Raw genomic sequence first — 46167 nt, 5'->3', positions numbered from 1 at the left:
GCATTTTCCTTAAATTCCTTATCATACTGTTTACTCATTTCAATTCCTCCAATTCATCATATTTTTATTATAACTCTTTTTGAGAAATATCCACTTTTAACTTGTACTATTTATATTCTAGCTCCATATTTTGTTGTGCTTAATTCAAACTTTCATAATTAAAATATTTGGCTATGTTTTAAAACAGTGTTGAAATGTCATGCAAATTTAAATGGTGAATGAAAATTCACCATTTAAGTCGCTTTTTAAGAAAGTTGTGAATTAATTCTTGTTTATTATGTGAATGTATTAATTATACATATATCGGTTGTCTTTCTTTGAAGTCAATTACCTTTGTATAAAAATACCTCTTTTCTTAACCTGTTTCCCTCTCTTATGCGTTTTCCTTGGCATTTTAGAAGGCTTTGTCCCTTTAAAACTCTCAGCAAAGAATACTTCATCTGCTTCGATAACCCCATCAACTGAGCCTACACCCAAGAAGGTACTTATACAGTTAAGAATTTTATGTCTCCAATAGAAACTTGTCGCTATATTTATATCAACTACTTTTGCACTTTTTCTAATGGAATACCCATTTAGCATACACTTCGCATATTTGAGCCATTTATCCAGTGATTTTCTGCTCTTATACGTTGCAGAGTTGGTGAAGTCAGTGAGAGTCTTTTTACAAGATTTACAGATATATCGTTGTTTATTGTTATACTTACCATTTCTTGATACAGTTTCAGAATTGCAAAATTGGAAGAATTCCCCCTTAGAAAACCTGAACTCTTTAACTTCCTTATACAGTTAACTATAAAATCTTCAAAGATTTCGTCAAAATCATCGTCATTGCTGCAACACTCCTTGTTGATGTACATAGTCTTTGCTATCAGGAACAGTGATACTAGTTTGTCCTTATCCATAGACATGATTATCTTGTTCTTAATCCAGTAATCGTTCATCTTTTCGATGACACTTTTAAACTTTGCTCTTTCGCTGTTAACCTGTTCTGACTTCCTGCGGTTTAAGATTTCCATAATGTCAGGTTCATCAAGCCACATAGCCCTGTTTTCCTGCATGTGCATACAGTTATGCTTTATTGCTTTATATAATGTATCTTCTGGTTTATCGTCACCATTTTCAAGATAATAAAGAAATATAAAGCTTATAAACTGGCTTAATGATGTAGAAAGACCTGCTCCCATGACTCCAAGATTAAAGACAAAAATGAATACAGGATCAAGAATGATATTTAAAACTCCACCTAAAACTATACCCATCATGCCATAAAGAGCATTCCCCTGGAAACGGAACTGATTGTTAATTGTAAGACCAGCCATAATAAATGGAATACCAAGAGCTATCATTCTCAGATATGATACGATGTCATTTTTTATAATATCATTACCACCTAAAAGCACAGCAGCCTGATCTGCAAAACAAAAGTAAGCACAGCAATTATAAATCCAGTACATAATGAGAAAACCAATCCCAGACTCGCCATGTTCTCTGCTTCATTTCTCTTTTTCTCTCCAAGCACCTTAGACATATAATTGCCAGAACCATGTCCATATAAAAATCAAAAAGCCTGTACAATGCTCATAAAAGAATAAACGACTCCTACCGCCTACTAAGCAAACTTTTTTAGTTCAGCACCTTCCACATCATGATAATATGGTAAAATAAACTAATAAAGTGCTGGTTTTACTCTGGAACAGATAAAAAATGAAAGATGAAAAAAATCCCCATGAAAACATGTAGCCTTCATGGGGATTTTTTATCTAAGCTCTTCTATACATCCTGACTGTATTGCTTTAATATTCTTTTCTATCTTTTCTTTTGGCCAGTCCCACCATTTAATCTGCAGGAGCTTTTCTATAGTCTTATCATCAAAACGCTTTCTAATAGGTTTAGCAGGAACCCCTCCTACAATTGTATATGGAGGTACATCTTTTGTTACAAGCGCACGAGTTCCAATAATTGCTCCATCACCAATAGTAACGCCTGACATGATGACTGCTTCATAGCCAATCCACACATCATTTCCAATAGTTATGTCACCTTTGTTGTCCCAGGCTGATGATATATCTTTTACATTCAAATCCCACTCTTCAAAAAATAAAGGAAAAGTGTATGTTGATAATGAATTCAACGTATGGTTTGCACAGTTAAAGATGAAACGTGCTCCACAGGCTATTGAGCAAAACTTTCCGATGATAAGTTTATCATGATTTATTGGATAATGATATAGAACATTATTCTTCTCAAAATTTACTGGATCATTAACAAAATCGTTGTATATTGTATAATCACCAACACTTATGCTTGGATTCTTAATTACATTTTTTAAATATACTGTTTCCTTATCGTTACTACGTGGGTATATCTTTTTCTCTGGAATAGTCATTTTAAATCCTCCTAAATTATAAACAAAATCATTACTTAAACTATTCCAGTTAGTGCAATGCAAAGCTTCACAAAAACCACCTCTCTTTATCAATACTTTTATTATAACATTTATATAATAAAATCCATATACAACTCATTTGCGATTTTATCAGTTTAGCATTGGTTAATGTCAAACTTTCTATATATTGTACACAACCTCTATATTAGGAAAATCTTCAATCATCTTTTACTGACTGAAGATATTAAGAATATATCTATACTACATAAACAAATGATTGCGGAACATAATCAACACCGAAATCACTTAGTTCTTTTGGCTTTTCATATTTCTTAACACAGCCAAGCTTATATGCTGCAGCGTTAGGTGAATCATTAAAATACTGGTCATATTTCTGCTTATTTATACCGCCATACTTACTACAGATATTCCATATATATTGAGGACTGCCTTTAATAATCTCATCCACAGAAACTTCTGCCACAACTTTCTTTACTGGTGCAGTCTCATATATATATATCTTATCTATCTTTTCCCTGCATGCTCTTTTCCTGAATTCATATTTTTTAGTTCCTTTAAGAATCTTCTCTGTATACTCAGGCTTAATTGGCAAAATAATACTTCTACTCATAAAAATTATCCTTTCAAAAAAATAAAGCTATTGAATCCAACAGCTTTATTATACATAATGACAGTAATCAACTGCTCTATTTTCTCTAAAATAATTTGTAACAAAATTCTCAAGAAGAACATCAAGATTGTCGAATCTATTCATATGCTCTCTTACGAATTTCTCAAGGGATCTTTTTATCCCTTTAACATCAAAACTTCCTGGCATAATTATTCTTTTTTCAGGCAGAACTCCGTTATAACACAGTTCTGTAGAAAAGAAGCTATAATATCCTTTAAGACTTTGCTGTTTTTCAAAATTATAATACTTAAACAGACTCCTAAACTCATATTCTTTAGTTTTATGTAAAGTAATAAGAGGCTTATCTGTATTTAAATATTCAAAACTTTCTTCCATCAACAAATGTCCTATTCCTTGTCCCTGATACGACTTTTTAACTCTAAAAGTACATATCTTTTTTTCATCTTGTGAATATTTTAATATTGAGACAGCTATAATTTCGTTATTATTCCTGCAGAAAAGAATTTCTCTTTCATTCTTCAGACTGCCTTTAGATGAAAATAAACTCCAATACCACATTTTAAATCCAGGATATTCGAAATTAAGCATCTTTAAGAATTGATAAATTGTTTGACTTATTATGCTGCAATCAACAATATCAAGATTGGAAAGTGCTTCTATTTTAAATTTGTTGACAATAGTCATTTATCAATTCCTCCTTTCAATACTTAATATATTGTATACAGCTTATTTTTTTATTGTTACCATCTGCAAACAAAAATATTCATAATATTGGAAGGGTTACAAAACATATTACGAAGCCGACCTCGTTCCCTGCGGTCTATCCAAGTCGTTTCTTCATATGTCTTGCAACCCTCAGATTACTAAAGGATGAAATTGCATTATACCATTTTTTATATCGACCTACAAATCCTTTGTTTTCAATGCTTTACCGCATTAAGATTCCACCTTTTTTAACGCAATTTCCCAGACATCAAAAAACTTCCATATAGTAGTTTTAGACTACTATACGAAAGCTATTCATAAAAATTCTAAGTATAATTTATTATTTAAATATTAAATTTAAAAGATAATCAATTAATTTTCTAGCCCACTGTGTGACATATGAACCTACTATTCCTACTAAAAAGCCATAAACAATATATCGTAAAATAATCTTGCGATTAGTTTTTGAATAATTAATCTTCACAAGCAAATCAAACTCCTGAATAGGCTTATTATTTTCCTGACAGCTGCTGTTTTTCACAACAGACTTTTTCCAGTGATAAACTAAAGTATCACCTACACCTGTGCAGTCTAAATAATTATCCCATTTGCCCTCTTCAAGATTTCTGCAGGTTGTATTATTTTCAGACATAAATATAACATTATTATTTGATGGCTCCATAAGAAGAAAGTGTATTTTATCAAATGAAGCAAAATTCTCATCATTGCCCACAGCTTTTGCTAATATCCTGTCATCAATACTTCTTTTAGAATTCATCTTAAAATCAAGAATCTGTATACTTGTAAATCCACTCTGAAAATATTTATTCATTGGCTCAAGGTTACTGAAAATACTTTTATTTAATTGATGTGAAGCTATCCTGAACCTTAAATAAACATCATTAACATTTTTTAATCTATTGATGCATTGATTTTCATCATTACAGCTTAATGATTCTATATATTTCTTAAATAATGAAAAATTAATAACAAGCTTTGAGCTCTTGCCTTTAACGACTTCTTCAATTCTAATCACATCATCAACGGACTGATAAAAGGAGAAAATAAGCAGATCCTCTTTAAGATTATTGCTGGTATCATTACTGATAATCCAATACCGGTCACTGGTCCATAATCCACAATTATTGTTAAAAATCAAATCCACATTCTTTTTATTCTGCAATTTTCCTGATAAATCTTGTATATCATCACTATCAAGTTTAAATGGACAAAGAAAAATTAGTTCACTGATATTTTTGTATTCTTTAATCTTGATTCCTATATCAAGAAAAGTTTTATTATTCTTAATACCATCAACTTTTAATTTTGACCACAAATTAATATGCAGTTCAAATGCAGACTACTTTTCATTGCATTGGCTTAATGCATTCTGTGCAGACTTATACCATACCCCAAAGCTGTCTAATTGTATCTGGCTATCGGATTTATCTTCAACATCATTCATTTTTCTTTTCATAACTTTTTACAGATAATCCTTCCATGATTTTTTCCTTAAGCTCTGCCACAGTATTTATGCGCCATAATATTTATATTCATTAACACTTTAAAATATTCTAAAAATTTATCGCATTTTCTTCAATTAAATAATTAGCAAAATATTTTGGATTATTGAAAATCTTATCAAAGCTTTCTCGATACATTTCTGCTATACTTGCCTCCTTAATTACAATGATGTGTTCAAGATTATATTTTGCATTCCTTGTCCAGTTATATGAGCCATCAATTACGACAGAATTATCTATAATGCAGTATTTATTATGCATGAAGCTTGGATACTTGCTTTTATTAGTTAAACTGACAGTTTTCAATATATTTCCCGGGTTATAATTTCTGACATAATTATTATTTCTATTCTTATCGACAATAATTTTTATGTTTATTCCCTTATCTCTTAACAAGCTTAATGTTCTGATAATTTTTACTGAAGTAAGCCAGGCCATAGCAATGCATATTTCTTTTTGAGCTTTTTGTAAATGCTCAATTATCTTATCCTCAATATTATCATCATAAAGATCAATGTTAAGATGACCTTCTTTTCTCAGTATAGTCACCTCTACCTTCAGCTCCTCATTCTCCTGTGTAAGATCTTTTATTTTTCTCCTAAGCTCCAAGATACATGTATCTTTTGTCGGAAGATATTTAGCAAAAAGATTAATTAAGAATTTCATAGTATATCCTTAAAAAATTGATTATTAAACTATATTAGAAGAAATGGTGAAATAGACTTGATAACACAAAAAAGAGCTTGTACAAATTCGTACAGCTCTATCTTGTTAATGATTAATTTACTTTTTACTCTTATGAATTTTTCTTCATCATGGTTTTCTTAATTCTCTTTATTGCTTTTTCGCTGTCATCATCAGAGCCTTCACTTTCAATGATTCTGTAATAACATTCTAATGCATTTTCGTAGTCCTTTTTATCTTCATAGGCACCAGCTAGTACATATAAAGAATCAAAACATTCTTTAGATTTACAGCACATATGCTCCTTACACATATTGCAATAGAAAATGACCTTTTCAAGATCCCCTAAAGCTCTGCAGCACTCAGCCATTTCAGTATACTGAGATGCATCCTTGTTTGTTATCTTGTCACAAATATCAAGTGCCATCTTATATAACTGTGCTGCTTTTTCCTTATTTCCATCATGTTCACATTCTCTGGCTGCATTTCTATATTCATAAAAGAAATGCTGAAGTTCTTTATTCTTAATTTCATATAGTTCTTCTAATTTATGATTTATGTAATCTTTATTATAATCATCAAACTCCAGACATTCTTCATATAACTCCATAGCTTCATCATACTGTTTGATAAGTTCATGTGCACGGGCTTTCTTAACGTATAGCTCAGAATTATGGGGATATAGCTCTATAGCCTGGCCATAATAATTAATCGCTTCATCATACTGCTTTAATTTAATAAAACTTAATGCTATATTAGTAAAGAATTCAGCACGCGCTCTGTCACCCATTATTTCAATAGCCTTCTTATAATATTCTATTGCAGTCTCCCATTTTCTCTTGTTATCAAATATAATTCCAGCCTTATTATATAAATGAGGATTTTCAGGTGCTATCTCTATTGCCTTGTTGATATATTCATCTGCTTGTTCACTTTTTTGTAACTTTGAATATACAAGAGCCAGTTCACCATATACTTCAGCTAATATCTTACATGTATCACCGTTCTCCTCAATATTATTCAAGATTTCATTAAGAATTGTTTTTGCCTTTTTATTTTTTCGTTTACCAAAGACTGCTTTTGCTCTATACAGCTTTGTTTTATCAGTAACTGCATCATATTCTTCCGCTCTATGATAAACTTCAAGAGCATCATCAAACTGCTCATGTTCACAATAAAGCTTCATCTGCATTACATAGCACTCAGAAAAACGTGGCTCCAGCTCCTCTGCCTTTTCAGCATCACTTAAAGCATCTGCATCATAACCCAGTTCAGACAGTAGATTACTTCTATGTAATAAAACCTCAAAATATTTGTCATTTATATCAATACATTTATCAAAATATTTAAGGCTCTCTTTATATTGCTCCATTTTAGCAAGTGCACATGCTTTTAAGTCTAATGCAGCAATATCCTCATGATTCATATCTAAAGCTTTATCACAATATTCTATAGCTTTTTCATACTCTTCTAAAGCAGCATACATTTTGCCAATCTCTCCATATATATATGGTAAATGTCTGCCCTGCTTATCTTCATTCTCCAGGATATAACAGCACTTCTTGTAATATTCTAAAGCTTCGCTGTATCTATTTAACTCTTTATAAGTCCTGCCAAGTAAGTTATAGAATCTAGCTTCATCTTCTTTATCTACGCTTTTAACTAAATCTAAAATTTCATCATATCTGCCGTTCTCATATAGGCACCAGCCTAACTTCAGCATTTTATCTGAATTGCTTTTATCAAAGTCTCCTTTCATAAGCTGAATTATTTTATCATTTACTTTTTCAAGCTGACCTCTTACATACTTGTCATAGTTATTTCTATCAATCAAATCATGATAAATCTTCTTAGCTTCCTCGTAATCTCCAAGGCTAAGCTTACAATCAGCAATATCACGTAAACAATTATAATTATCAGGTGTAATATCAAGCATCATCTTATAATACTTAAGAGCTTCATTATAATTTTCCTGATGTAATCTGACTTTAGCCATAGCATAAATAACGCCAGGCTCATCTGAATATCTTTGTATCAGATTTTCAGCTATTGTTGCTGCTTCATCTAATTTAGACTGCAGAACGAGATATTTAATATTAAGTATAGCCTGATATGGATGCTTTATGTTTAATGACTGCATCATAGCAAAATCTTTTTCTATTTGTTCTGTTTTATTTTCCCTTAATTCTCTGCTGATCTGATAGTAAAGTCTGATCCATTCATCATAATCATTGCTATCATCTATTTCAGAGAATAACTCATAATTCAAGCTATCTGCATATTCTATCCTATGTTCAACATAATCAATGAAACCTTCTTCTGGAAATTCTTCATACAAATCCTGCTTATTATCCATCCAGCCAAAGTGCTGATTTAGAAGAACCCATATCTTTTGAGGCATAAAGCAATGATCCATTAGATACTCTAGGAGTGCCATACTGGCATCTTCCTTTGTATCAAGACAAAAGCATATATCATCTTTTAAAAGCTGCTCCCAATCATCACATGAAATTCTCTGAGAGAAGCGGCTATATACATAATCAACTTTTTTAAGCCATAATGATAGTTGATTATCATCTTCACACTGATTGTCCAGTTCATCTTGATTATCAATGTCCTTAAGCAATGATTCATACGCATTTCTAAGCTGCTTGAATCCTTCTTCATCATCTTCAGGATTTACAACTGAAAGTTTATCAAAATATGCTTCTTTTAATTTATCTTTATCATTTGTAGGTTTTATCCCTAAAATAGCCCATTTATTCATCTATTTCTTTCCCCTTATTTTCTTATTTTAAAATTATTAATAAATACTTTATGTATACAATCTTTCTTAATCATAGGTAATATTTCCATATTATTTATCAATTTTAAAATTTCCTCCATTTTATCATATTATAAGTTTTTAGGCTATAATAAACAATAAATAAATACTTTTATAAAAGGTGGTAGTTTTTATGGACAAACTTGCAGAGCAATCTATTATAAAAATATTAAACGATGAATATGGCATTAAAAATGGCAATGATTTATATAAAATGGATTCAGAAGATGTTGCTGAAATATATGAAAATCTTAAAGGTGAACAAGAAGAATATGATTTGTCTGATGAAGAAATGGAGGAAATACTAGATAAAATTTTAAACATTAAGTAAACTGTTAATATTGAAGGGATTCCAGGAGACTATTATATCGTTAATGATTCCCATTCAACAAATCCAACAAGTAAAATTACTAAAATAATATATGCCAATAAAAATGGTAATACCGCTGATATATGCTGTGGAGAAATTGCCGATGGTAAATTAATAAAACAAAATGTCATCTTAAAAAACGCTATTAAAGATTGTACACGTGGAGCATGGTATGGATGGTGGAATCCTGACTGCAATAGAGTTTTCATTAGTGAAAGAGAAGCTGCAGGAGCATCTGCAAAGACTTACTTTGCTAATCTTTCATCTTTTAAAATATACTGATGCCTTTTAAATTCATTTGATATCTCTTCCTTTAAGCAGTGCAATGCTAACTCAAAATTTCCCTGTTTTGCTGATTTTAATGAAAGATTAATAACAGGATATTTTCCCATCTTAGAAATATACTCTTCTCCAGCATTCATTATCTTTAAACCTTGAAAAAGATAAGAATTATCCTTCTTTGTGCCATCATACCAGTCACGTTCATCTTCAAAGAAATACTTAATCATGCTGATATTAAGCGTCTTTCCAAACCTTATTGGTCGTGTAAATAAATTTACTGCAGCTTTATTATCTATAAGCTCTCTTATAAGCAGCGACTTATCAACAAAATAATAATCATCACTTATAATTGTCTCAAAATTATCTATTCCAATCGGCAGTGGTTTATGATTCATAATCCTCATCTCTATCATATCTTTTCTATAATGAGATAAATATCTATAAATTCTTTAGGCTTAATATCATAGCAAAGCATAACGTCATTAAAATACATCATAACATCGCACATTTCTTCAATAAAGTGCTTACGAACTTCATCATCCTCCATGATCTTAGCATCACCTTTGTTAGCCCATCCTCATAGCAGGTAGTTTTATGTTGAGCACACTTCGGTGCTCAACAGACTAAAGTCTATAATTAAAAACCTCCTACAAGCATTACCCTGTAGGAGGTTTATTTTTCCGCTCTTTATCCAATTATCTTCTCCATATCCTCCGCTATTTTCTCCACTGTGATGCCATTTTCTATGAGCAGTTCTTCCACGTTATATCTATCTGGGAAGGAATTCTTGATGCCGTAGTTCTTGACTTTCATGTCTGATGTGCCATAGTAGGAGGCTATCTTTTGTCCGAAGCCGCCTTCAAGTACTCCATCTTCCAGTGTTACAACTAGTTTGTGGTCTTTTTTTAGACTATCAAGAAGAGCAGTATCTAATCCTGATATGAACTTGGGATTGATTAAAGTCACATCCATGTTACACTCTGCTTTAAGTTTGTCTGCAACATCTCTGCCTATAGTATAAAAATCGCCAAGTGCAATTATGGCTACATCTCTGCCATGTCTTGTGACGGCAAATTTGTTGAGTTTATTGTAATCAGTAGTATCTTCCTTGCCGCTTGATATAAATTCTTTTGCTGGCACACGAATTGCTACTGGATGCTCTCTCTGGGTCATTGCCCACTTAAGCATTGCAAAGTGCTCTTCAACGCATGTTGGTGCCAGGTATACAATATTAGGCATATTGCCCAGCATTACAATATCAAATATGCCAACATGTGTCTTATCATTCATGCCATAAACTGAAGCAAGATAAACAAGGATTACTGCTGGATTTTCATTTATACATAAATCCTGAGAAAGCTGGTCATATGCTCTCTGAAGAAATGTGCTGTAAACATTAAGCACTGGAACTACTCCGTTCTTTGCCATACCTGAAGCCATGGCAACAGCATGTTCTTCAGCTATGCCCACATCAATATACTGGCTGCCAGCTTCCTTTCTCCATTCTGCATTCATGCCAAAACCTCCAGGAGTTCCTGAATTAAGTACTGCAACCTTGGGATTCTTCTTGATTTGTTCCATAAGAAAAGCAGCAGTCACTGCTGGATAACTTTCCGGATTATCAAGTGGATAAATATATTTGCCACTCTTTCTGTCAAAAGGGGGACCTGCATGATACATTTCCTTATTTTCCTCTGCAAACTTAAATCCCTTACCCTTTATTGTGTGAACATGGACAACAACTGGATGCTCCACATCCTTTACCTTCTTCAGAGTAGTAACAAGCTCATTCATATCATGACCATTTTCTATATAAAAGTACTCAAAACCCAATGCTTCAAAAAAGTTACATTCAGCCTTTCCCTTTGAGTCTCTAAGCAGCTTTAAATTCTGATAAATACCACCATGATTTTCAGCAATAGACATTTCATTATCATTAACAATAACAATCATATTAGTTCCGACTTCAACCACATTATTCATGCCCTCATATGCTTCACCACCACTTAAAGAACCATCGCCAATTACAGCTACAATATTATTCTTTTCTTGTCTTAAATCCCTTGCCTTCATAAGACCACAAGCAAGACTTATTGATGTTGATGTATGACCAATGCAAAACAAGTCATGCTCACTTTCATCAGGATTAGTAAAACCCGAAACATCATCATAATGCCTTGCTTCAAGAAAAGACTGCTTTCTGCCAGTAAGCATTTTATGAACATAACTCTGGTGAGAAACATCAAAAACAAATTGGTCTATTGGAGAGTTAAAAACATAATGCATTGCAATTATAAGTTCTACAGTACCAAGATTAGGTCCAATATGCCCGCCATGTGAACTTAATTTCAGAAGCAGAACTTCTCGCATTTCATCAGCCAATATTTTTAATTGTTCAATTGATAACTTTTTTAAATCATTTAGCGAATCTATTTTTTCAAAATACATCTACAACTCTCCTCACATACTCTTTTTGCATAATACTATATTAACTAAATTTATTATTTGTCCAAACAATAAGTTATATTCTCGCTTGGCTCTTTTCTTTACCATTCAGCAACATTTCTTACACTATGCTTAAATAAGCAAAAATTTTGCTCATACACTATAAATTATGCTTATCATCATTATGATATTAACCATTTTATATAATTATTTTACAAATATAGTATATTTAATATGAAAGTTGTAACTTATACTGTAAATTAAAACTTTAATTTCGATTTAATTGTGAGGTAATAATATGTAAAATCGAATCTTCTATAAATCGCAGTTATGCACTTTACCACAGAAAAAGCACTCTATACATTCTTCAAAATTATTAAACAGTACCTCTGCTAATTCATCTAATTCCTCTCTGCTTTTGCAGTCATAATACTCATCATGATCAAGCCATACAATCTTATTATTATTTAAAGTATCAAAACATATTGGACCCCAGCCATAAAAATCACCAATAGGTATGTATCCAAAATCTATTAGTTCTGATAAACCTCTAAATAAATCTGCATATCCTTTTAAAGGAGCATCTGAAGGCTGCTTTGGAATATACATAATGACTTTTTTGTCAAATTCACCATAAAAATTATCAATTGTGCCATTAAGTTCATCGAATAAATAATAATATGAGGATAAATAATTCTTAAATACTTGTGGAATCTTTATCTTGAATTCATCCTCCAATGCTCTGATTTGCTCATCTGTAACCTGAGACTCAACTAACTTCCATGTACCATTATCAGACATCATATCTTCTGGCACATCTTGCCCTTCTTTAATCCTTAAAATCTCAGGATTTTTCTTAATAAGTGTTTCAAAACATGTATATATAAATTTCTTATTATCATTATTCATCTTTACTCACCTACACAATATTAAATATATCCTATTATACATATTATGATATAAACAATTTATTTTACCTACCATAAGGTTATTTATAGCCTTTTGAATCTTAGCCTCAGATTCTAAATCTAAAGCTGAAGTAGCTTCATCAAGAAGAGAAATTAAGCTTCTTAAATACTCAAGATCATTGCATTGTTAACACCTCACCGCTATCATTAAAGTTTATTAATATTTTATGTTGTAAAAGTCTAAATTCTAAAACTCTAGTAATAAGAAACAGCCCCATAAAAGTCATCATAACTTTTACAGGTCTGTTTATATTTAAATCTTCAGCTTTTCAAGTATCTCTCTGCATTCTTCATATCCCATTATCTTTGGCACAGGATACGCTGGATTTGCTTCTTTAAGCACACGCTTGATTATCTCATCGAAATCCTCTTCTTTAAGTTCCTTTACTGTGCTTGGAATATTCATATTACCATTCATATCATTTATCTTTTTAATCACTTTATCATATAATGATTTTTTGTCTTCACTATCTTTTCCCATTCCACAATAAACAGCAACTGTAGCCATCTTATCATAGATACTTTCACCATAAAACTGAAGTACATAAGGAAGGATGATAGCATTTGCCAGTCCATGTGGTACATTGTATAATCCACCTAGTGCATGAGCAATTGCATGAACATATCCAACAAAAGCTCTAGTAAATGCTTTGCCTGCATAATTTGATGCAAGTAACATATTTTCACGTGCTTTTATGTTATGACCATCATTATAAGCAGTTTCAAGATTTTCAAATATCATCTTTATTGCCTTAAGGCTTAATTCATCTGTATATTTAGTTCCACTTCTTCCCACATAAGCTTCTATAGCATGTGTAAGTGCATCCATTCCTGTTGAAGCTGTAGTATGCTGTGGAAGATTTAATGTAAGATCAGCATCAAGAACTTCCACGTCTGGTATGAACTTCGGATCACTTACAGCATATTTTTCATGAGTCTTTGAATCAGTGATAACTGCTGCCACTGTAGTTTCTGAGCCACTTCCTGCAGTTGTAGGACACAAGAACAGCTTTGGCAGAGTTCCTTTAACCTTCATATATCCCCTAAGCTTTCTTACTGATGTATTTTTACCATTAGCAAGAGCAGCCACTACCTTTGAGCAGTCCATAGGTGAACCTCCACCAATAGAAACTACGGCATCGCAATTATTTTCTTTATAATAGCTTAAACATTCTTCAATATTATCAATAGTTGGATTAGGTTTAACACTGCTGTATATTGTATACTTCATATTATTTTCTGTAAGAAGTTTAAGAAACTTATCTAAAGCACCTGATCTATATATAGTACCACTGGCTACAATTAAAGGATGTCTAACATCCATTTCTCTCATTTTATTTGGAAGCTTATTTAAAGAACCTGAACCATTTAATAAATATGGCTCCTTAAACTTTACAAACTTTAATCCCTGCTTAAATAATACCTGCACTAATCTATATTGAAACTTTTTTGTCTGTGATACCAACTTGCCATCTCCTTTTATAATCTATCTACATTGATTATATATCTAACTAAAAATTTTAACATCCATTACTTTTAATTTTTCTCTTATTTCCTTAATTAATTTTTCTTTATTCTTACTCTTTGGCAGTGAAAACTTACCTAAAGCTTTTACACTGCTGCTATTTTCAAAATACTTTGCAACATTTTCAAGGCACTTAGAGCCTCCCCTAGCCACATAAGTTGTAAAAAGATATACATCTTTATTACTAAAATCATTCTGCTCAATGAATGCTTTTACTGCTGGTGGAAAATTTGATGCCAAGTTTGGAAAACCTAATATAATCCTGTCATACTCATTAAGATTTAAGTTATATGGTTTTAATTCTGGAAGCGATGATGAAAACATAGCTTTTGTACCTTTGTAATATCTTGAGAGTATATCTGGCTTTATTTCCTCTTTTGTCTCTATCTCAAATTCCTCACACACTTTATCATCTTTCATAGTATAAATATAGAATCAATATATAAGGTGACTCTATGTCAATAACGGATATATTCAGTTCTATACATCACAAATACTTATTGAAGAAATATTCATCTACTTATCACAGAAGGCTTCCAGATTCCTACGTTGACACCTCGCAAAAGCTTATAAATAGCAAAAACATTTCAAGTAATACAAAGTATCTTATATGTGTTGATACAAAAAGCTTTCGTGTAAATATTTTTACAGGCACCAAAAATAAATGGACATTTGTAAAAAATTTCATCTGCTCTTTAGGAAAACCCTCTACTCCAACACCTCTCGGAACATATAAAATAGGTGCAAAAGGTTACTCTTTTGGCCAGAATCATGGATACATCTGCTACTATTATTCGCAGTTTAAAGGCAATTATGTTTTTCATTCAATACTTTATAATCTAAACAATACAGTAAGGGATGGCAGACTGGGCATTAGAATCTGTGATGGCTGCATAAGACTGGCAAAAGTAAACGCAAAATGGATTTATGATAACGTTCCTTATGGAACAACGGTGTATATCTCTTAATAGCTTTTGATTAGAATTGAAACTCCCTCTGAGGAGTTTCCTCCTGACCTGTGACCTGTTACTTTTGACCTGTGATCTAATTTCAAATCTTTGCATATATATTTGAACCACAAAAAAATCCCCAGCAAATTTACTGAGGATTTTTATACTTTTTTATTCTACATCTTCGCCATTTGTTGCGATGACTTTTTTATACCAGTAGTAAATGAAAACATAATTAGAAAAGATTTATTCATCGACCCAGTACTAAAAGACCTGCTAGAAGAAATCAAAGCATTCCACAAATAATGAAAGAAATGCTCAAGCATAGATTGATTAAATCTAAGATTTTTACTTCCATAAAAAAACACCCAAGTCTTAAATTGACTCAGGTGATTTTTTTTATTTTAAAATCCAATGATTCCTTTTACAACAAAGAATATTATTGGTATAAAAAGTGATGGTAACATATTTAAAGTCTTGCAGTCTTTTATCTTAAGAATGTTAAGTCCTGAACTTGCTATAAGGATACCACCTACTATTGAAAGCTCTGCCACTAGTGGTGCTGAGAAGAACGATCCTGATAAAAAGTTTGCTACAAGATAAATACTTCCCTGCCACACAAATAATACAGGTGCTGAGAACACCATTCCTATGCCGTAAGTAGAGCCAAATACTATTGATGACACAAAATCAAGCGTAGCGTTTGTGTATAAATATGTATTATCACCATAAATTGCACTCATTACAGGACCAAGGATTGAAAGCGTTCCTATACAATTTAGAAGGATTGCTGTTGATAATCCCTGTCCTAAGTTAGACTTAGAATACTTTCCAATAAGTCCATTAAATTTTGCATCGATATCAAGCACCTCACCTATAAGAGTTCCAAGTGCCAAGCTTACGATAAATAATACAGGATATTTACTTTCCGGCATATGACTGACAACAGCGTTAATTCCAACGGCTATAGCCACAAACCCCATGGCATTAAATAGTGCATCATGATATCTCTGCTTAATGCCCTTCTTTATAACACATCCGATAATAGTTCCAATAATAATTGCTCCAGTGTTTACAATTGTACCTGTCATATTTCCTCCGCGATAATTATTAATATTGAATTTCAATTCCAAAGTAATAATGTATCACATAAGTTCTTGTTTAACAACTTTTATAGCAAGGCAAACGTATAAGAAATACATAATGAAATAAAAAAGATACTGTTTATTTTAATTCACTCTCAACAGTCATATCTCCACCATGAATCTTTATTAGGTTATATGTTATGTACATGCCAAGTCCAGCCTCAAACATGGCTGCATCTATTGAGTTATTAATCGTTTTTAATAACCTTGAAGAATTATTCACTATGTACTCTGATTTATCTATAACATACTGTTTGTCCATTTTATCATTATTACTAAGATACTCTTTAAGAAGTTTTGCCGAATTTACTATAATATTCAACGGAGTTCTAGGCTCATGTGAAATTATAATAATGTAATCGCTTCTTATTTTATCTCGTACAATAACTTTATCATAGTTATTTTTGAATCTTGCATATCTCCTAATTAGCAAGGCTAATGCAATTGATAATGCTAATATCATCATTGCCAAAATAACAATAATACTATTTTGTATCATTATAAACCTACCAGTAATAACAGTCTGATTATAGTTTTTAGCATAGCTTTCCCCTTCGCTTGCATAACACTGTATATTACTTAACAACATAAAAATAACCACTCAAGCTATTGTAAGGTGATTCTTTTTTTACTCATCTTTTTTTCGTTATTCATACTCTAATTAATCTCTCCATTTTTGAGTTATCCCATTTTATAATTGTTTAGTTAACATAATATTCGTAAAACGCCACTAAAAATTTTACATTTTTTCTTAAACCATGTCAATTTATATTGTTTTTTTTACATATTAATATTAATATCGGTATTTTTTTCAATAAATTTAATGCGACTTTTTAAATGATATAACACCATGATTATAATTACATAATTCACTTAAATATACAAATAAGAGCTGTTTAAAAGCAGCTCTTTGAATTTTATGTCTAAAACTTTATTTCACTTATTATATTATCAATCTTTTCCTCGGCATCTTTTATAGCATTGAGCCTTTCCTGCTCTGTTGTACCTGTTCCTTCAACCTTTAGTTCCTTAACTGTAGCAATACCCAGAATCTTCATAATATCCCTTATATAATTTTCTCCTCTGTCCATTATTACATCAGCAGTCCATGGAATCTTTCCACCTGATGACTGAATGTAAACAAGTGCCCTGTATCTATCCTTGAGAAGTCCAACTGGCATCTTTCCTGATTTAAGATTAATAGTAATCTTATCCTGAATAATGCAGTCAATATACTCCTTTAGTGGTGCTGGAAAAGACAAACTCCACATTGGTGCTGCAATTACATACATATCAGCTGCCTTAAACTGATAACTTAAAAATCTTATCTTCTCAATTTCCTTCTGATCCTTCTCTGGAAGCTTCCTTGTAGATTCCTCATTTATAATACTGTTTCTACCCTCAAAATATGTATACTCAAGCCTTGGAATATGCTCTTTGTATAAATCAATTTCCTCCACATCAAAATCAGGATATTTATCAATAAACTTATCAATAAAAGCTCTAGCTACAGTCTTTGATGATGAAATTAATTCAGGTTTAGAACTTACACTAATGTACAATAATTTTTTACCCATTTATAACACCTCGATAATCATTTGTACTTAGTATCTACAAGATTGGATCATTTTATGATTTTAGATGTTATTATTCTCAAATTAATAAGCAAAACCAGGTCAATCTTAAAAGAAGTGAATAGAGAACAGATAATAACGAATAGTATATGTTCACTAATAGATTTTTAAAAAATTTCATGAAGTTGAACGCAATTTAATTTTAGTAAATTAATTCTCTAATTTCTACGGGATAATATGTGGTAAAAGCTTGTACCTAACAATATTTTTATTCAAGTTGATGTTAGTATAAAATAGTGGACACAATAAGTCGAACTAAGTAAAATATTATTTAGTTAAGAAAGGATGTGTCCACTATGGGTAAGGGCAAAAGATATGATCAAGAATATAAGGATATGATAGTAGATTTATACAAATCAGGTATGACCTTATCAGAGATAAGTAGCGAATATGGCATTGCAAAATCAACAATTAATGGATGCATCAAGGATATTAAAGAAATCAAAATAGATGAAAATGAGGTTATGACTTTAAAAGAAGTCAAAGAATTAAAAAAAGAAATGGCAAGAATTAAGGAGGAAAATGAAATATTAAAAAAAGCTATGGCCATATTTGCAACAAGAAATTAGATGTAGTAATAGATTTTATTGATAGTAATAAAAATGATCATGATATTAAGACAATGTGTAACGTTCTAGGCGTAGCCAGAAGCACATACTATAAATCTTTTGATAAAAGCAAATCATTAAGAACAGTAGAAAATGAAGAATTAAAATCCACCATATACTTAAATTAAAAGGCTTCAATGTATCATTGAAAAGAGTTCAAAGAAGAATGACTGAACTTGGGCTTTGTGCAATAACAGTAAAAAAATACAAACCGCATTCAAATAAAAAAGTAGCAGAAGGTTTGGAAAACGTTTTGAAGAGAGATTTTACAACTACATCTATTAATGAAAAATGGGTAGGAGATATTACATATATTAGTAATGATTTAAAGCAACTGTGTAAAGAATTTAATATTACACAATCTTTTAGTAAAAAAGGTTGTCCATATGACAATGCATGCATAGAATCTTTCCACTCTTCAATAAAGAAGGAAGAAATCTATAGAACTACATATCGTACCTTCGAAGAAGCTAATATAGCAATATTTAAATATATTGAAGGTTGGTATAATAGAAAAAGACTACACTCTTCGATTAATTACATGACTCCAGATCAATGTGAATTACTGGCTAGAAGTGTAATATAAAAAAGTTTGACTTTTTGTGTCCAAGATATTGACATAAGACCATAAATCGCCTTTATTCATGTTGTTATCAATCAGCAGTTTCCATAATCCGTTATAACTAATTGCCATAATTTTTCCCTTTCTCATCAACAATACTATGCCAATTAACACTGGTACCATTATACCACACGAATTGCGAATATCGTATATCATTTTTCAAAGAAAAAGGAACCAAGACGGACTGCTCCTATCTTGATTCCTATTATATTTCTTATGCTGTCCAATAATCAGGACTTGTTGCAATTCTCTACGCTACTATACTTTACTACCTCTCAACCTGTAATCATAACCCGAAATCACAATCTACAAATAATCATCCTGCGACATTATCTGCATTTCAGGCATGAGACATACAGCTATACCTTCATCTGGTTCATCTTCATCATCACACATAATTGCAGTAGAACCATCTCTGTTTACAAGCAATGTTTTAGGTATAAACCTGTCTGATGCCATAGAATCCTTCTCCAGAAGCATTTTTTCTGCTGCTTCTAACAACTCACTTTCCGAACTAAGATACTCTTTATATGCCTGTTCTTGTTCTTGAGTAATACCATCTTCTTCATAGTAAGCTTGCAATTTCAAATTTACAGAATAATTATTATTAAACATAGTCAATGTCTTTTTCGACTTCCAACCTGTATTAAATACCAATTCTCCAAATATTTCGTGCTTCATAGTCTATGCTCCTTTCTTTGCTTCGGATATACCACCGCTATGCGATATATTATTATGTACAATACTAGGTACTTTTTGCATTGTCTTCATATCGCGACATTCATGCCATGTGTACCCGTTTTCTTTACGCCATCGTTTCACATCTTCTGGTGAACACCCCTTTTGCTTCGCTAATTCAATGTCTGCCTTATCAAAATTATCGGTTCTGTCATCAGAGAATCCTTTGATCTCGACATTGCCTTTACTAATAGGTCTAAAATCAGGCTCACCATCCTTAAAGTATATACCATCTATTCCAAATTTCTTAAGAATTTCATCCCACGTTTTTCCTTCTGGATTAGCTTTTAATGGCACATAATTTTTATCTGGGCACCATTTTGAATTACCTCTTTCACCAGTCCATTCACCATTCTCTATTGGGCAACATTTTATACCATCACACATCACTGCTAATGCTTTATCTGCAATATCAGCAAATTTATCTAGGACGGACCCCTCTGACTTCTTCCCCAATGCCGAATCTGCGAACTTATTATTAGGTGTCTCTTTTACATCGTTAAAATTGTCTATCATAAGCCACGACTCCTTTCTACAACCGACTTAAACCAATTCAAATAAATTTTCTCTCGCATCTCGCGTTCTTCTTGCTGTGTACTCATATCTTTCATAAAACACTGGCTTAATGCAATTTTGAGTGGTTCGCTTGGAGAATTAATGCATAGTTCAACTACTCTTCCGAGTTTTTCTGTTAATTCTTCATTATCCATTGCTGTCACAACTATATTCTCAACTTTTGCTCGTACACCTAAAATATCAGTAATTCTTCGAGATAACTTTCTAAAATTGTCATCTTTCCAAATACTAAGTTCTCCCTTCTCTTTAAATTCAATAATTTGCTCTTCGACAAATTCGTAATTTAAAGTAGATAATCCCAAAGAATCCAATCCTTTTTCGATTTCTTCTAACAAAATAGTATACTTTTCACTCACTCTTCCTTGTATCAGTAATTTTACGATTTGTGTTCGTACAGAATTGTAATCGGTCTTCTTCACTTCTTCCGAACAATCATATATTATTTCTGGAATCGTACACTTATTAACTTGCACAAGAACAGGTTCAACCCAATCATTCTGATAAACAGCTGCAACACCTCTCTTAAGCTTTGACAATTCCTCAATCTGGTCTTCATCCAAACCTGCTGCATAACCAACTAATTCTCTATCACTCTTATCTGGCAATCGCAGTATAATTTTTGTATTTGTGTTTCTAATTACAGACATATCTAACAATCCCGGAGACTGATCTGCAATTATAAATCCCTCTCCGTAAGTTCTCATTTCCGCTATAGAGTTTGCTAATAATTCTACCGACTTACCAAGCAGATTCGCTCCTTCAGTTGATTGCTCTGTAGATGTTTTCTTCAATAGATTATGTGCCTCTTCAAGTACTGTAATATGTGCCAGAGGGCTATTAATTCGTCCTGAAGACATTCTATACTCGTTCAATTTCATAACAAGAATGCCCATAATCAAAGATTTTGTTTCGGTTGAACCCACTCTGCTCAAATCAACAATAACACTCTTATCAAACAGTTCTTTATCGCTTAGGTCATCATCGCAAAAAATCAAACTATTTAGACCATTTGTCAACGAACGGACTCTTGTCAATAATGCTCCTGAATAATCGCCCTTGCTATCTGCAGAATATTTTGATTCATTAATCACAATTTCAATTTGTTCCAACAAGTCAGCAAAATTTGGATATTTATTGGACTTACTATTAACAGAGGTACCCATATTCCAACCTGCTGCCTCGTATGCTTTTTCCATTGCTTCTTTTAGTATTGCCGGCATAGCCGCATACATAGGCCAACATACATTAAATATTTCAACCAACCTATCCATATGTTCCAATACATGAACATCTTCCGGAAAACGAAATGGATTAATTCTTAAGAGAGTAGTTTTCTTTGGATTCGTACCATATACATTTACATCAGGGAATTGACCAAATACATTTTTATACTCTCCCTTTGCCGGTTCGACTACCAGAAAAGGTATTCCATATACATTTCTGAGTTGATTTAGTATTTCATAAACCGTATTACTTTTTCCAGAACCAGTTGAACCCGTAACGAATGTATGCATCGTTAAGGAATTACAATCTATATTTACTTCTGTTTCCGTTTCCGCACCCATGCTAAACACCTTGCCAAGGCAGAAATCTTTGCTATGTAATTTTTTATTATACTGCACTACCTCCTTGCCAAAATCTGCATGTTCAATTACAGGGAATCCACACACCGATTTTCTTGGAAGTCCCATTTCTATAGCAAGTTCATTACTACTTACTAATGAGGATGCTGTAACTGGCACACTAATACTATCAGAATGGTATTCAAATACTGGATGAATGAAGTTCGTAATATAATCTCTTAGTATTGGCAACTTATTTGCATTTTGTTTACCCCAAAAATTAATTGAGGATGTCTCAAGCCCTGACTTTTCTCCCTTCATCAGTGCTTTATACGTTCCAGCTGCCATCTCCGCTGTTTCTTGACAATCTGAAAGGAAATATGCTGCACATTCCCACATTCCGATGCTTTCACATTCATCAATTCTTTTTAACTGCTCATCTATACGCTGCAAAGTATTCAATAAAGACTTATTTTGCAATGTCAATTGCATTGTATCAGATTTTCCAGTTGTAATACCCTTAGTATGTGTTTCGTTCTCGGACTCATTCTTTGTTTCAGTTTCCGTTTCTCCTTGCGTAGTATTTTCATTTACTGTAGAATTCTCACTTGTACCAGTTCCGTCAGACTTTGTTTTTGGATTATATGCACTTAATCCCATTTGACCCACCGCTATTGCTCCAGCTACAGCCACGCTTGCGACACCTTCTAATGGTGCAGTAACCAAACTTGCAACCCCCAGTGCCGCTGTACCTATACTTTTTGCCAACGCTCCTAATGTATCTGATTTCGTCGTTGAATGATTCTTCGATGTTCCCTTTGAATTACTTTTACCCTTCTGTATTGAACTATTAACAGAATGTGATGAACCTATCGAAGTACCATGCGAAAACGCATCTGAAATGTTTAATGCAGTATTTCTCCCATAAGACATTTGCATATTTGCAAATGGTGAGAGCTGCGTGTATATCATTTCATATGCTTGCCTTGTTTCTTCAAGTTGTGCCGAATCTGCACTTTTCGCTAAAACTATAGCAGTGTATTTTTGTCCCTGCATTGCAAGAGCAAGTTTTTCTAATCCTTGAATAAAAGTTTCATTATCCTTAAATTCCTTGTCCTTATTCTTAGCTACACATGAAACACTTGTTATATTTTTAGTCGCGATATTACCAAGGAACTCTTCCGCAACTGGATCTAGCAAATCTTCCGTCTTTACACCTGGAAACTGACCGCAAAGAGCGTTTTTCAGCGTGTCTTTTAAAGACTTTGTCGTCCGTTTATCATCTAAAGAACGTACTCCCATATAAAAATCTGTCTTTTGCCCATTACTATCAACCACAATAAACACGCCACAATTCAAGTTTTGTACGGAATTAAAAACAGAAGCAAATTTATATGTTGAATACTCATTATTTTGATATACCATCTCCGTTATTCTAAATAGTCTTATGTCACTAATCTTCTTCAAACTATCGTCTAGTGGTATAATCTCTAAGTCTGTAAGATTGTGTAGGTATTTTTTCAAAATAATGTCATCAACAAGTTTATTAGCTTCAACTAAGCCCGCCTGCAATTTTTCGTATTCTGGCACAATTGACTTCGGTTCATTTTCAATTATTTCATTAGTAGGCACCACTTCCAGAACATCATCGTCCTTCTTTCTCAAAACTACCGTTTCACTCATACACTAGTCACCTCCATTTGTTATTACCGCAACTGCAACGCCACCTACTACGGCTCCAACTATAGCTCCTCCTACTACGGCTCCAGCTATAGTTCCTCCTACTACAGTTACCCCAGCTATAGCTCCTTCTGCTACAGTTACCTCAGTTGCTGATGCAATAACACCACCTACCACGGCTCCAGCCACAGCTCCTGTCGCTATTTTTACTCCTCGATATCTACCACTTAACTGATCCTGACGTTTTTGCTCCTCATAACTCATATTCCTCTTTACTTCTGGATTATTTGATGCTTTGCTCACATTACTATTTACCGTTTTTGTTACAGGACGTAAATATCTAATAACAGACTTAAGATGCTCAATCCGTTCATGCGAGAAATTACTTACCACTTGTACCATCTGCTTGCTCATATAATCATCGTTCCAGTTAGATTCATCCGTTTCCAATGGTCTACCGTCAAATGGCTCATATAAGCCTTCTACGGAAGACGCAACCTCATCCATTTCTGTAAACTCTCTAAATGTCGGATCAACAAGCAAACTATCACTCATCATTATACGAAGTCGACGTATATTCTTATCTTTTACTGCATCATAAAACGAATTTTTCAATGCCATTCTTATCCCTCCTATACTTCTAATATTGATTCAACTTTTGCCTTGATTTCTTCTAACCATTTCAGTTTCTGCTCAGTTTCCTTAATTCGCTCCTCAGCTTTCTCTTTATCTGTTGCATAATTTTCTAATTCATTCAATTTACGTTTTAAGACATCATCAAGCCGTTTAAACTCCTTATTAAAAGCTGCCGCTATTCTATTAGATTGTTTCAACGCATATGATTTCGCATTATCACCATTTTCATATACAATTTCTTGAACAGGAGTAAGGAACTCTTGCGCAAGCTCTGATGCATCTACATACTTAACTGTTTTATACTTAGTTCTGTAATATCCTTTTTCTTGAGACCAAGTCCATGGCTTATACCATTTTTTACCAGTATTTTCTACCCATTCTTCTCCGTCTTCCACTTCTTTTGACTGAACAAGTTTATTAATTGAAAAATCATCACCCACATTAGTTACACTTCCACTGATCAATTTTAACGGGTCGATAGTAATGCCGGTTATTCCCGTTTTGTCCAATTCTTCTGTCAAAGAAGCTAATTTCTTTTTATACTCTTCCAACAAAGCATTACTTGTATTTATTAGATTTTCTCTTAATAATTCATCTAATTCAGTTTGAAAATCAGGTTCTAATTTCTTGGCAAATTTTGCTAATCTCGTAACTTCATATTCTACTTCAACAATATCCAGTTCATCACCACGTACCTTGTCAATTCTTTGAATTATTCGATCCTTGTATTTCTTTACAATATCTTCAATTACATCTCTTGCATCATCATTCACCTTAAGAACCGCATCATCTACTGCATCTTTAAATTTCTTAGCTGATTTTACATCATCAACATTCTTTCTAATATTTTCAATATGTGCAGCAATACGTTCACTTTCATCTCTATTCTCCGCAAGTTCTTTTTTGGTTTCCTCAAAACAACCTACTTCTTCTAGTTTGTGCATAAAGGTATCAACAATATTTCTGATTTTCGCAGTTTTTGCATATTTCTGTACATACTGACGAATAGCCGCCTCTATTGATACTAATCCTGTATGAATCAATGCTTCCGCATTGGCATCTCCCGCATCTTTTGCTATAGCCAAAGTCTCGTTGATTTGTCCCCTAATACTTGAAGGCAATGAAGCATAATTTTCAAAATGAAGCGTCTCATTTCTATTAAGTTTTCTTACTTTCATCTCAGTCTCCTCTTCAGTATCTTCATCTACTTCTGCACCATTTTCAATCAATCGAATATTCAATGCCGGCAATGCTGCTGCAGGGAAGAGATTAGGATTATTGATACCATGTTTTTTCAAATAAGCTCTGATTCTATCTAATGTTTGTTCCGTATCTCCGTCCTCTTTTTTTCTATCATCCATCTTGTTAACAACAAAAATGAATCTGTCTTTTGATTGTTTACCCCCAACTTTCATACTGTCTGCTACTCTCTGTAACAATGCGTTATCATCATCAGAGCCAAAAGTGCCTTCCATAATATACAATACTAAAGACTTTGAAGATTTACTCAAAAACTCACTCTGAACTTTTTTATGTTCCGGATCACGCGAATTGTTTGGACCAGGTGTATCAATCAATACGAGCGAAACGTCTTCTGCTGATACAAAAGGAATATCTCCATTAACTTTGATTACAGATACTTTATCATCATCATTCAGTCTTGACATAGTTTCATATGTTAATTCCTCATGAGATTCTATCATTCTATTTTCTTTGTCATAAACTTCTGCCTGCCATGTATGAGCACCGTCTGTTACATCCTTAATTCTTGTAACAATGGCAGTACATGCTTCTTGCTTTGAAGGCATTAATTTACTTCTTAACATCGAATTTATCAAAGTAGATTTTCCTGCACTCATCGTTGCTACAACACATACTTCAAAATCACTGCTTTTTGCATGTTGAAATGCACTAATTATTTCTACATCGCGCAATTCCTCAAAAGGTCCCTCCTGTATTTCAGCAAAAACCTGTTCAATTAACGCTTCCTTATCAGCAGTTTCTTTTGCCGGTTTTCTATCTAATTTTGCTGTCAATTCTCCCTTTTCATATGCATGAGTAAATACCTCTGTTAAATCTTCAAAATCAAGCAAAGTTCCGTGAAACACAAGATCAAAATCAGTATCATTATATTCGTCAATCAATATTTGTGGTAACTCTTCAACCCACTCCTGCAGTCTTGTACCTGGAATAATTTTTTCTCCTAGCTTGCTATTCTGTGCTAGCTTTTTTCCATCAACAGTTACTTCAGTTTCCAATTTGTACGGATTGTACTTAATAAACACCTTTTTCATACAGCACCTCCAAATAATATTTTTTCTAAACCGTATAGTCCGCATCGCTTGCTCATTATCATCAGTTCACTATCACCATCTTCAGGTGTCGAATTACTGTAGTACTTCGTAAGATCATAAGCAGGTTTACTAAATTTTTTTACATAAAGCTGATATTCATCTTCTTCGTCATCAGACAATTTTTCATTGAATGCTTTCATCTTAAGTAACAACGCAAAATACGCAGAGAATGGGCAAATTATTGGATTGTCATAACCCAACAAATTCAAATCCTTCCTAACTCCTTCAATACTTTCTAAAATGTTATCTTCTGATACATTAAAGTCATCTATTTTGTTCAATACAAATATTACTTTGTCCTTATCTACATTGTTAACAAACCATTTCAAATAAGCCATTTCCTCTTCAGTGCCCAGCTTATTTGCATTAAGAACATATATCACCTTGTCAAATTTTTCGTTTGTTAAGGCTTTTTTCGTTATTCTTCCATGGTTTCTATTGATTGCAGAATTCACACCCGGAGTATCAATAAGACACACCCTTTTGCTAGGTGTATCTAGAGCCCTAAAATATGTAGCAATCTTACTATCATTCTGCCAAGAAATATTCTCCAATTCACTTTCTGTAGCATCATAAAAACATTCTTCATTACACAAATATGTCGTATTATCCTCAAATGGTTTATTATAAATATAGCATGTATTGCCTGTACATGCTTCTTGCGATGTTTTGGCGATTTTTTTCCCGATAATCGCATTAATAAGTGTCGATTTACCTGCGCTCATAGTAGCAGATACAATTACTCTTTTCTCTACTAAATCATAAAAATTCCAATTACTCTTTACTTGACTAATCAAATTTTCTGACCATAAAAATCTTGTGATGTCGCTCTGAACTTCATTCAATGTGGTATAAAATTCAGCAATACTATTTTGTTGATTCTTTTGAATAAATGATGCAATTTCCAAATAGGCTTTTTCTACCTTTTCTTTATTAACCAATATCAGTGCGATATCACTAAGAATACCATATCTATATTTCTTTCTCCATGGCATATACTTACAATTAACAATTGCATTTATATCTGCTTTCACCATTGATTCATCAACTTCTATGTCCGGAGAACCAATTAGTAACATCCCATACTTACTTAATCTTGTCTGAACAAATTCATCACTATTTTGATTTAAGACAACATACCTTAACACATTATAATATTTCATTCGCAAATTCTTTTTTACATTCCTCATTGGATGTTCTTGTATATTCATCGACGAAACAAACAAAGAATTCTGAATACCCACGGGAACTTTTGTATTTTCACTCTCTTTACGAATCAATAATTCTTTAAATATTTCATAAAGAGAACTCTCTAACTCTTGTCTATCCATAAATCCTCCTAGTATCATCTGGTTTCATTGATGAAATCATCTCTATCATTTCCCCTTGACTTCGAATCCACATATCTATACCATCTCCGAATACTTCTGCTTCTATGATAATTCCATCTTCATCTTCTGATTTCACAACTGCTGTTGGTAATTTATCTAATATTGCATCCGTATCGCATCCTTTATACCTAAACTTAACTTTCTTTAACTTACCACCGTACATGAATTGTACTCTTTTTCTAAATTCGCCCTCCTCGAATCTACTACAATACGGAATATAAAACTTTTCGTTGCATATTTTTAATTTTTGTATTCTATCTACTCGATATATTGTCGGAAAAGAATCATTGATTACATCAAAGTCTTTTTTTACTTCTTCGTCATCAATGAATGCAGTTACATAAAAGTAGTATTCAGAAAACATTATCGCTAATGGTTTTAATTTTCTATTGACAATTTTCTTATCTTTTATACGTTCATAATCCACTTCAATATAATTGCAATTTCTTATTGCTTGTCCAATATCCCATAAAGTATCTAAGAATTGTGACTTATGTCTCGGTTCGACATAATGAAATTCTTCATTTGCAATAAGCTCTTTAACAATTTTCTGATTTCTTTTAGGAACACAACAGGATATTAATTTATCAAGCATTTCTTGCATTTCTATTTTAGAAAACGCCCTGCTTTCAAGGAGAATTTTACATATTGCAAGTATTTCACTATTTGATAACTTCAATTGATATACTTGCTCCAGTTTATAACCCTTCTCATATCTATCATAAATAATTGAATTTATTATCCCACTATTCTCCACTTCAGTTTCCAGGAAATTTCTTATATCATCAATATCCCTTTGAATTGTTCTCTCATTTACACCATATCTTTGTGCTTCCTCTATCTTGCTAACTATGTATCCACCCAATAATCTGGTATAAATCCCAAGCGTTCTATCTACCTTTCCATTATCCATTGATTATCCGCTCCTATCCTACTTGACTAATAGTATTATACAATTTAGCCATGACAGAAACTGTCACTCTGATTTGTTTTTTATATACTTTCCTGTTTTAATTCTCTCATCTTTTGGTTTTTCAGCATTCTCAGGAATCGCCCATGTATTTCCAAATTTAACAATCCCCCCTCGATGCGTCCTTCTAAACATAAAGTATTGATTCTTCCTCTTTAATGCCCCATTTTTTGAAATTTCTGAGATTTTTAAGTATCCATTCATATTTACCTCCATAAACAAAAAATGGACGCAGTCTCACTATCGAATAATAGTAAGACTGTGCCCAAAATCAATACTGCAACTGGCTGACATTTTACAGTCCCTATAGTTTTGCGTCATATGCTTTCACACATTTTGCCTCGATATCTAGATATTACCTATTATACACTTTCATTCGCACAATGTCAATCTATTTTTGTTTGTAATCCACACATAGCACATCATTACAAGGTTGTTTTTGTTCATATTGCACAAATATTAGCAATCTCTATTATGACCAAATAATTGTAAATGATTAATAAAGGCAGACCACCATTTCAGATGATACACCCCTAATAACTTATTCTTTCCCTTTATCTGGCTTTGCCACTTTTTTGTACTGCTACTTCCCTTATTTCCGACTTTACATCTCGATTACTTTCTTCCATATACGCCTCAAACGCCTCAGCACCATACGCATAATCTTTCTCTGATACTAATGCGATTGTCTGTAGCTGTACTGTCTCTTTACCTTCCTGATGTGTCTGCTCATACAGTTCATCCCATTTCTTCTCCATCCTCTGTAATTCCACATCCTTAGCCAGATTATCCACCTTATCTATAGCTGCATCCAGATGAAGTTCCAGATTCTGATACACTTTCTTCTGCCACTCCCAAGGCTTGCGGATGACTGCTATATTTGACTGTGCATATTCTTTCTTGACTTCAAAGAGCTTATCCTTCATCTGCCGGCATCTTGCCTGTGGCTCTGTCTACCATTTCCGATAAGGTCTCTTTCAGGGATTTTGATGCCTGCTGTTCCTTCATCTCCTGCAATTTCTTACGCATCTGCACCAGCTCGCTTGTCATCTGGTCAAGCTTGCTTTCAAGCATATCCACATAAGCTACACTCTCAAACACATCTGTCGCCTGCTTTGGTCTCCCATTTGCCTTTAGCAGTTCCATAAGCTCCATTATCATTTCATCTGGATTGGTTATAATTAATTAGACAGTAATTATTCGGTCGTGATATAATATAAAAAATTGTGAAAAAGGAGAAGAATATCATAAAGCAGGCAGCGCTGATAATGGCACGAAAATAGAAATAATATTATCTAATAAAAAAAAGTACAGTATCAGCGCAATGTGCAGAGTTTTAAATATTCCTAGAAGCTTAGTATATTATAAAAGGAAAATTAGAGTATGCAATACTAAACTTGAAAATGCAATTATTTCAATATTTAGAGAAAGTAAAAATAACATTATTGATGAAATTCTAGAAACATTTGAAATACAAAGATCTTTAAGTAAGAAAGGCTGTCCTTATGACAACGCCGTGGCGGAAGCTGGATATAAAATAATAAAAACAGAATTTGCATTCAATAGAATTTTTAATAGTTTAGAAGAACTTAAGTTAGAATTAAGAAGTTATGTATTATGGTATAACAATAAACGCATTCATAGTTCTTTAAACTATATGACTCCAGTTGAGTATAGACTTGCAAATATGACCGAATAAAAAATGTATTAAAGAGTGTTGACAATCCACAATATTTGAGCATTTTTCTTTAACTTCTTCACTTATTATAAAATCTAACATAATCTTTCACTCTAATTAAATCATGCTTATTATTTTTTGTATTTTCTTAAATTATTATTCCATTACAATGATCAACTTCATGCTGTATTATCTGTGCTGTAAATCCAGTGAAAACATCCTTTTTCTTTCTGAAGTTTTTGTCAAGATATTCTACTTCGATAACTTCATATCTTTCAGTTTTTCTTACTCCTTCAAGTGAAAGACAGCTTTCTTCAGTTTCGTATTTTTTATTTTTCTTAGTAATAACAGGGTTAACCATTACAACTAACACTTTTCCTGCAAAGAAAACAATGATGTTCTTGTTAACACCTATCATGTTTGCAGCCATACCTACGCATTTTTCTGCATTAGCCTTTAAAGTATCAGTTAAATCCCTTATTACTGCAGCATCCTTTCTTGTAGCCTTTTCTGCTTTCTGTCCAAGTGAAAATATATCCTTATTTATTTCCTTTATCATTTATTTTTCCTGCCTTCCAGACTTTCTTAAGTATATTTTTATAAATTAAGTTTAATGTATCATATACAAAAAATCAATTTGTAAGCATGTCTAGTTATTAATTTTTTATAAGCTTTGTCACTTTTTAACAAATGCTTATTGACTTTTCCCAGTCTAAGAGTAATATTATTTATATAATATCACATAGTATTAAAAACTATATTAATTTTCGGAGGCGATTATGATAGAATATTTAAGAGAACCTGTTAATGGAATAACACATCTAATCGGAGCGATATTTTCAGTTATAGGCTTAATTGTAATGCTGATGAAACTTACTTCTGCACACAGATTTTCATTGCTATCTTATTTTGCTGTAATCTATTTTGGTGCAGGTATGATTCTTCTCTACTCTGCATCAGCAACATATCACTCTGTAATTTCAACGGACGTAATAATTAAACGATTCAAAAAGCTTGACCACACAATGATATTCATACTTATAATGGGCTCCTATGCACCATTCTGCCTGATAGCACTTCATAATTCTATAGGCTATAAACTCTTTGCCGCAGTTGCATCTGTATGTATCATGGGCATAATCTTTAAGTTGTGCTGGGTGACATGTCCAAAATGGATCAGTAGTATAATTTATATTGGTGTAGGATGGTTTGCAGTCTTTGCAATCTTTCCAATAGCAAAAGTTCTTCCTTCTGCGGGACTTACTCTATTAATAACTGGTGGAATAATTTATTCAATAGGCGGTGTAATCTATGCATTTAAAGAAGATGCAATAAAGATAGGAGTATTCGGTACGCATGAAATCTTCCACTTGTTTGTTATGTTTGGTACACTGTGCCATTTCTTAACTGTATACTTTTATATTCTTTAATTAATAGACACTCTCTTTATAAGATTAGAGATTTGAGAGTAGAAATTTGAGAAGCAGAAAAAAACTGTACAAAGCAATGTACAGCTTAAGACTTTCAATATTTCTTTATCATGAGAGTATTCTTCTTGTTTACACAGTTATCATTTTCAATAAAATATTCAACTGTCTTATTGAACTTCTCCTTTTGATCATAAAAAACTGCATGTCCGCTGTTGTTAAATCTGATAAGAATTGAATTCTTGATTTCCTTATGCTGATATTTTGCAAGTGCAAACAGACATACCTTATCATAAATGCCATGAAGGATAAGTGTTGGTACATATATTCTTTTAATGTCACCAAAAAGATCTTCTTCACCAAGCCATGTCTCTGCAATCTGTGCTGTTGCCCAGCCTGATGCCTCAAAGCCTAAATGCATAAACCATTTTAGAAAATATGGACTTGGCTTCTTATAGAAAAAGATTTCTCCAAAATCATTAAGCATCAAAGGTCTGTCATTGTATGTCTGTTTAATTATATTTTCCACTACATTTCTATCGATACCATAACGGAAATATGGTCTCTTTATAAGACTTGGAACAGCTGCTGCACAAAGAATCAGTTTTTTTACTCCACAACCCTTGTGTCTTGCCATGTATCTAGCTGCAATTGCCCCACCAGTTGAATGTCCAAGAAGCGTAAAACCATCAAGCCCCAGTATATCAACTACAGCCTTTAGATCATCACTTAGAGTATTGTAATCATAGCCCTCTGTAGGCTTATCTGACTTTCCAAAGCCACGCTGGTCTATGCCTATACATCTGTAACCCTTCTTTATAAAGTAATCATATTGATATTCAAATAATTCATGACTGCCTGGCCACCCATGAAGAAAGACAACAGTTTCACTGCCTTCTGGATTCATATCCTCAACGTATACTTTAACGTCATCATCTACTCTTATATAACACCCCATATGTTAACTCCACAAAAATACTATTCATATATAGAATATTCACCCATATCTTAAGTAGTTACTGACTTTGAAATATCTTTCTAGTAAATTTAGAATACTATATAGAAAAAAGACTTATGATGAGAACTTGTGGGTGGACAAGCCATCCCAGCATCTCTTCATATGTCTTTCACCCCTTGATGACTAAAGGATGAAATTGCATTATGCTTTATGCATCATCTCTTATAATGTTCTTACTGCAGAAGTAAGTGATTAAGAAGTATCCTCCATAAATCGCTGCTAAAACAACGGCAGCCATTATAATTGATGGTGCTAACTGCTTTGCATCAAAAGTAGAGAATAATGAAAGGGCAAATTTTATTCCAAATACAGCATGAATAACTGCTAAAAGCAGTGGTGCCATAAAGAATACTCCAATCTGCTTGAATAAAGCATGATTTAACATTCTTTCATCTGTTCCTATCTTTCTTAATACATTAAACCTTTCTTTATTATCAGTGCTTTCAGAAAGTTCTTTTAAAGCTAGAATTGCTGCACTTGATATTAAGAAAATCACTCCAAGATAAATTGCTATAAAAGTTATTAATGCACCTTTGCCTACGCTCTCATCACTTATCTGAATCTTAGAATCAAATGTTGTAAGAGTATTAATCTTGTAATTATCCTTCTTAAACTTATTTACGATATTTTCAATACTTTGTTTTCCTTTTTTATCACTTGCATTATAGTTAGCAATCATGACTCTTTCATCCTTCATGCTCTCGTCTACAGCATCATCAGGTACAACGAATATACCAATGTTACTGCTGTCTGATTCCAAATGAACATAGCCTTTTTTACACTTATTATATGATGGATTATAACTCATGTTGTTAATTATAATTGAAGGCTTATTCTTTAATGCATTATTTCTGATTTTTGTCCACGGATCAAAAGAAGTAACAACTGCATATTGATCGTTGCTTACTGACACTGTTTCAAGATTATATAATTTTGCAATTCTGTTATAATCACTAACTTTCATAATCTGTTCAGCAGTATCTTCCTCTAAAAACTGAAATTCTTTTTTCGCAGAGTTTATTGTACTTCCCAAGGTGTTCTTTATAGTAAGATTTTTTGCTTTATAAGTATTAAATTCAACAACATCCTTAAAATTCTTATCTATATTAAACCCACTGTTTTTTAAAGTATAAATTATACTTTTTGATGAATCATCTATAACCTTCGAACTATATGATTTATCTTTGTTAATATTACACTGCTTAGTTAATTCAATATCTACAGGCGCTGATTCCTTTATTTTCTTAGTCATAGAATTCTTTAGTGTTAGTGAAGTAGCTAAAGAACAAATAGTTACAAATAACATTAAGCAGATTATTGTCATTGAAAACACTGTTGTGTTGATTTTGCTGCTTATCTGTCTTTGTGTAAAGCTGTTAAGTCCTCTGTAATAAGATCTTTTCCTTGATTTGCAGATTTTTAATATCAGTCCTGATAATGACCAGAAGATAAAAAATGTTGATACTGCACCTATAGCAATAGGTACACTTAGCTTAGAAGAGGTATCCATGGTTTTAACTCCTCCAGAAACCATGTAATAAGAATATCCCAAAGCACATGATGAAATAATGAAAATAATAGTACATAGTAACGCATTTTTTAAATGAACCACCTCGCCCTTTCTATTTGCATAAAGTAAGTCAATTAATTTGCATTTGTTAACACTAACTGTGTTAAATATCATTACTAGTAAATACATTATTCCGAAATAAATTAATGTTTTGATGCACGCATTCATAGAAAATGTAAACTTAAATCTTGTCATGTTAGCTTCAAACATATTGGCAACTAATAAACTCATAAGCTGTGACAAGCCAAAACCAAGTAATAAGCCAACTCCTAAAGAAATTATGCCGATAAAAAATGTTTCAAAAAATAGAATCATTGATATCTTTCGTTTGCTCATTCCTAAAGTAAGATAAATACCAAATTCCTTGTTTCTTCGCTTAATTAAAAATCGTGATGCATAAATAATCAAGAATCCAAGAATTAAAGCGACTAACACGCTGACTCCTGATAGTACACTATTCATTAATTCCATCATTTCGCTTTTAGATGATGAAATATTCATCATTGCTGTCTGTGAACCTATAGCATTAAAGACGTAGAATATGGCAACTCCCAGGATAAGCGTAAAGAAATAAATTGCATAATCCTTCATACTCTTTCTGATATTTTTTAATGATAAACTAAAGAGCGTCATTTAACTCACCACCTAAAATAGTTACCACATCTATGATTTTATTGAAGAATACCTTCCTTGATGAATCGCCTCTGATTACTTCATTAAAAATCTTACCATCCTTAATGAAAATAACTCTTGAAGCATAGCTTGCAGAAAAAGCATCATGAGTAACCATAAGTATTGTTGCCTTTAACTCCTTGTTTAAAGCTTCAAACCTTTCAAGCAGCATTTTTGCTGACTTTGAATCAAGTGCACCTGTTGGTTCATCACCTAATATAAGTTTCGGTGATGTTACAAGGGCTCTTGCTGATGCTACTCTCTGCTTCTGTCCACCACTCATCTGATAAGGATATTTATTAAGCACCTTTTCAATATCAAGCTGATTTGCTACCTGCTTAATTCTTTTTTCTATTGTAGAAGCACTAACATTCTGTATAGAAAGTGCAAGTGCTATGTTTTCATATGCTGTTAATGTATCAAGAAGATTAAAGTCCTGAAATATAAATCCAAGTTCCTCTCTTCTAAACTTGTTAAGTTTATTTCCTTTAAGCTTTGTTATATCCTCCCCTGCAACTCTAATGTGTCCTGAAGTTACTTTATCTATTGTAGAAATGCAGTTAAGTAGTGTTGTCTTACCAGAACCACTAGCCCCCATTATCGCAACAAATTCACCTCTCTGAACCTCAAAAGAAATGTTATCTATCGCCTTTGTAAGGTTTGTTTTATTTCCATAATACTTTTCAATGTTTTCAATCTTTAATATACTTTCCATAATATCTCTCCTTTCATATACATCATAAATGAAATGAGATTACATGTCGTTTGTTCAATATTACCTAATGTTACAATTCTGTAATGCTATCTCACCACATCATAATAATTATTCTTCTTGAAGATGATGCTGACTTTTGTAAATTCATTTATTTTAGATTCAATTTTTATCTTGTGGCCAAGCTGTGTACAAAGCTGCTTTGCAATGTACAGCCCCATCCCCGTAGACTTTGACTTAACTCTGCCATTGTAGCCTGTAAATGATTTTTCAAAAACCTTTGGCAGATCACTTTCCTTAATACCGATACCATTGTCATGTACTGAAAGGATTATTTTATCGTCCTCTTCTTCTGCAGAAATTGCTATCTTTGACTGCTTGTCCTTTTTGTATTTAATGCTGTTGCTCATTATCTGGTTTAAGATAAATTCAAGCCACTTTGCATCTGTAAGCACTACCTTATCACAGCCATTGACGCTGAATTCTATATTATTTTCTAAAATACTGTCCTTGTTGTTTATAGCAACACTAGACACAACTTTATTCAAATTCACATTATTTATAAGATAATCCTTGTGGACATTTTCACTTCTGACATAGTAAAGTACCTGTTCTGTGTACTGTTCAATTCTTTTAATCTGATTTGTGACTCTGCTGTCATGATAATGATTGTGCATGATTAATGTAAGGTTTGAGATAGGAATCTTTATTTCGTGAATCCACATTTCAATATAATCTTTAAAATCATCAATGGAAATCTTATATTGATTAACAGTTTCCGCCATAGACTTATCTATATCGTATAAAGAGTCATACAGCAGCTCACCTTCATAAAAATGAGGTTTTTTAATTGTTTCAAGCACAAGATACTTCTTATCAAGTCCCTCTGTATTGGAAACCAGCTCATCATAAAACTTCTTTTTCCTAGCAATATCAATGATTAAAACAAGAATTGCTGAAATAAACATGACTATAGACACAGCAATAATTAAAGACTTGTCCACCTTAAACCCAAACATCATCAATAGTATGACTAGGTAAGAAAAACCTCCAATGATAAAGGCGTACATTTTATCAGCAATGTATCTTCCTATTTTCATAATAAAATATACCCCTGTCCTTTCCTTGTCTCGATGGCATCTTCATAACCAATATCCTTAAGCTTTCCTCGAAGCCTGCTGACATTAACAGTTAATGCATTATCATTAATGTACTCATTATTATTCCACAAATCTGTCATCAACTCGTCTCTTGTTACTATCTTGCCCACATGATTAAATAGATACATAAAAACAATCATCTCATTTTTAGTAAGCAGCACCTCATTGTCACCTCTGCCCAGTGTCCCTTTTGATGGATTAATCACCATGTCTCTATACACAAGATTGTCGCTATGTTTATCATATCTCTTAAGTACAGCAGCCACCCTTAAAAGCAGGATTGTAGGATTATAAGGCTTAGTGATAAAATCATCAGCACCATAACTCATGGATAAGACCTCATCAACCTCAGTATTCTTGCTTGTTACCATGATAACAGGCACATCAGATTCCTTCCTCAGGTCCTTAAGCAGCAGCTCACCATTTAAAAAGGGAATGTTTATATCAAGTAAAATAAGATTAGGCTTAATTTCAAGTATTCTATCTTTAGCATTATTAAACGCCTCAAGCATACAAGCATCATAACCTGCATTATTCAATAATTCCTTAAGCTCTTCGCAAATAATCTTGTCATCCTCAACAATAAGAATCTTCTTCATACCGCTCAACTCCTTTATGGTAATTATAACATGGAAAAAGTGGTGGAATGTTACAGAAGTGAAAGGTTAAATTAACGTATAGGGCATAATGCATATTTAAGGACACTTCTTATTGTAAGAAGTTGGCAAGAAAGAAGGATACCAAGTTTATCATACTTTAGAGAATGAGCGTGAAGACTTGAAGATTGCAGGTTGTTGGAGTCATGCAAGACGTAGATTTGCTAATGTTGTAAAATCACTTGGCAAAGAAAAATCTAAGGGTACTCCTGCATATGATGCTTTAAAATAAATAGCCGCTATTTATAATATAGAAGGTTCATTAAGTGAGCTCCCACCAGAGGAACGTCAAAGACAGAGAGAGTTGACAATAAAACCTATGGTTGAGGCTTTCTTTGCGTGGGTAAAAAAGAATAAAAGGTTTGTGCTACCTAAATCAGAAACAGGAAAAGGATTTGAATATCTTCTTACTGAAATACCAAAACATATGGAAGATAAAAATCTAGAATTTTTAGATAATCTTCTACCATGGTCAGATAAACTGCCACAAGAATGTAGAAAAGCTAACCGATAAAAGCTGCCATCGCTTGGCAGCTTTATTTTTTTGTACAGGTACGCATTATTTACCGTTTACTCTAAAATGCAAGATAAAGAACAACGTAAGTTTTATAAGGAAATGCAAAAACAATATAGTCTAAAAAAAGAAAGCGAAGAAGATTTAAAACTTATCGAAGAATGGAATAATAAATTAAAACAATTGTAAAAATATCCTATAAGTTGTATAATTTTTGTACTGAACAATAAAAGGGGTGGTCAATGTGAAATGTGCAAGATGTGGTAGTGAAAATGTTAGTGTACAAACTGAAATGGTAGGTGGAAAAGCTAAATTAAGAAAAACCGGTTGTTTATGGAGTATTGGAAGATTATGCTTAATACTTTGCACATGTGGTTTGTGGCTTTTAGTAGGAAAACGAAAAGGAACTAATAATATTAAATATAAAAATAGAACAGTTTGTATTTGTCAAAATTGTGGTAATAAATGGTATCTAAATTAAAAAATATTTTTAGTAAGCACTTAATAGGTGCTTATTTTTTTGCACTTTTTTAAGAAAGGAGGCAAAAGATATGTAAACGGTAAAACATAGGTACCTCGAATAACTTTAGTTTTTTTGAGATAATTAGCGTAAGCTTTAAAAAACTAATAGTTTTTCAAAGTGGCTAAACTAGTTTTTTGGAGGTACTTGTATTATGGATAAAAGTACTCATGAAATGCGTCTAATGAAATGGACAGCTATCATAAAGGAATGCCGAAGTAGCGGCAAAACCGTTACGGCTTGGTGTAGTGAAAATAATATTAGTAGCAAGTCATTTTATTATTGGCAACGCAAAGTAAGAAATACTGTATTTGATATTATGAAAGATACTAAAATTCAGAGCAATACAAAATTTGTACAACTTCCCGCCCCTATTGATTCTTCAATAGATACGCCTTCTTATAAAGCAGACATGATTCTTCATGTTGGAAATAATATATTAGAGCTTTCTAATAGTACTTCTGAAAATCTCCTTTCTACAGTTTTGAAGGTGATAACGGCCGAGAAATGAATCTGAAGTAAAATCTATTTCATCTCAACAATTTAAATGGTTAATGGAGGGATTGGCTATAGAGCAGAAAAAAGCTATTAAAATCTAGAATTTTTAGATGATCTTCTACCATGGTCAGATAAACTGCCACAAGAATGTAGAAAAACTAACCGATAAAAGCTGCCATCGCTGGCAGCTTTATTTTTTTGTACAGGTACGCATTATTTACCGTTTACAAAACAATTACTGCATCTTCTTTTTTAGCCTTTTCGAAAACCTTTTTTATATTTTTAGGTGTTTCACCTACATATTTGGATTCTAATTCAGGATAATTAACTATAAGTATTTTCTTATTCAGGTAATTTGCCACACCTTCTGCAGTCATACTTTTTCCAGTACCAGGATTACCCCAAAAGTTTAAACATAATGCTCTACCATCGTTTTTATTTCCTTTTATATTCCACTCATTAAAAAGTTTTTCTCTATACTTAATCATAGCAAGAGCAGTTAATATATTATTTTTTGATCCTTCATTTAAATAGATATCATTTAAACTCCACTTCGGTTCAAATGCATTAAAAAGATTATCAGAATTATTAGAGTTATCACTATCTTGATTTTTATATTTTTCAGATGTTTGTATATCTTCTTCATCATTATAAATAACTATTTTTTTAGACACTTCATTGTACTTTGTTGAAGTCCTAGCACAAACTCCAATAATATCCTCTATCCTACCACTAACCATCTGTTCATCTAAAAGGATTGATTTTTCATCTGTTAAGTCCCCAAATTGAGCTCCTAGAATACTATATATTAAATATATATAACGTTTATTAAATTTATAGTATAAAAAAGAACCATTAAAAATAGTTGATTTCTAAATAACTATTCTATAAATTCTATTTTTTCTTCTTTCATTAAACTCTATTATATTTTAGTACATACTCACTTGGCATAAACTTTACAAAGTTGAAATTCAACATATAATATTAAATTTATAAATATTCAAAAAAAGTGATTGTACTAATAATGATATCTTAATCATTATTGATACAATCACTTTATAAATTATTTAAGCTCATTTATCAAAATTTCTTCTTATCCAAGTGCTACATCTAAAATCATCATTAATACAAATCCTACTGAGAATCCTATTGTTGCTAAGTTTGAATGTTCTCCAACTGATGCTTCAGGGATTAATTCTTCTACAACTACATAAATCATTGCACCTGCTGCAAATGCTAATAGTGATGGCATAATAGGTACAAGTACACTTGAGAAAACTATTGTAAGTATTGCTGCTATTGGTTCTACTATTCCTGATAATACACCATATATAAATGATTTACTTTTGCTAACTCCCTCAGCTCTAAGTGGCATTGAAATTATAGCGCCTTCTGGGAAGTTCTGAATAGCAATACCTATAGAAAGTGCAAGTGCTCCAGCCAATGTAACCATACCACTATTAGTAATTACACCTGCAAAAACTACCCCTACTGCCATTCCTTCTGGAATATTATGAATTACAACTGCTAAAACGAGCATTGTAACTTTTTGAATACGACTATTTTGTATACCTTCAGGCTTGTCAGCATTTTGGTGAAGATGAGGAACTAATTTATCAATGGCAAGTATAAATACTACTCCTACCATAAAACCAACTGCTGCAGGAACAAATGCAAACTTACCCATGTAAGCACTCATATTTATTGATGGAATAAGTAGAGACCAAACTGATGCTGCCACCATTATTCCTGCTGCAAATCCAAGAAGGATTTTATTTAAAAGTTCATTTAGTTCATTCTTCATAAAAAACACACAGGCAGCTCCTAATGAAGTACCTAAAATTGGAATTAATAAACCTATTGCTACATTTTTATTCATACACGTCACCTCTTTATTAAATTATATAATAATTGATAATCATTATCAACTAGAATTTTATATGTATTTTATTTTTGATTTTATGTCTATAATTTTAATGATAAAAATAGAACCTCACTGTATAGCGTGTGCATTCTATATAGTGAGGTTCTTATATAAATAATTATCGTAAAGGAATTTATTGATGCTTCTTTGCTGTGTGTACAAAAAAGCTTATATATTTGAAGTTAAAAAATATTTGAAGTTATACTATTTCTATGATCTATTATCTTTATTACTTTCTTAAGTTAAAGTAAGCCTTTTTTCCTCTGTATTCTGCAACATCACCTAGTTCTTGCTCAATTCTTAATAATTGGTTGTATTTAGCAACTCTTTCTGATCTAGCTGGTGCTCCAGTCTTAATTTGTCCTGCGTTTACTGCAACAACTAAGTCAGCTATTGTAGTATCTTCAGTTTCTCCAGATCTGTGTGAAACAACTGCTGTATATCCAGCTCTGTTAGCCATTTCTATAGCGTTTAAAGTTTCAGTTAATGTACCTATCTGGTTTAATTTGATAAGTATTGAGTTAGAAACTCCCATTTCAATACCTTTTTCTAATCTTTCAGTGTTTGTAACGAATAAGTCATCACCTACAAGTTGTACTTTCTTTCCAAGCTTTTCAGTAAGTAACTTCCATCCTTCCCAATCTTCTTCTGCCATACCATCTTCAATTGAGATTATTGGATATTCGTTAACCCAGTCTTCGAAGAACTTAACCATTTCTTCTGATGTGAAAGTCTTACCTTCATGTTCTAATACATACTTTCCATCTTTGTAGTATTCAGATGAAGCAGCATCTATAGCTATGAATATATCCTTTCCTGGTTTGTATCCAGCAACTTCAATAGCTTTCACGATTACATCAAGAGCTCCTCTGTTACTCTTAAGGTCTGGAGCGAATCCACCTTCATCACCGATACCAGTTGAATAACCTTGTTCGTTTAAGATCTTCTTTAATGTGTGGTATACTTCAGCGCACATCTGTAAAGCATCACTGAATGTTTGAGCTCCAGCAGGCATAATCATAAATTCTTGTAAATCTACTGAGTTGTCTGCATGTGATCCACCGTTTAATATGTTCATCATTGGAACTGGTAAAACCTTAGCGTTAACTCCTCCGATGTATCTGTATAAAGGAAGATCTAAAGCATTTGCTGCTGCCTTAGCTACAGCAAGTGAAACTCCTAGTATAGCGTTAGCTCCTAACTTTGACTTATTCTTAGTTCCGTCAAGTTCTATAAGCTTCTTATCGATTGCTACCTGGTCAAATACATTAAAACCAATTAATTCGCCTGATATTACTTCGTTAACGTTATTAACTGCTTTTAATACACTCTTACCTTGATAGTATTCCATGTCTCCATCTCTAAGTTCAACAGCTTCATACATTCCTGTTGATGCTCCTGATGGTACAGCTGCTCTTCCTATTGAGCCATCTGCTAAATGAACTTCTACCTCAACAGTTGGAAAACATCTTGAATCTAAAATCTGTCTTGCGACTATATCTACAATTTCTAAATAATTTCTCATATGTCATACCTCCTTTTGATGAGTTCATTGTAGCAAGATTGAAATTGATTATCAATACTATTTGCAAAGACCTAAATATAGTTGAAATTTTAATTTCATTAAAAATATAACGTTTTTTATTTATATTAATGTAAAGTTTTCTTAAACTTATTTCGTACTTTAAATATTCAGCATGATGGAAGTTCTTTATTTATGTGAATTTTACAGAAATTATTCATTTATATAAGTTTTATCTTCCGGCAGCATATTAGAATATAATTTAGATGATATTCTAAATTATTAATTTTAAATATTTTTAGGAGATAATGATTTTCATTTAAAATTAAAAAATATATGATATATTAACTACAGGCTTAATTTTATCGCGGCAATCTTTAATTTATGGAGATGATATAATTATGGCAAAACAATCAAGATTTAAATTATGTAGAGACTTTGGATTGTCAACACTTTTTAATACATTTTTTATTCGGTCATATTTGCAAGTCTATACTCAACTGGAGTCATATAGTTTAAAGAACTATGAATGCGTTTATTGTTATACCATAATACATAACTTCTTAATTCTAACTTAAGTTCTTCTAAACTATTAAAAATTCTATTGAATGCAAATTCTGTTTTTATTATTTTATATCCAGCTTCCGCCACGGCGTTGTCATAAGGACAGCCTTTCTTACTTAAAGATCTTTGTATTTCAAATGTTTCTAGAATTTCATCAATAATGTTATTTTTACTTTCTCTAAATATTGAAATAATTGCATTTTCAAGTTTAGTATTGCATACTCTAATTTTCCTTTTATAATATACTAAGCTTCTAGGAATATTTAAAACTCTGCACATTGCGCTGATACTGTACTTTTTTTTATTAGATAATATTATTTCTATTTTCGTGCCATTATCAGCGCTGCCTGCTTTATGATATTCTTCTCCTTTTTCACAATTTTTTATATTATATCACGACCGAATAATTACTGTCTAATTAATTATAACCAATCCATTATGTTTTTTCCCATTTGCTATTACCAAGATTACATCTTATAGAAATACATATTGATATGCTTCATCATTTTCTTAGTTGTATCTAAGCCCATTCTTTCTGATTGATAAGTTAAAGTACTTTCCTTATATCTTTCAACCATAATTTCAGCTAATTTTTCGCATACCTTATATGTATTGAATCTATCTTCTGGTTCACAAGCCTCAATAGCTAATTTGATTAATTTGTTTCTAGTTCTTGAGCTGTGTCCTTTTTCCTTCTTTGCAATAGCTTCCTCGTTCATCATGTCTTGTTCTTTCATTTCCATCATTATATAAACCTCCGTATATTTGATTTATAACCAATAAAAATGAAGAATCATCTCAACAACTATATTATATAGTCAACATATTTTATTGTCAGCACTATTATTTTTTAATTTCACTAAACTTTGTTGACTATATTTAATAAAATATTATTTATTCTTAATAAATTACGTTTTTTTTAAAATATATATAGACATTATCTATTAAATAGTCTATAATTCATATATAATCTTTTCAGATTTATTGCATATAATGCACACTTGTATAAAAATACCATATTTATTTTTGAAAAAAAAGTCATATTTTGCATGTGAATTCAATATAAATATAGTACAAAATATATTTATATGTTGTATTTTAAAAATAAGTTATTGGGACTGTATTTTATATACGGATAAAAAAGGAGACGGAAAATAATGAAGGAATTAACATTAAACAAACAGGAATTTGACCAGAGAATGAGTAAATTTGAAAATCAATCACCAAGCAAGGTGAATATTAACAAACTTGATGAGTTTGATAATGCGGTGAAAAATGTGGAATTTTCAGAACCAAGTTTACAATTTTATTATAGAAAAAAGATTTCTAAGGTAAGATTAAATGCACTAAAAGCACAAGGAAAGAACTGTACTAAGTGGGATATGTTTTACAATGATGTTATGAGTGACGAAAATCCTAAAGCCGAACCATTAAAAAAGATACTTAATGTATTAAATGACGAGAATATTCCAGTAGAAAAGCTTGAGAATGTGATTTCAACCGCTGAAAAGGAATTAAAGTCAGAAGAGGTTTTAACTTACATAAATTCTTTACAGGTATTTGATAAGGATAGACTTAATACAGAATTAAGTAAGAAATTAAAACATCTAAGAACTAAACTAAATAGAAATATACCTAATGATTTCGGAGTATGGATAGACCAGTTAAGAAAATCAAGAGGACTAAGCTTTAGAGCACTTCAAGAGAAGAGTGGGGTATCAGCTAGTTACATACACAGGATTATATCTGGGGAACGACAGAGACCTACTATACCTGTTATTGAACAACTTGCAGAAGCACTTGGAGTAGATAAAGCAGAGTTTTTCACAAAATTAAATATGAAACCTACTGAATCAGAGAAAGAACAAACAATTTCACAATTACTTTCTCTTAATGATTACACTATAAATGGTGTATCAGTTACAAGAAAACAAAAGACAGCTATACTTGAATTATTGACAGGTATCATCAATGCTAAATGGTCAACGGAGACACAGTTTGATGAGAGTATACAGATAATGAAGAGTATAGGTACTTTAAAAAAGGCACTTGTAGAGGATGAGGAATAAACATATTAGACATATAAATATTCAACGTGTAAAAGGGGCTGTCGCATTAGCAGTTAAAAACTGCTGGCGGCAAGCTCCTTCTTTCATATACATTTTTTTAAATTCTACATAAAAAATACACCTATTTAAAAATAAGCGCACTTTAATAGACTATATCAAAAATGTAGTTTTTTTATAATTTTATGCTGTTTGTTTTAAATTAAATAGATGTCGTCCTGTATGTTCTGATTAAATTGCTTTGATGTTTCGAGACTTTTAGTCCTCTGTTCCAATGGTGTTTTACAATTATGTCCTTTTATACAGCTAGCTTTAAATTTGCAGTTATTACAATTTTCACAAGTATAAATTGTTTTGGTACTTACATAACCAGTTTTAGATTTTCTTTTTTTTATATCATTTGCGTAAAGCCTTCTATTATTTTTACAGACAT

The 46167-nt window shown here is 32.2% G+C and carries 42 protein-coding genes, 7 pseudogenes and 1 riboswitch; of the genes and pseudogenes, 10 read left to right on the top strand and 39 right to left on the bottom strand.

Annotated elements, in window-relative coordinates; translation table 11 throughout:
* Positions 1 to 342: 342 nt before the first annotated feature.
* The 8 genes and pseudogenes from FYJ33_RS11835 to FYJ33_RS11800 form a co-directional block, all read right to left on the bottom strand.
* Positions 343 to 783 (bottom strand): annotated as a pseudogene (locus FYJ33_RS11835) (transposase); the annotation flags it as partial.
* Between the two features lie 443 nt (positions 784 to 1226).
* Positions 1227 to 1472: pseudogene (locus FYJ33_RS16065) on the bottom strand (MATE family efflux transporter); the annotation flags it as partial.
* 287 nt (positions 1473 to 1759) lie between these two features.
* A complete protein-coding gene (locus FYJ33_RS11825) occupies positions 1760 to 2389 on the bottom strand; it encodes a CatB-related O-acetyltransferase (protein ID WP_154531930.1) in 630 nt (209 codons plus the stop codon).
* A 256-nt stretch (positions 2390 to 2645) separates the two neighbouring features.
* Positions 2646 to 3020: a hypothetical protein gene (locus FYJ33_RS11820; protein WP_154531929.1), complete on the bottom strand. Its 375-nt coding sequence runs from the start codon at positions 3018 to 3020 to the stop codon at positions 2646 to 2648.
* 48 nt (positions 3021 to 3068) lie between these two features.
* Positions 3069 to 3725: a GNAT family N-acetyltransferase gene (locus tag FYJ33_RS11815; protein WP_154531928.1), complete on the bottom strand. Its 657-nt coding sequence runs from the start codon at positions 3723 to 3725 to the stop codon at positions 3069 to 3071.
* A gap of 361 nt (positions 3726 to 4086) precedes the next feature.
* On the bottom strand, positions 4087 to 5082 hold the full coding sequence (locus FYJ33_RS11810) for a hypothetical protein (protein ID WP_154531927.1): 996 nt from the start codon (positions 5080 to 5082) through the stop codon (positions 4087 to 4089).
* A gap of 238 nt (positions 5083 to 5320) precedes the next feature.
* Positions 5321 to 5935: a phospholipase D-like domain-containing protein gene (locus tag FYJ33_RS11805; RefSeq protein WP_154531926.1), complete on the bottom strand. Its 615-nt coding sequence runs from the start codon at positions 5933 to 5935 to the stop codon at positions 5321 to 5323.
* Positions 5936 to 6065: 130 nt separating this feature from the next.
* Positions 6066 to 8720 (bottom strand): J domain-containing protein, encoded by a 2655-nt coding sequence (locus FYJ33_RS11800; RefSeq protein ID WP_154531925.1) that lies wholly within the window; start codon positions 8718 to 8720, stop codon positions 6066 to 6068.
* Between the two features lie 190 nt (positions 8721 to 8910).
* Here FYJ33_RS11800 and FYJ33_RS11795 point away from each other — a divergent pair, with 190 nt between their 5' ends.
* Entirely contained in the window at positions 8911 to 9108 is a 198-nt protein-coding gene (locus tag FYJ33_RS11795) for a hypothetical protein (protein ID WP_154531924.1), read from the top strand.
* 293 nt (positions 9109 to 9401) lie between these two features.
* On the opposite strand, the pseudogene FYJ33_RS11790 reads toward FYJ33_RS11795, so the two are convergent.
* The 6 genes and pseudogenes from FYJ33_RS11790 to FYJ33_RS11765 form a co-directional block, all read right to left on the bottom strand.
* Positions 9402 to 9824 (bottom strand): annotated as a pseudogene (locus FYJ33_RS11790) (AAA family ATPase); the annotation flags it as partial.
* Between the two features lie 14 nt (positions 9825 to 9838).
* Positions 9839 to 9976: a hypothetical protein gene (locus FYJ33_RS11785; protein WP_206046684.1), complete on the bottom strand. Its 138-nt coding sequence runs from the start codon at positions 9974 to 9976 to the stop codon at positions 9839 to 9841.
* A gap of 140 nt (positions 9977 to 10116) precedes the next feature.
* Positions 10117 to 11877 carry a 1-deoxy-D-xylulose-5-phosphate synthase gene (locus tag FYJ33_RS11780; RefSeq protein ID WP_154531922.1) on the bottom strand — a complete coding sequence of 587 codons (1761 nt, stop codon included), beginning with the start codon at positions 11875 to 11877 and terminating at the stop codon, positions 10117 to 10119.
* Positions 11878 to 12189: 312 nt separating this feature from the next.
* Positions 12190 to 12783, bottom strand: coding sequence for an SMI1/KNR4 family protein (locus FYJ33_RS11775; protein WP_154531921.1), 594 nt, complete (start codon positions 12781 to 12783; stop codon positions 12190 to 12192).
* A 312-nt stretch (positions 12784 to 13095) separates the two neighbouring features.
* Positions 13096 to 14307 (bottom strand): iron-containing alcohol dehydrogenase, encoded by a 1212-nt coding sequence (locus tag FYJ33_RS11770; protein ID WP_154531920.1) that lies wholly within the window; start codon positions 14305 to 14307, stop codon positions 13096 to 13098.
* Positions 14308 to 14349: 42 nt separating this feature from the next.
* Entirely contained in the window at positions 14350 to 14787 is a 438-nt protein-coding gene (locus tag FYJ33_RS11765; protein WP_154531919.1) for a flavodoxin family protein, read from the bottom strand.
* Between the two features lie 35 nt (positions 14788 to 14822).
* On the opposite strand from FYJ33_RS11765, the gene FYJ33_RS11760 reads away from it, so the two are divergent.
* The gene (locus tag FYJ33_RS11760) at positions 14823 to 15335 is read left to right on the top strand and encodes a L,D-transpeptidase (RefSeq protein ID WP_154531918.1); all 513 of its coding nucleotides are present in this window, start codon (positions 14823 to 14825) and stop codon (positions 15333 to 15335) included.
* Between the two features lie 386 nt (positions 15336 to 15721).
* Here the strand turns inward: FYJ33_RS11760 and FYJ33_RS11755 are convergent, their stop codons facing one another.
* The 3 genes from FYJ33_RS11755 to FYJ33_RS11745 all read right to left on the bottom strand — a co-directional run bounded on the left by FYJ33_RS11755 (position 15722) and on the right by FYJ33_RS11745 (position 18039).
* Positions 15722 to 16408, bottom strand: a complete 687-nt coding sequence (locus FYJ33_RS11755) for a DUF554 domain-containing protein (RefSeq protein WP_154531917.1) — start codon at positions 16406 to 16408, stop codon at positions 15722 to 15724.
* 133 nt (positions 16409 to 16541) lie between these two features.
* Entirely contained in the window at positions 16542 to 17051 is a 510-nt protein-coding gene (locus FYJ33_RS11750) for a histidine kinase dimerization/phospho-acceptor domain-containing protein (protein WP_206046683.1), read from the bottom strand.
* Between the two features lie 334 nt (positions 17052 to 17385).
* Positions 17386 to 18039, bottom strand: coding sequence for an FMN-dependent NADH-azoreductase (locus tag FYJ33_RS11745; protein WP_154531915.1), 654 nt, complete (start codon positions 18037 to 18039; stop codon positions 17386 to 17388).
* 353 nt (positions 18040 to 18392) lie between these two features.
* Between FYJ33_RS11745 and FYJ33_RS11740 the strand changes: the two are divergent.
* Positions 18393 to 19290 (top strand): annotated as a pseudogene (locus tag FYJ33_RS11740) (integrase core domain-containing protein).
* 342 nt (positions 19291 to 19632) lie between these two features.
* On the opposite strand, the gene FYJ33_RS11735 reads toward FYJ33_RS11740, so the two are convergent.
* The 10 genes from FYJ33_RS11735 to FYJ33_RS11690 all read right to left on the bottom strand — a co-directional run bounded on the left by FYJ33_RS11735 (position 19633) and on the right by FYJ33_RS11690 (position 30388).
* Positions 19633 to 20007 carry a DUF6985 domain-containing protein gene (locus FYJ33_RS11735; protein ID WP_154531914.1) on the bottom strand — a complete coding sequence of 125 codons (375 nt, stop codon included), beginning with the start codon at positions 20005 to 20007 and terminating at the stop codon, positions 19633 to 19635.
* 3 nt (positions 20008 to 20010) lie between these two features.
* Positions 20011 to 20580, bottom strand: coding sequence for an HNH endonuclease signature motif containing protein (locus FYJ33_RS11730; RefSeq protein ID WP_154531913.1), 570 nt, complete (start codon positions 20578 to 20580; stop codon positions 20011 to 20013).
* Positions 20577 to 23885 (bottom strand): ATP-binding protein, encoded by a 3309-nt coding sequence (locus FYJ33_RS11725; RefSeq protein ID WP_154531912.1) that lies wholly within the window; start codon positions 23883 to 23885, stop codon positions 20577 to 20579. Before FYJ33_RS11725 ends, FYJ33_RS11730 begins: the two co-directional genes overlap by 4 nt.
* Positions 23886 to 23888: 3 nt before the next feature.
* Entirely contained in the window at positions 23889 to 24503 is a 615-nt protein-coding gene (locus tag FYJ33_RS11720; RefSeq protein WP_154531911.1) for a hypothetical protein, read from the bottom strand.
* An 11-nt stretch (positions 24504 to 24514) separates the two neighbouring features.
* A complete protein-coding gene (locus FYJ33_RS11715; RefSeq protein ID WP_154531910.1) occupies positions 24515 to 26812 on the bottom strand; it encodes a dynamin family protein in 2298 nt (765 codons plus the stop codon).
* Positions 26809 to 28203: a dynamin family protein gene (locus tag FYJ33_RS11710; RefSeq protein ID WP_206046682.1), complete on the bottom strand. Its 1395-nt coding sequence runs from the start codon at positions 28201 to 28203 to the stop codon at positions 26809 to 26811. Before FYJ33_RS11710 ends, FYJ33_RS11715 begins: the two co-directional genes overlap by 4 nt.
* On the bottom strand, positions 28196 to 29176 hold the full coding sequence (locus FYJ33_RS11705) for a helix-turn-helix transcriptional regulator (RefSeq protein WP_154531908.1): 981 nt from the start codon (positions 29174 to 29176) through the stop codon (positions 28196 to 28198). The genes FYJ33_RS11710 and FYJ33_RS11705 overlap by 8 nt, the downstream gene beginning before the upstream one ends.
* A gap of 63 nt (positions 29177 to 29239) precedes the next feature.
* Positions 29240 to 29437 (bottom strand): DNA-binding protein, encoded by a 198-nt coding sequence (locus tag FYJ33_RS11700; protein ID WP_235900839.1) that lies wholly within the window; start codon positions 29435 to 29437, stop codon positions 29240 to 29242.
* 71 nt (positions 29438 to 29508) lie between these two features.
* Positions 29509 to 29584, bottom strand: a riboswitch (cyclic di-GMP riboswitch).
* A gap of 203 nt (positions 29585 to 29787) precedes the next feature.
* Positions 29788 to 30159, bottom strand: a complete 372-nt coding sequence (locus FYJ33_RS11695) for a DUF6674 family protein (RefSeq protein WP_154531907.1) — start codon at positions 30157 to 30159, stop codon at positions 29788 to 29790.
* Positions 30149 to 30388, bottom strand: coding sequence for a DUF6674 family protein (locus FYJ33_RS11690; protein WP_154531906.1), 240 nt, complete (start codon positions 30386 to 30388; stop codon positions 30149 to 30151). Before FYJ33_RS11690 ends, FYJ33_RS11695 begins: the two co-directional genes overlap by 11 nt.
* Positions 30389 to 30659: 271 nt before the next feature.
* Between FYJ33_RS11690 and FYJ33_RS17150 the strand changes: the two are divergent.
* Positions 30660 to 30932: pseudogene (locus tag FYJ33_RS17150) on the top strand (IS3 family transposase); the annotation flags it as partial.
* A 127-nt stretch (positions 30933 to 31059) separates the two neighbouring features.
* Here the strand turns inward: FYJ33_RS17150 and FYJ33_RS11680 are convergent.
* Positions 31060 to 31470 carry a peptide deformylase gene (locus tag FYJ33_RS11680; RefSeq protein WP_154531905.1) on the bottom strand — a complete coding sequence of 137 codons (411 nt, stop codon included), beginning with the start codon at positions 31468 to 31470 and terminating at the stop codon, positions 31060 to 31062.
* Between the two features lie 220 nt (positions 31471 to 31690).
* Between FYJ33_RS11680 and trhA the strand changes: the two genes are divergently transcribed.
* Entirely contained in the window at positions 31691 to 32341 is a 651-nt protein-coding gene (trhA, locus tag FYJ33_RS11675) for a PAQR family membrane homeostasis protein TrhA (RefSeq protein WP_154531904.1), read from the top strand.
* A gap of 94 nt (positions 32342 to 32435) precedes the next feature.
* Here trhA and FYJ33_RS11670 read toward each other — a convergent pair whose 3' ends face one another.
* The 5 genes from FYJ33_RS11670 to FYJ33_RS11650 form a co-directional block, all read right to left on the bottom strand.
* Complete coding sequence (locus FYJ33_RS11670; RefSeq protein WP_154531903.1) at positions 32436 to 33296, bottom strand: alpha/beta fold hydrolase; 861 nt, start codon at positions 33294 to 33296, stop codon at positions 32436 to 32438.
* Positions 33297 to 33504: 208 nt separating this feature from the next.
* Entirely contained in the window at positions 33505 to 35559 is a 2055-nt protein-coding gene (locus FYJ33_RS11665) for an FtsX-like permease family protein (RefSeq protein ID WP_154531902.1), read from the bottom strand.
* Positions 35546 to 36313, bottom strand: a complete 768-nt coding sequence (locus tag FYJ33_RS11660; protein ID WP_154531901.1) for an ABC transporter ATP-binding protein — start codon at positions 36311 to 36313, stop codon at positions 35546 to 35548. The genes FYJ33_RS11665 and FYJ33_RS11660 overlap by 14 nt, the downstream gene beginning before the upstream one ends.
* 86 nt (positions 36314 to 36399) lie before the next feature.
* Entirely contained in the window at positions 36400 to 37410 is a 1011-nt protein-coding gene (locus tag FYJ33_RS11655; protein WP_154531900.1) for a sensor histidine kinase, read from the bottom strand.
* Positions 37407 to 38069: a response regulator transcription factor gene (locus FYJ33_RS11650; protein ID WP_154531899.1), complete on the bottom strand. Its 663-nt coding sequence runs from the start codon at positions 38067 to 38069 to the stop codon at positions 37407 to 37409. Before FYJ33_RS11650 ends, FYJ33_RS11655 begins: the two co-directional genes overlap by 4 nt.
* 148 nt (positions 38070 to 38217) lie before the next feature.
* Here FYJ33_RS11650 and FYJ33_RS11640 point away from each other — a divergent pair.
* The 4 genes and pseudogenes from FYJ33_RS11640 to tnpA form a co-directional block, all read left to right on the top strand.
* Positions 38218 to 38640 (top strand): annotated as a pseudogene (locus FYJ33_RS11640) (IS66 family transposase); the annotation flags it as partial.
* A gap of 66 nt (positions 38641 to 38706) precedes the next feature.
* The gene (locus FYJ33_RS16700; RefSeq protein WP_268891464.1) at positions 38707 to 38829 is read left to right on the top strand and encodes a hypothetical protein; all 123 of its coding nucleotides are present in this window, start codon (positions 38707 to 38709) and stop codon (positions 38827 to 38829) included.
* Between the two features lie 55 nt (positions 38830 to 38884).
* Entirely contained in the window at positions 38885 to 39121 is a 237-nt protein-coding gene (locus tag FYJ33_RS11635) for a hypothetical protein (protein ID WP_154531896.1), read from the top strand.
* A gap of 193 nt (positions 39122 to 39314) precedes the next feature.
* Complete coding sequence (gene tnpA, locus FYJ33_RS11630; protein ID WP_154531895.1) at positions 39315 to 39671, top strand: IS66 family insertion sequence element accessory protein TnpA; 357 nt, start codon at positions 39315 to 39317, stop codon at positions 39669 to 39671.
* Between the two features lie 211 nt (positions 39672 to 39882).
* Here the strand turns inward: tnpA and FYJ33_RS11625 are convergent, their stop codons facing one another.
* The 5 genes and pseudogenes from FYJ33_RS11625 to FYJ33_RS11605 form a co-directional block, all read right to left on the bottom strand.
* Positions 39883 to 40398, bottom strand: coding sequence for an AAA family ATPase (locus FYJ33_RS11625; protein ID WP_154531894.1), 516 nt, complete (start codon positions 40396 to 40398; stop codon positions 39883 to 39885).
* 353 nt (positions 40399 to 40751) lie between these two features.
* A complete protein-coding gene (locus FYJ33_RS11620; protein ID WP_154531893.1) occupies positions 40752 to 41537 on the bottom strand; it encodes a ZIP family metal transporter in 786 nt (261 codons plus the stop codon).
* 274 nt (positions 41538 to 41811) lie between these two features.
* Complete coding sequence (gene eno, locus FYJ33_RS11615; RefSeq protein WP_154531892.1) at positions 41812 to 43107, bottom strand: phosphopyruvate hydratase; 1296 nt, start codon at positions 43105 to 43107, stop codon at positions 41812 to 41814.
* A gap of 465 nt (positions 43108 to 43572) precedes the next feature.
* A pseudogene (locus FYJ33_RS17145) lies at positions 43573 to 43845 on the bottom strand (IS3 family transposase); the annotation flags it as partial.
* A 290-nt stretch (positions 43846 to 44135) separates the two neighbouring features.
* Positions 44136 to 44414 (bottom strand): hypothetical protein, encoded by a 279-nt coding sequence (locus tag FYJ33_RS11605; RefSeq protein WP_206046681.1) that lies wholly within the window; start codon positions 44412 to 44414, stop codon positions 44136 to 44138.
* Positions 44415 to 44825: 411 nt separating this feature from the next.
* Between FYJ33_RS11605 and FYJ33_RS11600 the strand changes: the two genes are divergently transcribed.
* The gene (locus FYJ33_RS11600; RefSeq protein ID WP_154531891.1) at positions 44826 to 45737 is read left to right on the top strand and encodes a helix-turn-helix domain-containing protein; all 912 of its coding nucleotides are present in this window, start codon (positions 44826 to 44828) and stop codon (positions 45735 to 45737) included.
* Positions 45738 to 45931: 194 nt separating this feature from the next.
* On the opposite strand, the gene FYJ33_RS11595 is transcribed toward FYJ33_RS11600, so the two are convergent.
* On the bottom strand, positions 45932 to 46167 hold a 236-nt coding region (locus FYJ33_RS11595), incomplete at its 5' end, for a transposase (RefSeq protein WP_206046680.1).

Source organism: Inconstantimicrobium porci, assembly GCF_009696465.1.
In the GTDB taxonomy this organism is placed as follows: domain Bacteria; phylum Bacillota; class Clostridia; order Clostridiales; family Clostridiaceae; genus Inconstantimicrobium; species Inconstantimicrobium porci.
This window is presented reverse-complemented; position numbering and strand designations above follow the sequence as displayed.

Coding starts and splice junctions, on each gene's coding strand:
- FYJ33_RS11825 (WP_154531930.1), bottom strand. CDS start 2,389: ATGACTATTCCAGAGAAAAAGATATACCCACGTAGTAACGATAAGGAA.
- FYJ33_RS11820 (WP_154531929.1), bottom strand. CDS start 3,020: ATGAGTAGAAGTATTATTTTGCCAATTAAGCCTGAGTATACAGAGAAG.
- FYJ33_RS11815 (WP_154531928.1), bottom strand. CDS start 3,725: ATGACTATTGTCAACAAATTTAAAATAGAAGCACTTTCCAATCTTGAT.
- FYJ33_RS11805 (WP_154531926.1), bottom strand. CDS start 5,935: ATGAAATTCTTAATTAATCTTTTTGCTAAATATCTTCCGACAAAAGAT.
- FYJ33_RS11800 (WP_154531925.1), bottom strand. CDS start 8,720: ATGAATAAATGGGCTATTTTAGGGATAAAACCTACAAATGATAAAGAT.
- FYJ33_RS11795 (WP_154531924.1), top strand. CDS start 8,911: ATGGACAAACTTGCAGAGCAATCTATTATAAAAATATTAAACGATGAA.
- FYJ33_RS11785 (WP_206046684.1), bottom strand. CDS start 9,976: ATGGAGGATGATGAAGTTCGTAAGCACTTTATTGAAGAAATGTGCGAT.
- FYJ33_RS11780 (WP_154531922.1), bottom strand. CDS start 11,877: ATGTATTTTGAAAAAATAGATTCGCTAAATGATTTAAAAAAGTTATCA.
- FYJ33_RS11775 (WP_154531921.1), bottom strand. CDS start 12,783: ATGAATAATGATAATAAGAAATTTATATATACATGTTTTGAAACACTT.
- FYJ33_RS11765 (WP_154531919.1), bottom strand. CDS start 14,787: ATGAAAGATGATAAAGTGTGTGAGGAATTTGAGATAGAGACAAAAGAG.
- FYJ33_RS11760 (WP_154531918.1), top strand. CDS start 14,823: ATGTCAATAACGGATATATTCAGTTCTATACATCACAAATACTTATTG.
- FYJ33_RS11755 (WP_154531917.1), bottom strand. CDS start 16,408: ATGACAGGTACAATTGTAAACACTGGAGCAATTATTATTGGAACTATT.
- FYJ33_RS11750 (WP_206046683.1), bottom strand. CDS start 17,051: ATGTTGTTAAGTAATATACAGTGTTATGCAAGCGAAGGGGAAAGCTAT.
- FYJ33_RS11745 (WP_154531915.1), bottom strand. CDS start 18,039: ATGGGTAAAAAATTATTGTACATTAGTGTAAGTTCTAAACCTGAATTA.
- FYJ33_RS11735 (WP_154531914.1), bottom strand. CDS start 20,007: ATGAAGCACGAAATATTTGGAGAATTGGTATTTAATACAGGTTGGAAG.
- FYJ33_RS11730 (WP_154531913.1), bottom strand. CDS start 20,580: ATGATAGACAATTTTAACGATGTAAAAGAGACACCTAATAATAAGTTC.
- FYJ33_RS11725 (WP_154531912.1), bottom strand. CDS start 23,885: ATGAGTGAAACGGTAGTTTTGAGAAAGAAGGACGATGATGTTCTGGAA.
- FYJ33_RS11720 (WP_154531911.1), bottom strand. CDS start 24,503: ATGGCATTGAAAAATTCGTTTTATGATGCAGTAAAAGATAAGAATATA.
- FYJ33_RS11715 (WP_154531910.1), bottom strand. CDS start 26,812: ATGAAAAAGGTGTTTATTAAGTACAATCCGTACAAATTGGAAACTGAA.
- FYJ33_RS11710 (WP_206046682.1), bottom strand. CDS start 28,203: ATGGATAGACAAGAGTTAGAGAGTTCTCTTTATGAAATATTTAAAGAA.
- FYJ33_RS11705 (WP_154531908.1), bottom strand. CDS start 29,176: ATGGATAATGGAAAGGTAGATAGAACGCTTGGGATTTATACCAGATTA.
- FYJ33_RS11700 (WP_235900839.1), bottom strand. CDS start 29,437: ATGAATGGATACTTAAAAATCTCAGAAATTTCAAAAAATGGGGCATTA.
- FYJ33_RS11695 (WP_154531907.1), bottom strand. CDS start 30,159: ATGAAGGATAAGCTCTTTGAAGTCAAGAAAGAATATGCACAGTCAAAT.
- FYJ33_RS11690 (WP_154531906.1), bottom strand. CDS start 30,388: ATGGAGCTTATGGAACTGCTAAAGGCAAATGGGAGACCAAAGCAGGCG.
- FYJ33_RS11680 (WP_154531905.1), bottom strand. CDS start 31,470: ATGATAAAGGAAATAAATAAGGATATATTTTCACTTGGACAGAAAGCA.
- trhA (WP_154531904.1), top strand. CDS start 31,691: ATGATAGAATATTTAAGAGAACCTGTTAATGGAATAACACATCTAATC.
- FYJ33_RS11670 (WP_154531903.1), bottom strand. CDS start 33,296: ATGGGGTGTTATATAAGAGTAGATGATGACGTTAAAGTATACGTTGAG.
- FYJ33_RS11665 (WP_154531902.1), bottom strand. CDS start 35,559: ATGACGCTCTTTAGTTTATCATTAAAAAATATCAGAAAGAGTATGAAG.
- FYJ33_RS11660 (WP_154531901.1), bottom strand. CDS start 36,313: ATGGAAAGTATATTAAAGATTGAAAACATTGAAAAGTATTATGGAAAT.
- FYJ33_RS11655 (WP_154531900.1), bottom strand. CDS start 37,410: ATGAAAATAGGAAGATACATTGCTGATAAAATGTACGCCTTTATCATT.
- FYJ33_RS11650 (WP_154531899.1), bottom strand. CDS start 38,069: ATGAAGAAGATTCTTATTGTTGAGGATGACAAGATTATTTGCGAAGAG.
- FYJ33_RS16700 (WP_268891464.1), top strand. CDS start 38,707: ATGCAAGATAAAGAACAACGTAAGTTTTATAAGGAAATGCAAAAACAA.
- tnpA (WP_154531895.1), top strand. CDS start 39,315: ATGGATAAAAGTACTCATGAAATGCGTCTAATGAAATGGACAGCTATC.
- FYJ33_RS11625 (WP_154531894.1), bottom strand. CDS start 40,398: ATGGTTAGTGGTAGGATAGAGGATATTATTGGAGTTTGTGCTAGGACT.
- FYJ33_RS11620 (WP_154531893.1), bottom strand. CDS start 41,537: ATGAATAAAAATGTAGCAATAGGTTTATTAATTCCAATTTTAGGTACT.
- eno (WP_154531892.1), bottom strand. CDS start 43,107: ATGAGAAATTATTTAGAAATTGTAGATATAGTCGCAAGACAGATTTTA.
- FYJ33_RS11605 (WP_206046681.1), bottom strand. CDS start 44,414: ATGATGGAAATGAAAGAACAAGACATGATGAACGAGGAAGCTATTGCA.
- FYJ33_RS11600 (WP_154531891.1), top strand. CDS start 44,826: ATGAAGGAATTAACATTAAACAAACAGGAATTTGACCAGAGAATGAGT.